At 31.7% G+C, this 57,671-nt stretch carries 55 protein-coding genes and 1 other RNA gene (1 of these 56 only partly in view); 33 read left to right on the forward strand and 23 right to left on the reverse strand.

All coding sequences use genetic code 11. The features are described 5' to 3' along the window. Window positions 1–30: 30 nt before the first annotated feature. The 12 genes from ABMY20_RS10980 to hemA form a co-directional block, all read right to left on the reverse strand. On the reverse strand, window positions 31–1,338 hold the full coding sequence (locus ABMY20_RS10980; protein ID WP_047789693.1) for a dihydrolipoamide acetyltransferase family protein: 1,308 nt from the start codon (window positions 1,336–1,338) through the stop codon (window positions 31–33). A gap of 353 nt (window positions 1,339–1,691) precedes the next feature. Further along, window positions 1,692–2,594: an oxygen-dependent coproporphyrinogen oxidase gene (gene hemF / locus ABMY20_RS10985; RefSeq protein WP_159490750.1), complete on the reverse strand. Its 903-nt coding sequence runs from the start codon at window positions 2,592–2,594 to the stop codon at window positions 1,692–1,694. 30 nt (window positions 2,595–2,624) lie between these two features. After that, on the reverse strand, window positions 2,625–3,371 hold the full coding sequence (locus ABMY20_RS10990) for an EI24 domain-containing protein (protein WP_047789747.1): 747 nt from the start codon (window positions 3,369–3,371) through the stop codon (window positions 2,625–2,627). A 74-nt stretch (window positions 3,372–3,445) separates the two neighbouring features. Continuing rightward, complete coding sequence (locus tag ABMY20_RS10995) at window positions 3,446–4,048, reverse strand: thioredoxin family protein (protein ID WP_082118662.1); 603 nt, start codon at window positions 4,046–4,048, stop codon at window positions 3,446–3,448. Between the two features lie 20 nt (window positions 4,049–4,068). Continuing rightward, complete coding sequence (hemE, locus tag ABMY20_RS11000) at window positions 4,069–5,100, reverse strand: uroporphyrinogen decarboxylase (RefSeq protein WP_047789690.1); 1,032 nt, start codon at window positions 5,098–5,100, stop codon at window positions 4,069–4,071. A gap of 44 nt (window positions 5,101–5,144) precedes the next feature. After that, on the reverse strand, window positions 5,145–6,434 hold the full coding sequence (hemL, locus tag ABMY20_RS11005) for a glutamate-1-semialdehyde 2,1-aminomutase (protein ID WP_349265305.1): 1,290 nt from the start codon (window positions 6,432–6,434) through the stop codon (window positions 5,145–5,147). Beyond that, the gene (locus ABMY20_RS11010) at window positions 6,435–6,683 is read right to left on the reverse strand and encodes a hypothetical protein (protein ID WP_173360090.1); all 249 of its coding nucleotides are present in this window, start codon (window positions 6,681–6,683) and stop codon (window positions 6,435–6,437) included. A gap of 1 nt (window position 6,684) precedes the next feature. Continuing rightward, on the reverse strand, window positions 6,685–7,647 hold the full coding sequence (gene hemB / locus ABMY20_RS11015; protein WP_047789688.1) for a porphobilinogen synthase: 963 nt from the start codon (window positions 7,645–7,647) through the stop codon (window positions 6,685–6,687). Window positions 7,648–7,666: 19 nt separating this feature from the next. Further along, the gene (locus ABMY20_RS11020; RefSeq protein WP_047789687.1) at window positions 7,667–8,494 is read right to left on the reverse strand and encodes a hypothetical protein; all 828 of its coding nucleotides are present in this window, start codon (window positions 8,492–8,494) and stop codon (window positions 7,667–7,669) included. Next, window positions 8,491–9,000: a hypothetical protein gene (locus tag ABMY20_RS11025; protein WP_349265306.1), complete on the reverse strand. Its 510-nt coding sequence runs from the start codon at window positions 8,998–9,000 to the stop codon at window positions 8,491–8,493. Before ABMY20_RS11025 ends, ABMY20_RS11020 begins: the two co-directional genes overlap by 4 nt. Before the next feature lie 2 nt (window positions 9,001–9,002). Then, a complete protein-coding gene (gene hemC, locus ABMY20_RS11030; RefSeq protein ID WP_047789685.1) occupies window positions 9,003–10,589 on the reverse strand; it encodes a hydroxymethylbilane synthase in 1,587 nt (528 codons plus the stop codon). Further along, window positions 10,573–11,844 (reverse strand): glutamyl-tRNA reductase, encoded by a 1,272-nt coding sequence (hemA, locus tag ABMY20_RS11035; protein WP_159611768.1) that lies wholly within the window; start codon window positions 11,842–11,844, stop codon window positions 10,573–10,575. The genes hemC and hemA overlap by 17 nt, the downstream gene beginning before the upstream one ends. A gap of 211 nt (window positions 11,845–12,055) precedes the next feature. Here hemA and ABMY20_RS11040 point away from each other — a divergent pair, with 211 nt between their 5' ends. The 4 genes from ABMY20_RS11040 to ABMY20_RS11055 all read left to right on the forward strand — a co-directional run bounded on the left by ABMY20_RS11040 (window position 12,056) and on the right by ABMY20_RS11055 (window position 15,281). Further along, window positions 12,056–12,940 (forward strand): AraC family transcriptional regulator, encoded by an 885-nt coding sequence (locus ABMY20_RS11040; RefSeq protein ID WP_047789684.1) that lies wholly within the window; start codon window positions 12,056–12,058, stop codon window positions 12,938–12,940. Window positions 12,941–12,970: 30 nt separating this feature from the next. After that, window positions 12,971–13,486, forward strand: coding sequence for a TrmH family RNA methyltransferase (locus ABMY20_RS11045; RefSeq protein WP_349265307.1), 516 nt, complete (start codon window positions 12,971–12,973; stop codon window positions 13,484–13,486). A gap of 1 nt (window position 13,487) precedes the next feature. After that, a complete protein-coding gene (gene hemH, locus ABMY20_RS11050) occupies window positions 13,488–14,525 on the forward strand; it encodes a ferrochelatase (protein ID WP_349265308.1) in 1,038 nt (345 codons plus the stop codon). A gap of 162 nt (window positions 14,526–14,687) precedes the next feature. Then, window positions 14,688–15,281, forward strand: coding sequence for a CopD family protein (locus ABMY20_RS11055; protein ID WP_349265309.1), 594 nt, complete (start codon window positions 14,688–14,690; stop codon window positions 15,279–15,281). Window positions 15,282–15,833: 552 nt separating this feature from the next. Here the strand turns inward: ABMY20_RS11055 and recR are convergent. Further along, a complete protein-coding gene (gene recR, locus ABMY20_RS11060) occupies window positions 15,834–16,451 on the reverse strand; it encodes a recombination mediator RecR (RefSeq protein ID WP_073183174.1) in 618 nt (205 codons plus the stop codon). Between the two features lie 70 nt (window positions 16,452–16,521). On the opposite strand from recR, the gene ABMY20_RS11065 reads away from it, so the two are divergent. The 3 genes from ABMY20_RS11065 (at window position 16,522) to ggt (ending at window position 20,323) form a co-directional block, all read left to right on the forward strand. Continuing rightward, entirely contained in the window at window positions 16,522–17,985 is a 1,464-nt protein-coding gene (locus ABMY20_RS11065; protein WP_349265310.1) for an aminoacyl-histidine dipeptidase, read from the forward strand. Window positions 17,986–18,049: 64 nt separating this feature from the next. Next, entirely contained in the window at window positions 18,050–18,637 is a 588-nt protein-coding gene (locus tag ABMY20_RS11070) for an acyl carrier protein phosphodiesterase (protein WP_047789677.1), read from the forward strand. Between the two features lie 6 nt (window positions 18,638–18,643). Then, the gene (gene ggt / locus ABMY20_RS11075) at window positions 18,644–20,323 is read left to right on the forward strand and encodes a gamma-glutamyltransferase (RefSeq protein WP_349265311.1); all 1,680 of its coding nucleotides are present in this window, start codon (window positions 18,644–18,646) and stop codon (window positions 20,321–20,323) included. Here the strand turns inward: ggt and ABMY20_RS11080 are convergent. After that, entirely contained in the window at window positions 20,320–21,162 is an 843-nt protein-coding gene (locus ABMY20_RS11080; RefSeq protein WP_349265312.1) for a hypothetical protein, read from the reverse strand. The genes ggt and ABMY20_RS11080 overlap by 4 nt on opposite strands. A 244-nt stretch (window positions 21,163–21,406) precedes the next feature. Between ABMY20_RS11080 and ABMY20_RS11085 the strand changes: the two genes are divergently transcribed. The 11 genes from ABMY20_RS11085 to ABMY20_RS11135 all read left to right on the forward strand — a co-directional run bounded on the left by ABMY20_RS11085 (window position 21,407) and on the right by ABMY20_RS11135 (window position 34,000). Beyond that, a complete protein-coding gene (locus ABMY20_RS11085; RefSeq protein ID WP_349265313.1) occupies window positions 21,407–22,264 on the forward strand; it encodes an RluA family pseudouridine synthase in 858 nt (285 codons plus the stop codon). A 32-nt stretch (window positions 22,265–22,296) separates the two neighbouring features. Then, a complete protein-coding gene (gene trmD, locus ABMY20_RS11090) occupies window positions 22,297–22,971 on the forward strand; it encodes a tRNA (guanosine(37)-N1)-methyltransferase TrmD (RefSeq protein WP_349265314.1) in 675 nt (224 codons plus the stop codon). Between the two features lie 122 nt (window positions 22,972–23,093). Further along, the gene (gene rplS / locus ABMY20_RS11095) at window positions 23,094–23,441 is read left to right on the forward strand and encodes a 50S ribosomal protein L19 (protein WP_047789705.1); all 348 of its coding nucleotides are present in this window, start codon (window positions 23,094–23,096) and stop codon (window positions 23,439–23,441) included. Between the two features lie 715 nt (window positions 23,442–24,156). Then, the gene (locus tag ABMY20_RS11100) at window positions 24,157–26,382 is read left to right on the forward strand and encodes an NADP-dependent isocitrate dehydrogenase (RefSeq protein ID WP_253680522.1); all 2,226 of its coding nucleotides are present in this window, start codon (window positions 24,157–24,159) and stop codon (window positions 26,380–26,382) included. Between the two features lie 207 nt (window positions 26,383–26,589). Continuing rightward, complete coding sequence (murQ, locus tag ABMY20_RS11105; RefSeq protein WP_047789627.1) at window positions 26,590–27,405, forward strand: N-acetylmuramic acid 6-phosphate etherase; 816 nt, start codon at window positions 26,590–26,592, stop codon at window positions 27,403–27,405. Then, the gene (locus ABMY20_RS11110) at window positions 27,398–27,637 is read left to right on the forward strand and encodes a DUF6095 family protein (RefSeq protein WP_047789626.1); all 240 of its coding nucleotides are present in this window, start codon (window positions 27,398–27,400) and stop codon (window positions 27,635–27,637) included. Before murQ ends, ABMY20_RS11110 begins: the two co-directional genes overlap by 8 nt. A 3-nt stretch (window positions 27,638–27,640) precedes the next feature. Then, window positions 27,641–28,693, forward strand: coding sequence for a D-alanine--D-alanine ligase (locus ABMY20_RS11115; RefSeq protein WP_349265315.1), 1,053 nt, complete (start codon window positions 27,641–27,643; stop codon window positions 28,691–28,693). Window positions 28,694–28,783: 90 nt separating this feature from the next. Next, on the forward strand, window positions 28,784–29,731 hold the full coding sequence (locus ABMY20_RS11120) for a hypothetical protein (protein WP_349265316.1): 948 nt from the start codon (window positions 28,784–28,786) through the stop codon (window positions 29,729–29,731). 47 nt (window positions 29,732–29,778) lie between these two features. After that, window positions 29,779–30,543, forward strand: coding sequence for a hypothetical protein (locus ABMY20_RS11125; protein WP_047789624.1), 765 nt, complete (start codon window positions 29,779–29,781; stop codon window positions 30,541–30,543). A 20-nt stretch (window positions 30,544–30,563) separates the two neighbouring features. Next, window positions 30,564–32,834, forward strand: coding sequence for a hypothetical protein (locus ABMY20_RS11130; protein ID WP_047789623.1), 2,271 nt, complete (start codon window positions 30,564–30,566; stop codon window positions 32,832–32,834). Between the two features lie 5 nt (window positions 32,835–32,839). Continuing rightward, entirely contained in the window at window positions 32,840–34,000 is a 1,161-nt protein-coding gene (locus ABMY20_RS11135) for a gliding motility-associated C-terminal domain-containing protein (protein WP_173360101.1), read from the forward strand. Between the two features lie 11 nt (window positions 34,001–34,011). On the opposite strand, the gene ABMY20_RS11140 is transcribed toward ABMY20_RS11135, so the two are convergent. Then, window positions 34,012–34,506 carry a DinB family protein gene (locus tag ABMY20_RS11140; protein WP_047789621.1) on the reverse strand — a complete coding sequence of 165 codons (495 nt, stop codon included), beginning with the start codon at window positions 34,504–34,506 and terminating at the stop codon, window positions 34,012–34,014. A 240-nt stretch (window positions 34,507–34,746) separates the two neighbouring features. On the opposite strand from ABMY20_RS11140, the gene ABMY20_RS11145 reads away from it, so the two are divergent. Beyond that, window positions 34,747–35,463 (forward strand): hypothetical protein, encoded by a 717-nt coding sequence (locus ABMY20_RS11145; protein ID WP_349265317.1) that lies wholly within the window; start codon window positions 34,747–34,749, stop codon window positions 35,461–35,463. Between the two features lie 55 nt (window positions 35,464–35,518). Here ABMY20_RS11145 and rny read toward each other — a convergent pair whose 3' ends face one another. The 4 genes from rny to ABMY20_RS11165 all read right to left on the reverse strand — a co-directional run bounded on the left by rny (window position 35,519) and on the right by ABMY20_RS11165 (window position 37,894). Then, window positions 35,519–37,084: a ribonuclease Y gene (rny, locus tag ABMY20_RS11150; RefSeq protein WP_047789620.1), complete on the reverse strand. Its 1,566-nt coding sequence runs from the start codon at window positions 37,082–37,084 to the stop codon at window positions 35,519–35,521. Between the two features lie 48 nt (window positions 37,085–37,132). Continuing rightward, window positions 37,133–37,241: non-coding RNA, 6S RNA (gene ssrS / locus ABMY20_RS11155), on the reverse strand. A 56-nt stretch (window positions 37,242–37,297) separates the two neighbouring features. Beyond that, window positions 37,298–37,588 (reverse strand): cell division protein ZapA, encoded by a 291-nt coding sequence (locus ABMY20_RS11160; protein ID WP_047789619.1) that lies wholly within the window; start codon window positions 37,586–37,588, stop codon window positions 37,298–37,300. A gap of 15 nt (window positions 37,589–37,603) precedes the next feature. After that, a complete protein-coding gene (locus ABMY20_RS11165) occupies window positions 37,604–37,894 on the reverse strand; it encodes a hypothetical protein (RefSeq protein ID WP_047789618.1) in 291 nt (96 codons plus the stop codon). A gap of 148 nt (window positions 37,895–38,042) precedes the next feature. Between ABMY20_RS11165 and ABMY20_RS11170 the strand changes: the two genes are divergently transcribed. The 11 genes from ABMY20_RS11170 (at window position 38,043) to ABMY20_RS11220 (ending at window position 49,619) form a co-directional block, all read left to right on the forward strand. Further along, a complete protein-coding gene (locus ABMY20_RS11170) occupies window positions 38,043–39,734 on the forward strand; it encodes a M23 family metallopeptidase (protein ID WP_349265318.1) in 1,692 nt (563 codons plus the stop codon). A gap of 11 nt (window positions 39,735–39,745) precedes the next feature. Further along, the gene (locus ABMY20_RS11175) at window positions 39,746–42,190 is read left to right on the forward strand and encodes a carboxypeptidase-like regulatory domain-containing protein (RefSeq protein WP_349265319.1); all 2,445 of its coding nucleotides are present in this window, start codon (window positions 39,746–39,748) and stop codon (window positions 42,188–42,190) included. A 166-nt stretch (window positions 42,191–42,356) separates the two neighbouring features. Then, window positions 42,357–42,941 (forward strand): SMI1/KNR4 family protein, encoded by a 585-nt coding sequence (locus ABMY20_RS11180; RefSeq protein WP_349265320.1) that lies wholly within the window; start codon window positions 42,357–42,359, stop codon window positions 42,939–42,941. A gap of 125 nt (window positions 42,942–43,066) precedes the next feature. Further along, window positions 43,067–43,393 carry a multidrug efflux SMR transporter gene (locus ABMY20_RS11185; protein ID WP_159490652.1) on the forward strand — a complete coding sequence of 109 codons (327 nt, stop codon included), beginning with the start codon at window positions 43,067–43,069 and terminating at the stop codon, window positions 43,391–43,393. 8 nt (window positions 43,394–43,401) lie between these two features. Continuing rightward, the gene (locus ABMY20_RS11190) at window positions 43,402–43,761 is read left to right on the forward strand and encodes a DUF2200 domain-containing protein (RefSeq protein WP_159490651.1); all 360 of its coding nucleotides are present in this window, start codon (window positions 43,402–43,404) and stop codon (window positions 43,759–43,761) included. 220 nt (window positions 43,762–43,981) lie between these two features. Then, window positions 43,982–44,560 (forward strand): non-canonical purine NTP diphosphatase, encoded by a 579-nt coding sequence (locus tag ABMY20_RS11195; protein WP_281980195.1) that lies wholly within the window; start codon window positions 43,982–43,984, stop codon window positions 44,558–44,560. Continuing rightward, window positions 44,561–45,592 (forward strand): iron ABC transporter permease, encoded by a 1,032-nt coding sequence (locus ABMY20_RS11200; protein WP_047789612.1) that lies wholly within the window; start codon window positions 44,561–44,563, stop codon window positions 45,590–45,592. Window positions 45,593–45,717: 125 nt separating this feature from the next. Beyond that, on the forward strand, window positions 45,718–46,422 hold the full coding sequence (locus ABMY20_RS11205; protein WP_317039781.1) for an ABC transporter ATP-binding protein: 705 nt from the start codon (window positions 45,718–45,720) through the stop codon (window positions 46,420–46,422). A 65-nt stretch (window positions 46,423–46,487) separates the two neighbouring features. Further along, window positions 46,488–47,522, forward strand: coding sequence for a M28 family metallopeptidase (locus ABMY20_RS11210; protein WP_349265321.1), 1,035 nt, complete (start codon window positions 46,488–46,490; stop codon window positions 47,520–47,522). A gap of 231 nt (window positions 47,523–47,753) precedes the next feature. Next, the gene (locus ABMY20_RS11215) at window positions 47,754–48,923 is read left to right on the forward strand and encodes a histidine decarboxylase (RefSeq protein ID WP_047789609.1); all 1,170 of its coding nucleotides are present in this window, start codon (window positions 47,754–47,756) and stop codon (window positions 48,921–48,923) included. Window positions 48,924–48,977: 54 nt separating this feature from the next. Then, window positions 48,978–49,619, forward strand: a complete 642-nt coding sequence (locus ABMY20_RS11220; RefSeq protein WP_349265322.1) for an outer membrane beta-barrel protein — start codon at window positions 48,978–48,980, stop codon at window positions 49,617–49,619. Between the two features lie 42 nt (window positions 49,620–49,661). Here ABMY20_RS11220 and ABMY20_RS11225 read toward each other — a convergent pair whose 3' ends face one another. The 3 genes from ABMY20_RS11225 to ABMY20_RS11235 all read right to left on the reverse strand — a co-directional run bounded on the left by ABMY20_RS11225 (window position 49,662) and on the right by ABMY20_RS11235 (window position 52,654). After that, complete coding sequence (locus ABMY20_RS11225) at window positions 49,662–50,759, reverse strand: methyltransferase (RefSeq protein WP_349265323.1); 1,098 nt, start codon at window positions 50,757–50,759, stop codon at window positions 49,662–49,664. Between the two features lie 20 nt (window positions 50,760–50,779). After that, a complete protein-coding gene (locus tag ABMY20_RS11230; protein ID WP_239180277.1) occupies window positions 50,780–52,312 on the reverse strand; it encodes an FMN-binding glutamate synthase family protein in 1,533 nt (510 codons plus the stop codon). A gap of 90 nt (window positions 52,313–52,402) precedes the next feature. Then, entirely contained in the window at window positions 52,403–52,654 is a 252-nt protein-coding gene (locus ABMY20_RS11235; protein ID WP_047789607.1) for a type B 50S ribosomal protein L31, read from the reverse strand. Window positions 52,655–52,851: 197 nt separating this feature from the next. On the opposite strand from ABMY20_RS11235, the gene ABMY20_RS11240 reads away from it, so the two are divergent. Both ABMY20_RS11240 and ABMY20_RS11245 read left to right on the forward strand, forming a co-directional pair. Next, the gene (locus tag ABMY20_RS11240; protein ID WP_159490643.1) at window positions 52,852–53,892 is read left to right on the forward strand and encodes a glutaminyl-peptide cyclotransferase; all 1,041 of its coding nucleotides are present in this window, start codon (window positions 52,852–52,854) and stop codon (window positions 53,890–53,892) included. Between the two features lie 9 nt (window positions 53,893–53,901). Beyond that, window positions 53,902–55,398, forward strand: a complete 1,497-nt coding sequence (locus tag ABMY20_RS11245; RefSeq protein WP_253057165.1) for a hypothetical protein — start codon at window positions 53,902–53,904, stop codon at window positions 55,396–55,398. A 759-nt stretch (window positions 55,399–56,157) separates the two neighbouring features. Here ABMY20_RS11245 and ABMY20_RS11250 read toward each other — a convergent pair. Beyond that, window positions 56,158–57,447: an amidohydrolase family protein gene (locus ABMY20_RS11250; RefSeq protein ID WP_349265324.1), complete on the reverse strand. Its 1,290-nt coding sequence runs from the start codon at window positions 57,445–57,447 to the stop codon at window positions 56,158–56,160. A 74-nt stretch (window positions 57,448–57,521) separates the two neighbouring features. Here ABMY20_RS11250 and ABMY20_RS11255 point away from each other — a divergent pair, with 74 nt between their 5' ends. Further along, window positions 57,522–57,671 carry the 5' end (the start) of an SDR family oxidoreductase gene (locus tag ABMY20_RS11255; RefSeq protein ID WP_349265325.1) on the forward strand. The gene runs 531 nt beyond the window's last position, so only the first 150 of its 681 coding nucleotides appear in the window; its start codon is at window positions 57,522–57,524; the stop codon falls past the right edge of the window.

Consider the following 57,671-nt stretch of genomic DNA (forward strand, 5'->3'; position numbering starts at 1 on the left):
TAAGCCTTTTAAAATATTATTTCTTCTTTCTTAAAAATCTTGATTTACATCCCAAGATTCTAAAATTTCTTTTAATGTTTTTATAAACATACCTCCTAAAGCTCCATTTACTACTCTATGATCATAAGAATGTGATACAATCATCTTATGACGGATTCCTATAAAATCTCCTTCTGGAGTTTCAATTACTGCAGGTTTTTTAACAATAGCTCCTAAAGCTAAAATTGCTACTTGAGGTTGGTTAATTATTGGTGTACCTGTAATACTTCCAAAGCTACCAACATTCGTTACTGTATAAGTTCCTCCTTGAATCTCATCCGGTTTTAACTTATTAGCACGAGCTCTAGTAGCTAAATCATTTACTTGCTTTGTCATACCTACCAAATTTAACATATCAGCATTTTTAATTACTGGTACGATTAAATTTCCGTCAGGTAAGGCAGCTGCCATTCCTAAATTTACGTTCCCTCTTTTAATAATTTTATCTCCATCAACAGAAATATTTATCATTGGATGCTTCTTTATTGTAGAAGCAACAGCTTGCATAAATATTGGTGTAAATGTTAACTTTTCTCCTTCTCTTTGTTGGTAGGCTTTTTTAACCTTATTTCTCCAATTAACAATATTAGTTACATCAATTTCAATAAACGATTGTACGTGTGCTGATGTTTGAATAGAGTCAACCATATGTTTAGAGATTAATTTCCCCATACGACTCATTTCTATAATTTCATCTTGACCACTTAACGAAACAGGAGTTGGTGCTGGTGCTGACTGAGGTACCGATTTCTTTTCTGTTGAAGCTGGAGCTACAACTTCTGGCTGACTTCCTCTGTTTTCTAAGTATGATAAAATATCATTCTTAGTAACTCTTCCTTCTTTGCCAGTTCCTTTTATGTTTTCTAACTCTTCAACAGATATTCCTTCTGTTTGCGCAATACTCTTAACTAATGGTGAATAAAAACGATCGCTTGATGAAGTATCAATCGTAGTCGCTACTGTTTCTTTAGCTACTTCAACAGTTTTCTCTACAGCAGCTACAGTTTCTGGTTTAACTTCTTCTTTCTTAGACGCATCAGCTGTTGCTCCTTCCTCTCCTTCTGTTTCTATAATTGCAATAGTTTCACCTACTTGCACAACAGCATCTTTTTCAAATAAGATTTCAACTAAAGTTCCTTCAACTTCACTAGGTACTTCGCTATCTACTTTATCTGTAGCTACTTCAACAACGGTATCATCTATATCAATAGTTTCTCCAACTTCTTTTACCCAAGAAGTTATTGTTGCTTCTGCAACACTTTCGCCCATTTTAGGCAACTTCAATTCGTATCTAGCCATAGTGTATAATTTTAAACGCTTGCGAAGTTACTAAAAAGCAACGATTTTTTCATGGTTTTATACGTTAAATATTTTTGATTTTTTCTTTATCGATTAAATTATCCTCAATTCAACTATAAAAAACAATAAATAGATTATTGTTATCTCTGTAAACATAGAATATCATTACGAATACTCTAATATCTAATTAAACTATTGTTTCTTTACTCAAAATTCTATTTTTGAACTCTTTAACCTAATTAAAATTATTAAGCACTATTTTATTTTTAATATTAATTTTCTATCTAACAAAAAAAGACAAAACTTTATCTGTTTTGTCTTTTTTCCTTTCTATTTATTTTAAAAAGAAATGTTTACACCCAATTTTTAGGTTTTGTCAATACCTCTAATAATTTTGCTTCTTCAGAACCTTCTTTTGGATGGTGATTATATTTCCACTGTACTGTTGGTGGTAAACTCATTAAAATACTTTCGATACGTCCATTGGTTTTTAAACCAAATAAGGTTCCTCTATCGTGTACTAAATTGAATTCTACATAACGACCACGACGAACTTCCTGCCAATCTTTATGCTCCTGAGTGTGGGCAATGTCTTTTCTTCTCTCAACAATAGGCACATAGGAGTTTAAAAAGCTATTTCCTACTTCAGTTACAAAATCATATCGATCTTGCATTGAAAACTCTTCTGTTTCTTTTAAATAATCAAAGAACAAGCCTCCTAAGCCACGTGCTTCATTTCTATGCGCATTCCAAAAATAATTATCACAAGTTTCTTTGAACTTTGGGTAAAAATCTGGGTGATGCTTATCACAAGCTTCTTTACATATCTCATGAAAATGTATTGCGTCTTCTTCAAATAAGTAATACGGAGTTAAATCTTGTCCACCACCAAACCATTGGGTAACAATATTTCCTTCACCATCATACATTTCAAAATAACGCCAATTAGCATGTACTGTAGGTACAAATGGATTCTTCGGGTGAATTACCAAGCTCAATCCACAGGCAAAGAAATCTCCACTTTCTACTCCAAACTGCTTTCTTAATGCTTCTGGTAACTCTCCAAATACTTTAGATATATTTACGCCACCTTTTTCAAAAATATTCCCATTTTCAATTACACGAGTTCTACCTCCTCCTCCTTCAGCACGCTTCCATAAATCTTCTTGAAACTTAGCTTCACCATCTATTTCTTCCAGCTTTGATGTTATGGTATCTTGTAATTCTTGAATGTAGGCGTAAAATTGTTCTTTCATGTGTTTGTTTCTATTGACGTGCAAAAGTACTTATTCTGGTAATTTTTTAAGCTGTATTTTCTTAATAGTTTCTGTAGTAGCTGCGGTTACTGATAGTGGTAATACCAAAATTACTCCGATAACAGGAATTAATAAAAACAACATAAATACCACTCCATTTCCTATAGCTAGCCCTTTATTTTCTTTTACAAAATTGATACTTTCTCTGTATTTAAAATGACGTTCTAAGGTATAATCCATATTTCCAAAACCGGCATAATATGCTTGCATTAAAAACAGTAATATCGTTGAAATAATACCAATTACAGGAATAAAACCTAACAATAAGATAGGGATTGTCAATAAGAGCTCTCTAGTTAAATTTCTAAGGTTTATTCGTATACCTCTAATTAATTGCTCTTGAAAAGAAGTTATTCTATGTGTATGGTCTTCTCCTCTAAGATGATCTTCAATTTTTTCTGAAACTGGACTCATAAAAGGCGCAGATAAAGCCATTACAATATGTTTATACAATACTAAACCTATTACTACAATAAGTAATCCGCTTATAAAAGTACTGATAACCTCAAAGGTTTCTTTACCAAACTCCCATTTCCAGAAATTGGCTACATAATGACCAATATTATCTGAAAATGTATAGGCCATAAAACCAATAAACGTTGCTGTTAATAGGCTTATAAACATTGGAATAATAAAATACTTCCATAGCTTTAGTTTTGAAATCATTCCGAAAGCACCAAAATAGGCTTTAATTCCTTTTACAATATTTTGTATCATATCTTTTTTTGTGTGAAAATAAAAAACCTCTTTCAATAAAGAAAGAGGTTACTAGTAATATTATTTCAAATGATTTATTTTAATATTGGTGCTAAAAAATCTTCAAAGTTTTTGGTATTTATTTCGTTAACTTTATCCCAACCTACTTCTTTTGTTGGTGTTGCAGCTCCTCTTTTAACATTAACAAACTGTTTGTCTTTACCTATTAAGTATGCTGTTGGGTAGTCTAACTTATGAACAAACCCACTGATATCTAAAAATCCTTTTTGAACTTTATCGATGTCTCTTGCAGGAACAAGCTTAATTCTCTTATCTAACTTTTCAGCCATTCTTTTAACTTTAGCTTCCTTATCCCAAAAAATCATAATAAACTCCAATTGATTATTATATTTTTCTACCATTTTGTTTAGGGCTGGTACATCTCCCCAGCAAGGAGCCGACCAAGTAGCATTTGCTATCAATACAATTGGCTTGTTAATTTTGTCTGTACTTACTGTTTTACTGTCAATTGTAGTAAAGTTATAATTTAACAAATAAGAGCCTTTAATGCACTTATCAATCAAACCTTCGGCACTTTCTTCTACACAATTGTTTACCGCAAAATTGTAATACGTTTTATTTTGTGCGAAAATAACAGTCGTTAAAAAACACATCAAAACAAAAGATAATTTCTTCATTTTTAATTATTTAAAAGGGGTTATCTGTCGGCTTTATACTCTTTTACCGCATCTATAAATGCTTTTGCATTCTCTATCGGTATATTTGGTAAAATTCCGTGCCCCAAGTTAACAATATATTTGTCTTTACCAAACTCATTTATCATTTGGTGTACCATCTTTTTTATTTCGGCTGGTGGAGACAATAATCTTGAAGGATCAAAATTACCTTGTAATGTAATATTTCCTCCTGTTAAATAACGTGCATTTCTTGCAGAACATGTCCAGTCTACTCCTAAAGCTGAGGCGTTTGATTGTGCCATTTCATGTAAGGCAAACCAGCATCCTTTACCGAAAGCTATTACTGGTGCATCATCTTTTAATGCTTCTATTATTTGATTAATGTATTGCCATGAAAACTCCTGATAATCTGTTGGAGATAACATTCCTCCCCAAGAATCAAAAACTTGTACAGCATTCACACCTGCTTTTACCTTTTCTTTTAAATAAGCAATTGTGGTATCTGTAATCTTCTGAAGCAATTCGTGTGCCAAAACTGGTTGCGTAAAACAAAATTCTTTTGCCTTATCAAAATTCTTAGACCCTTGTCCTTGTACAACATAACATAAAATTGTCCATGGAGACCCTGCAAAACCTATCAATGGTATTTCATCATTCAGCTTTTCTTTAGTTGCTTTAATAGCATCCATTACATAGCCTAATTCTTCATGAATATCAGGTATAATTACACTATCTAATCCTTTTTTGTCTCTTACAGGGTTTGGTAAATAAGGTCCAAAATTTGGTTTCATTTCCACTTCAATATTCATTGCTTGTGGAATTACTAAAATGTCTGAGAATAATATTGCAGCATCCATTCCGTATCTACGAATTGGTTGTACTGTAATTTCTGATGCTAATTCTGGAGTTCTACAACGTGTAAAGAAATCGTACTTTTCTCGAATTTCCATAAACTCTGGCAAATACCTTCCTGCTTGACGCATCATCCATACTGGTGGACGATCAACTGTTTCTCCTTTTAATGCTCTTAAAAATAAATCGTTTTTTATCATGTCTATCTGTACGTCATTCTTCCTCGTAATGACAATTATTTATTCTACATTTTTGATACTGCTTCCATCGACTTATCAATGGCATTAGCTATCTCTTGAATATCTTTTTCTGTTAATGCTGATGATAAGAACCAAGCTTCAAACTGACTTGGAGGTAAAAACACCCCATTTTTAGCCATTTCCCAAAAGAAAGTAGCATATTTCTTCGTATCTGAAGTTTGTGCATCTTCAAAGTTGGTTACTTTTTTATTAGTAAAGAATGGATTAATCATCGAACCAAATCGGTTAACTGTAATTTCAACTCCGTGCTTTTTTGCTGATTCTAGTAAGAGTACCTCAATAATTTGAGCTATCTCATTGAACCTTTCATATGGATTTTGCTTCTTTAATTCTGTTAAGGTTGAAATTCCTGCTGCCATGGCAATTGGGTTACCACTCAATGTTCCTGCTTGGTACATTCCTCCTAATGGGGCTACTGTTTCCATAATTTCATTACGTGCTCCATAGGCTCCTACTGGAAAACCTCCTCCAATTACTTTTCCTAAACAAGTAATGTCAGCTTCAACACCTAATATTTCTTGAGCTCCCCCAAACTTAGAACGGAAACCTGTCATTACCTCATCAATAATTAATAAAGCTCCTTTTGAGTTTACGTACTCTTTTAATTCTTTTAAGAAGTCATCTTGTGGAGTTACTACTCCCATGTTTCCTGCGATAGGTTCTAAAATAACTCCTGCAATATCATCATGAGCTTCAAAATGTGCTTTTACACTTTCTAAATCGTTGTAATTTGCAATCAACGTATTTTTTACAGCTCCTTCTGGAACTCCTTTACTTCCTGGTAAACTCAACGTAGCTAAACCAGAACCTGCAGCTACTAATAAAGCATCTTGATGCCCGTGATAACAACCTGCAAACTTTATAATTTTGTCTTTTCCAGTAAACGCTCTCGCTAAACGAATTCCGCTTAATACAGCCTCTGTACCAGAATTTACAAAGCGTACTTTATCCATTCCCGAGAAAGCATCACAAACAATTTTTGCTAATTTAATTTCACCTTTTGTTGATGCTCCAAAAGAATACCCATTTTTCAAGGCTTTTCTAATAGCTTTTTCTACTTTTTTATGACGGTGTCCTAAAATCATTGGACCGTATGACAATACTAAATCGATGTATGAATTATTATCTACATCAGTAATCTTACTTCCTTTCGCTTTTTTTATGAATAAAGGATTCCCTCCTACAGATGCAAATGCACGCACTGGTGAATTTACTGCTCCTACTAAGTTTTCTAATCCTTTGTTATATAATTCTTGTGATTTTTTGAATTCCATTTATTTTTCATTCATTTTAAGAAAGTCGATATAATTATCAATTACATCATCACTAGCTTTCCAGTTCTTACCTTTATTTTCTCTCAAGTATATAATACCTGCCAGTTCTATTATATTATCAGCTATAGCCTCGAAATTATTATTTTTAGCAACCCAATACTCTCCTTGTATAGATATTTTAAACCCTTTATCTAATAAAAATTTATATATCGGGGCTTCTATATTTCCTGCTACAGCTATTCTTTCCATTTTATCTATTTAAAACTCTAGCTGCTTCTTTGGCAAAGTAGGTAATGATAATATCTGCTCCTGCTCTTTTCATAGACAGTAAGCTTTCCATCATTACTTTTTCACCATCAATCCATCCTTTTTCGGCTGCTGCTTTTACCATTGAGTATTCTCCACTTACATTATAGCAAGCAATAGGTCTATCAAAATTATTTTTTAAATCTCTTATGATATCTAAATACGATAGTGCTGGTTTTACCATTAAAATATCTGCTCCTTCTTCATCATCAAAAGTTGCTTCTCGTAATCCTTCATCTCTATTAGAAGGGTCCATTTGATACGTTCTTCTATCTCCAAACGACGGTGCTGAATCTACCGCTTCTCTGAAAGGTCCGTAAAATCCTGATGCGTATTTTACAGAATATCCCATGATTGGTAAGTTCGCAAAACCTGTATTATCTAACGACTCACGCATCATAGCTATAGCACCGTCCATCATTCCTGATGGTGCTACCATATCTGCTCCAGCTTTCGCATGTGATACGGTTTGTTTTGCTAAGTTAACTAGAGTTGCATCGTTATCTACATCATTATCGTGTATAACTCCACAGTGACCATGACTTGTATATTCACAAAAACATACATCAGTAATTACATATAAACTTGGGTAATTCTTTTTTATGAATCGGATAGCTTGTTGCATAATTCCGTTATCATTCCAAGTTTCAGTCCCTTCATCATCTTTTTTAGATGGAATACCGAATAATAATACTGCTGGAATTTTTAAAGCTACAACTTCATCTAATTCTTTAGAAATAGTATCTAATGAATAACGATTGATTCCTGGCATTGATGGAATTTCGGTTTCAATGCCTGTTCCTTCTTCAATAAATAATGGGTATACAAAATCATCTACCGAAAGCTTATTTTCTCTAACTAATCGACGGATGTTTTCTGTTTTTCTTAGTCTTCGTGTTCTAAACATTAATTTTCTTTTTAAAAGTTTAAGGGGTAAATCTTTTACTTTTATTAATTTCCTCTTCTATTTGAGACAAATACACCTTATCATAGTGATGAGTGTATGGATCATTTAATAAATATCCTTCTTCAAATAACTTCTTTGCTTCTAATATTATTTCTTTATACTTATTGAGGTTATTCTTTTTTTTATAACACATTGCTATGTAGTACCTATTATCTGCTAAGTTATTATTCTCCTTTTGCTTCATAAGGTTACTTAAAGCTCTATTATAATTTCCTTTTTCGAAATACAAAACTCCCAGATGAAAATAGTTGTACAGATCAGGTTCTTCGTTATTATCTTTTAAATAATCCTCGATTATTTTAATTGCCTTATCTTTTTTTCCAACTGCTTTATAACAAATTGCTTTTGCTATTCGTAAATGATAGTCTCCATTTTGACAGTAACCTATATCATCTTTTATAATTTTTTCATATTGTTCTATATCTTTTATAGCTCCTTTATAATCTCTAAAAAATTGATATCTACACCATCCTCTATAACCTAAATGCATTTTAGGATTTAATTCTACAGCCTTGTCAATTAATGGTTTCCATGATAAAAAATCTCCACTTTTTAAATATGCAATTGACTTAGCCCAATAAGCTTTATCATAAGTAGAATCTATCTGTATGGCTTCATCTAATAATTCTTGATACTCTTTGGTGAACTGATAAAATTGATAGGCTTCTTTTTGTTTTTTACAAGCCTCATATTTTTTAATCTCCCCTTCCCATTTGTATGCATTGCAGTTTTGAGTAAAAGTATTACTCGCAAAAAAACTTAACAAACATATTATAATAGATCTCATGGTAAAATTTCAATAAGGTTTCCTTTTTCAATTTTAAATATCAAGTATTGATAATAATCTATTTCTCTATCTCGACCATCTTGTTTTGTTTTCCAGCCATTTAAGCTTTGAGTTAACATCAATAGCTGATTAGTAATTCTATTATCAAAAGTAAATTGTTCGTAGTTATTATTCATTTGTATAACTCTAAACCTGCCTGTTTCTCCTTTACAGTTAACAATGAAACGAATCCTTATCAATCCGCTTTCATCCACTTTTATATGAGTATACTTTTTTTTAAATAAATTTTCTATTTCTCTTTTACTTCCTTTATACTCTAAACCTTTGCCATTATTGAAGTATTGAAATATTTTATCATTTCCGTTGCATGGAATAAAACTTGGACTGTCTAACTTTACATCATAACTAATATCTCCTATTTGACGTGGATATATAAGTTTTTCTGTCTTTTTATTTTTACAGCTAAAAAGAAACAAAAAACACATAAAATAAAACATTCCCTTCATTTCTATTCCTTTACAAAATGTAAATTAACCAACTCCAAAACGCTTTCTACTGTTGGTAATTTTGCTATTTGTACTTCTTTAAAATGTTTTTTTGCTTCGTTAGCAGTACTATCTCCAATACAAAAGGCTATTTTATCTGCAGTATTTTTTTCCATGTAACTCTCTACTGTTGATGGGCTATAAAACAACACTCCATTTACCTTTTCATTAACTTTTGCTGGACTATACGTTGTTTTATAAGCTTCTACTTCATTTACAGTAATGCCCTTTGCTTTTAAGATAAGTGGTAAAGTATCTAAACGTAGATTACTACAAAAATAAGTTACCTCCTGCCCTTTTAATTCTTTTGATAGATAATCAGAAAGTTTCTTAGCATTTCTTTCTGAGTGTGTTACTTTTCCTATACGTTGTTCAATTAACTTTTTGGTTCTTCTACCAACACAATAAATATTTTTAAATTGTAATTCATCTGAAGTAAATGAGTTTAGTAATGCTTCTACTCCGTTTTTACTAGTAATAATTACATTTTCTATTTCTTCCTTAACTACTTTAGGAGCAATTCTATTAAAACGAATTTTAATAAAATCACTATCCTGAACATTCATGCTTGTTGGTAATAGTTTTTTTTGTGCTTCTGATAGTTTTTTTGTCGAATAGATTGAAAACTGTTTTTCAATTCCTTCGTCTTCCATCATAATTAGCTTCCCTCCTTTATCTATCACGTAATTCGCACAATCTTTTGCTATATATTTATGTTTTCCTACTTTTACTTTCTTGCTAACTTCAATTTTCTTTTTACCATCTCTACTTAGTAAAACTCCTTTAAAGTTAATTTCTTCTTCTTTCTCATTTATAAAAGCTAATGCACCAATAGGTGCTGTACACCCTCCTTCTAAACGATTTAAAAACTCACGCTCTATACCTGTACAAATTTCAGTGTCTTTATCATTTAGGTTAGCACAAATTTCTTTTATTTCTTGATTTTCATCTAAAGCTGTAACCATTATAGCTCCTTGTGCTGGTGCAGGAATCATCCAAGACAAATTAACAGCTCCTTTAGGTCTTAAACCTACACGTTCCAATCCTGCTGCTGCAAAAATAGCACCGTTCCAGTCATTACTTTCTAACTTTTGTAAGCGTGTATTTACATTTCCACGTAAACCCTCTACCTTGTGAGTTGGATAACGATTTAACCATTGGGCTTTTCTACGTAAACTACCCGTAGCAACTACTCCGTTGGGTTGCGCCATAAACTCTTCATTGTCCTTTAACAACAATATATCGTTATAATTAGCACGTTTTAAAACAGCTGCTTGTATAATACCTTCTGGCAATACTGTAGGAACATCTTTCATAGAATGTACTGCAATATCAATGTCGTCATTCAACATAGCGATATCTAAATTTTTAGTAAAAATCCCTGTAATTCCTAATTCGTAAAGGGGTTTATCTAAAACTAAATCACCCGTTGCTTTAACGGGGATTAATTGAGTTTGATGGCCTAATTCTTCTAAAAGTTTTTGAACTTTTCTTGCTTGCCACATAGCCAATTGGCTATCGCGGGTACCTATTCTAATTATCTTCTGCATGGATGGTTTCTAAATTTGCTCCAAACACTTTAGCCATTACTTCAATACTTGTATTTACCGAAGTTTCTTCGTCTTTTAAGTGTTTAACAAACTGTGTGGTTATTTTTTGAATAAATCTTGATGTTAATATTTCTGCCTGTTCTTCATCAAAATTTTTAATTTTCTTCTTATGGAAGGCTATTTCTCCTTGTTGAATATTTTGTAATGATTCTTTTAAAGCAGTAATTGCTGGCGTAAATCTTCTATGATTTAACCATTCTTGAAATTCTTGGTTATGAGTTTCAATAATCGCCTCTGCTAATGGTACTTCTTGTTGGCGTATTGCTAATGTTTCATCAGTTATTTTGGAAAGATCATCTACATTTACCATTGTTACATTCTCTAAACCTGCCACTTCTTTTGACACATTTGCTGGCATTGATAAATCTAAAATCAATAATTCCTTATCTGTTGGAACATGTTCTTTTGTAACCGTAGGAAAACTTGCTCCTGTAGAAACAATTAGAACATCACTATTTGAAACCTCCTTTGCTAAATTTGCATATGACGCTTTTCTAATAGAATTATGTTCTTTTACAAATGCTGAAGTCTTTTCTTCAGTTCTATTAATTAAACTTACCGATTTATTTTGTGTGTATTCTGCTAGGTTTTTACAGGTATGTTTTCCCATTTTACCTAATCCAAATACTAAAATATTTTTCGAGTTGTAATCTGGTAAATTATTAATTAAGTATTGAACAGCTGCATATGATACTGAAGTGGTACCTGAACTTAACTTAGTTTCATTTTTAACTCGCTTGCTTGCTTGCATTACATGGTTCAACAAACGCTCAAAATAAGCATTTGTAGTTCCTACTTCTTTAGCTTGTTTAAATGCCTGACGCAACTGCCCTACTATTTCGTAGTCACCTAAAATTTGGCTATCTAAACCTGTCCCCATTCTAAAAAGGTGGTTAATAGCCTCTTTGTTTTTGTATACGTTTGATACGTTTGCAAATTCTTCTACCGAACCATTTGAGTATTTACACAACATGCTTATTAACTGAAAAGGATGTTCTGCAAAACCACAAATTTCTGTTCTATTACAAGTAGACAACACAAAAATTCCGTCTATACCTCTTTGCTTGGCTTCTTCTAAAAGTTGTATTTGATTTTCTTTAGAAATACTAAATTTCCCCCTAATCAAAGCATCAGCCTTTTTATAACTAACGCCTATATTGTATAAATTATTATGATGTTTGTTTTCTACTATCATTGAGTCTTCTTCAAAAAAGTCGGTCAAAAATATAAATATTGAACAAAAAAAAGTATCGCTAAAAGAACTTTTAATGTCGCTATTTGTTTTTTCACTTAAAAACCCCCTAAAAACTTCTGTAAAAGTGTATTTTTGTAGTAAAATAGACTAGGGAAAACATTTTATTTTAGAACCATTCTAAATAACAAGTTTTACGTAAACCACTAAATTCATGTCAAAAAACATCGCAGAAAGTACATTTAGAGAAATTTCTATAGAAAAAGGTTTTTTTGTCCTAAAATTTCAAAACAATTCTGACCAAACGGAGTTTTTTAAAAGAGATATAGACAACTCATACATACAACTACACTACTGTGTTAAAGGTAATTGTAAGTTTAACTTCAATAACAATAGCTATACTTTTAATGTTTTAGACAAACATTCAATTTTCCTATATAACCCACAACAAGATTTACCTATCAATTTAGAAATACTACCTAAAACCTCTTTGGTTTCAGTTTTAATTTCTATTGAAAAGTTTCACGCTCTTTTCTCTAAAGAAGCTAGTTATATACCTTTTTTAAGTGAAAATAATAAAAATAAAAAATATTACGACAACGCAGAAATAAGTGCTAATGTTTTATTCGTACTTCAACAAATTTTAACAGCGAAAAACCAAAGCTCTATGAAAGACCTTTATATAAAAGGAAAAACATACGAGCTATTAAGTTTACATTTTGACAGCGGTGAAAACACCAACGAAGAATATTGTCCTTTTTTGGTGGATGATCGTGAAGTTTTAAAAATAAGAAAAGCAAAAGATATAATCATTGCTAGAATGAGTGAGCCTCCTAGTTTACAAGATTTATCTAACGAAGTAGGTTTAAACTTAAAAAAATTAAAAGAAGGATTCAAACAAATTTATGGAGATACTGTATACAGCTTTTTGTTTGACTATAAAATGGATCATGCTAGAAAACTATTAGAAAGTAACCAATATAATGTTAACGAAGTTGGTTTACAGGTTGGTTATAGTACTTCTAGTCATTTTATTGCTGCTTTTAAAAAAAAGTTTGGCACTACCCCTAAACAATATGTAATGAGTTTACAACAGTAGAAAAAAATTAAAAACTCATAATCTTACAAAATGAAACAACTTACTCATTACGATATAGAAAACAACCAACAAGAATTTCCTATAACCATTGTTTGTGATACTATCCGTACTCCTGAAAATATAGGAATGTGTTTTCGAATTTCAGAAAGTTTTGGCGTATCTAAAATATATTTACACGAAAGCTCTCCTTCTGTAGATAATAGAATTGTAAAAAAAACTGCTCGAAATACAATTCAACAAATATCACATAATACGTATAACAATTTCAAACAACTTATCCTTCAATTAAAAGAAGAAGGAAACACTATTATTGGAATTGAAATTACCGATGAAAGCATAGATATTAGCGATTACGATTTCTGTACACATTCTAAAATTGTATTACTTTTGGGTAGCGAAAGAAACGGTATAGAAAACATAAATTTAGTAGACGCAACAGTTGCAATACCAATGTACGGAAGAAATTCTAGCATGAATGTAATTCACAGTTTAGCTATCGCATTATACGAAACGACAAATCAGTTAAAAGAAAAGAACTTGAAATAGTATGAAAGGAGTTTTATTAGTAAACCTTGGCTCACCAGAAAGCACAAACCCTAAAGACGTAAAAAAATACTTAGGAGAATTTTTAATGGACGAACGTGTTATTGACGTTCCTTACTGGCTAAGAACATTTATTGTTAAAGGTATTATTTTAAATACTCGTCCTAAAAAATCGGCAGAAGCCTATCAAAAAATTTGGTGGGAAGAAGGTTCTCCTTTAATCGTTTTATCTGAACGTTTACAAAACAAGGTACAAGCAAAAACAGAACTACCTGTTGCTTTGGCAATGCGTTATGGAAATCCTTCAATTAAAAATGGATTACAAGAACTACATGATAAAGGTGTTACAGAAGTACTTTTAGTTCCGTTATACCCTCAATTTGCCATGGCAACTACTGAAACTATTTTGGTATTAGCTGAAGAGTTAAGAAAAGAACTCTTTCCTAACATGAAAATTACCGATGTACCTGCTTTTTACAACAAACCAGAATATATCAAAGCACTATCTAATAGTATAAAGGATTATTTATCTGATAAAGATTACGACCATATTTTATTCTCTTATCATGGAGTTCCAGAGCGTCACATCAGAAAATCTGACATTACAAAATCGCACTGTAATCCTGAAGCAGGAAATTTAAGTTGTTGTAATACTCCTTCAGAAGCTCATAAATATTGCTACCGTCATCAATGTTATCAAACCACTAAAAATGTAATTTCTGAATTAGGATTAGACGAAAATAAAGTTTCTACCTCATTCCAATCACGTTTAGGAGTGGATCCTTGGTTACAACCCTATACCGACAGAACTATTGTAAATAAAGCCGAAAAAGACGGCATTAAAAAATTAGCAATTGTAACTCCTGCTTTTGTATCTGACTGTTTAGAAACGTTGGAAGAAATAGCTATGGAAGGAAAACACGAGTTTTTAGAAGCTGGTGGTGAAGAGTTCCACACCGTTCCTTGTATTAATGATAATGATGAATGGGTAGATGTTTTAGCTGGATGGATTAATGAATTTCAGTTAACAACAAACAACTAACAGATTGCCACGCTTTCGCTTCTCTTGAGCCACAGTCGAAAGGCTCGCAATGACACAAAAACTGTCATTATGAGAAGCGATAACGACGTGATAATCTCTTTCAAGTTATAAGTTAACAAAATTAAAAACTTGTAATTTTACAACTTTCAAACATTAAAACTCATGGATTTTTATTACGTAAAAGCATTACACATTATATTTGTAGTAACTTGGTTTGCCGGATTATTTTATATAGGTCGTCTGTTTATTTACCATGCAGAAGCAGAAAAAAAAGACGAACCTGCCAAGTCTATATTGCAAACTCAATACAAGTTAATGTCTAAACGTTTATGGTATATTATTACTTGGCCTTCTTTATTTTTAGCAAGTTTTTTTGCTTTTTGGATGCTATATAAAAATCCTTATTACTTAAAAATGCCTTGGATGCATGTAAAATTAGCTTTTGTATTAGCGCTATATTTTTACCACGGATTTTGCCATAAAATATACAAAGAACTACAACATGATCAGATTAAATACACACCTAATAAACTCCGCTTATTTAATGAAATTCCAACTGTAATTTTATTCGCTGTTGTATTTTTAGTCGTTTTAAAAAGTGCTATCAACTGGATTTGGGGCGTTGTAGGAATTATCTTATTTGGAGTATTATTGATGATTGGTATTCGTTATTATAAAAAAGTAAGAGCTAAAAAATCTTGGGATAAATACGAGCAAGAATTGATGGAAGAAGATGAAAAATTAAATAAAGAATAATTTTTGTTGCAAAATGCTTTAAAACAAGAAACTCACTAAACATCACTACTATAGTTCACAAAAATACACTAACCACCTCACAAACAAAACATTAAAACAAGTAGTGTTTTACATATAATTTTCAAACAAAACACTTTTTGTTAAAAACTTCACGGGAATTGTGAATAAGTATGACTTTTAGAAACACCTATTAAGACTTATCTTTGAATTATCATCCACAAGGTTCAAAGACAGTCTCATTAGCTGTTCCAGAATGAGTTAAAACTCAACTTGTTTAGGTAAAAAAGTTTCTGTCAATACATACAGAGAAGGAAAGAATTAGGTTTTATCTCATTTATAAAACTCTAAAAACTCCATTTTACCTTAAGAAAGGTCGATTGCTACAACAATCGGCTTTTCTTTTTTTACTACACAACATTGTTGTATTAAGTGATACAAATATAAATGTTTGGTGATAATTAAGTGATAATTAAGTGATACTTTTTATAAACAAAAAGGATTATATTGTTTATAAGTTTATAAAAAACTCAACAACCACAAAGGATACATGCTTTATCCCTTTATAGACTGTTCAAAAGGTATCCTATTTACAATACTTCGCCCAAGTGTAACCTCATCTGCATATTCTAACTCATCCCCTACTGAGATTCCTCTAGCAATGGTTGATGTAGTTACTCCGTATTTTTCTATCTGTTTGTAAATATAAAAGTTCGTTGTATCTCCCTCCATGGTAGAACTTAATGCAAAAATCAGTTCTTTAACCTCTCCCTCTTTTACTTTTTCCACTAACGATTCAATCTGTAAATTTTGAGGACCAATTCCTTCAATAGGAGAAATCTTCCCTCCTAACACATGATACAAACCTCTATATTGTGCTGTGTTTTCAATCGCCATTACATCACGAATATCTTCTACCACACATACAATCTCAGCATTTCGTTTCGGGTTACTACAAATATCACATAGCACTGTATCTGAAATATTATGACACTTTTTACACGATTTTACATCATTTCGTAAATGCGTTAAAGCCTCTGACAAATACTTCGTGTTTTCTTTCGGTTGTTTTAATAAATGTAACACCAAACGAAGTGCTGTCCGCTTACCAATACCCGGTAATCTGCTTACTTCATTTACTGCATTTTCTAATAATTTTGACGAAAAATCCATGCTGCGAATTTACAATTTTTCGATAAGGATTAAGTATCTTCGTAGCTTTAAAATTAAAACTTCAATTCACATGAATTCAGAGATAAGAAACCTAGAACCAAAAGCTGTTTGGAAAAATTTTGCCGACTTAAACGCTGTACCTCGCCCTTCTAAAAAAGAAGAAAGAGTAATTCAGTTTATGGTAGATTTCGGTAAGAAATTAAATCTTGAAACCATGGTTGATAAAGTTGGGAATGTAATTATTCGCAAGCCTGCTTCAACTGGAATGGAAGACAGAAAAACAGTAGTTATGCAAAGCCATTTAGATATGGTACACCAGAAAAATGCTGATACTGTTTTTGATTTTGACACCGAAGGAATTAAAATGTTTGTAGATGGTGATTGGGTTAAAGCTGATGGAACTACGTTAGGAGCTGACAACGGTTTAGGTGTTGCTGCTATCATGGGTGTTTTAGAATCTACCGATATTCCTCACCCTGCTATCGAAGCTTTATTCACAATTGATGAAGAAACAGGTATGACAGGTGCAATGGGACTTGAAGGAGGTTTATTAGAAGGTGAAATTTTATTAAACCTTGATACTGAGGAAGACGATGAAATAGGAATGGGATGCGCTGGTGGTGTAGATGTTACTGCTACTAGAAATTATAGTGAAGAAACTACTCCTGAAAACACAATCGCCTATGAAATTTCTGTTACTGGACTAAATGGTGGTCACTCAGGAATGGATATTATTAAAGGTTTAGGAAACGCTAACAAAATTATGAACCGTTTATTATTTGATGGTTTTACAAACTTCGGATTGCGTGTTACTGAAATAAACGGAGGTAGCTTACGTAATGCTATTCCTCGTGAAAGTTTTTCAACTGTAGTTATTGATACTGTTTCTAAAGAACCTTTCTTATTTGAAATTCACGAGCTTATCAACAACATCAAAGCTGAGTTTTCAACACTAGAACCTAATCTAACTATCGAATTAAAAGAAATTGACACCCCTGAAACTGTAATGGACTTAGGTGTTCAAGAAGGATTAATTAAGGCGGTTTATGCTGCGTTGAATGGTGTATACCGTATGAGCCCTGATATTGAAGGTTTAGTAGAAACTTCAAACAACATTGCTCGTATTATTGTAAAAGACGGAGCTATTAAAATTGGATGTTTAACACGTTCTTCTTCTGAAACTAATAAGTGGGATTTAGCCAACTCATTACGTTCATCTTTTGAATTAGCTGGTTTTGATGTAGAGTTTTCAGGTTCTTACCCAGGATGGTTACCAAACGTAAATTCTGAAATATTAAAAACTGTAACTGACTTATACGAAGAATTACACAACGATAAACCCATTGTAGCGGCATGTCATGCAGGATTAGAATGTGGTATTTTAGGTCAAAACTATCCAGAAATGGATATGGTTTCTTTTGGTCCAAACATTAAAGGCGCACACTCACCTGATGAGCGTGCACAAATATCATCAACACAAAAATTCTGGAAATTTTTATTAGAGATTTTAAAGAACACTCCTGTTAAAAGTTAAAGACTTACACATAAACTTTAAAACCACAGCTTTTCAGTTGTGGTTTTTTGTTTACATTTATAAAATGAATTTTCTAGCGCATTTATATCTTTCCGACAACAATACTAATGTGATGATTGGTAATTTTATTGCCGATCATGTAAAAGGAAAAAACTTTTCTCACTATCATGAAGACATTCAAAAAGGTATTATATTACATCGTGAAATTGACACCTATACAGATGCGCATAAAACTGTCAGAATAAGCAAACGACGTTTACATGAACGCTATCGACATTACGATGGTGTAATTATCGATATTTTTTACGATCATTATTTAGCCAAAAACTGGAAAAATTATTCACAAATTCCACTAGACGTCTATGTAAACTCTGTCTATAATTTACTTCAAGACAATATTGATATTCTTCCTGAAAAAACACAAGAAATGCTACCCTACATGATACAGTATGACTGGTTATATAATTATCAATTTGCTAAAGGGATTCAGGAAGTCCTAAACGGAATGAATAGACGCACTAATGGGAAATCAAAAATGAATTTAGCAACCGGAGATTTGTTAGAGAATTATCAGATTTTCGAAAATGATTTCACTACTTTTTTTGAAGACCTTCGCACATTCTCTCATCAAAAACTAAAAGAACTAAGTTAACAACACATGAAAAAAGCATTCTTATTTTTTTTAACACTCATAGTATTATATAGCTGTAAAAAAGAAAAAGTTCTAGGTACAATTACTGAAAAGGCTATGGTAGTTTCTGCCCGTAAAGAAGCTTCACAAATTGGTTCGGATATCTTACAAAAAGGAGGAAATGCTTTCGACGCTATGATAGCCACAGAATTAGCTTTAGCAGTAACATATCCTTACGCTGGTAATCTTGGTGGTGGTGGATTCATGGTTTATCGAAAAAACACGGGAGAAATTGGTGCGCTTGACTATCGCGAAAAAGCTCCACTTGCTGCTCATAAAGACATGTATTTAGATAGCATAGGAGATGTAATTAAAAACAAAAGTACTTTAGGAGCTATGGCTGCAGGAATTCCAGGAACAGTGGCTGGTGTTTTTGCTACACATGAAAAATTCGGCTCATTACCTATTCAAGAGATTTTAAAACCAATTATAGCTTTAGCTAAAAAAGGAGTTGTAGTTACTCAAAAACAAGAATACCGTATAAAAAAGTATCAACATTATTTTTTAGAAGTAAATAAAGATTCTATTCTTTTTGACAAGCCTTGGAAAAAGGGAGACACTATCAAATATACTGCTTTAGCAGCAACTTTAGAACGTATTGCAAAAAATGGTCGTGATGAGTTTTACAAAGGAGAAACCGCTAAACGCCTTGTTGATTTTATGCAAAACAATGGCGGAATTATGACCGAAGAAGATTTGGCTAAGTATGAAGCTAGATGGAGAACTCCAATCACTTTTACCTACGACGATTTACGAATTATTTCGATGTCTCCACCTGCTAGTGGGGGAATTTGTTTAGCACAAATAATGAACGGAATTGAACCGTTTGATTTAGATAAATACGGTCATAATTCAACAAAAACTATGCAGATAATTACTGAAGCAGAACGTAGAGCTTATGCAGATAGAAGTTTTTACTTAGGAGATCCTGATTTTGTAGAAATTCCTATTAAGACACTCATCAGTAAAGAATACACAAAAAATCGAATGCTTGATTTTTCTTTTGAAAAAGCCACCTCTTCAACCGATGTTTCTCATGGAAATATTACAATGGTTGAAAGCGATGAGACCACCCACTACTCTATTGTTGATCAATTTGGAAATGCTATTTCAGCCACAACAACCATTAATGGAGCTTACGGTTCTAAACTATATTGTTCAGATTTAGGTTTTTTCTTAAACAATGAAATGGATGATTTTTCAAGTAAACCTGGTGTACCGAATATGTTTGGTTTAGTAGGTGCTGAAGCCAATAAAATAGAACCTGAAAAACGCATGTTAAGCTCTATGACCCCTACTATTGTGGAAAAAAATGGTCAACTATACATGGTTGTAGGAACTCCTGGAGGTTCAACAATTATTACTTCAGTTTTGCAAACTATTTTAAATGTACATGAGTTTGATATGGGAATGCAAGAAGCGGTAAATCAACCTCGTTTTCACCACCAATGGCTACCTGATGTAATTAAAATGGAACCAAAAGGTTTTGATAAACAAGTAAAAAGACGTTTACAAAGTCTTGGGTACGAGTTAGACGAAACCAACTCACCAGTTATCGGAAAAGTAGATGCTATTTTGGTGCTTCCTAACGGGAAATTAGAAGGCGGTGCAGACCCTAGAGGAGACGACACCGCTGTAGGATTTTAATTATTTCTTTTATACTGAAACTTCTTAATCACAACTTCTTGCTCCTCAGAAGGAGTATAATTTTGTGGTTGTCTCCATAAATTTAAATGCACTGTTTGACATCCTTCATTAGGAATATACTGATTTTGACTCGCTGCTGTTGTCCAACTTATATCAGGCTTAGCAGGTAAGTTATTTAAATCGTATGTGCCATAATAAATTGAATAAATTACTGGAGTATTTTCATTTTTCCAATCCATTACAATAGTTATTTTACCTTTATCCTTCAATGTAATTCTATGTACATTTCCAGCAGGTTCCCAAGGCTGCAATGTAAATTGTGCATTTGTTGAATCACTAGGCTTATTCCACCTACTACATTCCAACATATCCAATTCTCTATGACAATTAGTTATTAATGAATCTTTTTCATATTGATATGTAAACACCCCAAAACAACAATTATTAGCTATATCATTAAAACTACCTACTGGTGTTTCTGCTGCCACCAAGTATTTTCCATAACCAGGATACATACGTTGTGGTGGGTTTCCTGCCGTATTAGGGTTGTTCGCTACCTTTCCCCACAACACTAACTCCACTGAAGACCATTGTTTGGGGCCGTTAGGCAGTTGTGTTTCTTTCATTTTTAAATGTAATCCATCACTGTCTACAGTCGCACAGCGCGGATCCCATTGTTGATTGTTGAACCAATATCCAGAATACGATATTCCAAATGGATAATTAGTCCACCAATAATACCCATCAAACTCTAACATTCCATTTACAGAATTCTCATTAGGTTCGATAGCTCCACTAGGCATTGGATTTCTTAGTATACAACTATCTGATTTATACATAACTTATTTATTTTACAATTATATTAAAAGGAGTACCCACCTCCTCTTTACTTACCTACAAACAACTAAATGTAAACTAGTTACATCTTTCACTCCTTCTTGTTTTTCCAGTATAACTTAAATTTAGTTTATCTTTTTCCTTATATTTAATTCTTTTCTACTAATGTTTAAAAAAAAGGTACGAACGTACCTTAATTGATAACAAAAATTATTTGCTTAGTTTTGAATAAATAAGTAATTTGTTTTGATAATTTCTGAAACTCATAATGTAGAAAGCATAGCAACCTCAATTCGACTACAAGAATATGCTGTCGGAATTTTTAAAACCGTCCCTACTAAATCCAGCCTAAAAAAAGCTATTAAAAAAGGATTAATAAAGGTCAATGGTAAAATAGCTACAACAGCTTTATATATTAGTAAAGGAGATACTATTGAGTTATTTCAATTAGAAGAAAAAACTCAAAGAAAACATTTTGATTTCCCTTTAGACGTTCTTTTTGAAGATGATCACTTAGCTATTATTTATAAACCAGCAGGAATGTTGGTTAGTGGAAATTCTTTTGCCACAATTGATAATGCTCTAATACAAAATTTACAAAAAAGCGATTCACCAAATACTACTCGCCCTCGACCTGTACACCGATTAGATTATCCTACAAGTGGATTGTTACTTATTGGAAAAACAACCGAAAGTATTATTGTTTTAAACCAACTATTCGAAAAAAAGGAGATTCAGAAAACATATCACGCAATCTGTATTGGTAAAATAGAGAGGAAAGGTGAAATTAACTTTCCTATTGATGATAAAAAAGCTTCTACTTCGTTTGAAGTTATTGAAACTGCTGAGTCCCCTAGATTTGATTTCTTGAACTTGGTTAAATTACATCCTAAAACAGGAAGAAAACATCAACTACGCAAGCATCTTTTCTCTATTGGCAATCCGATTTTAGGTGATAAAGAATACTTTATAGAAAATAAAGTATTAAAAGGAAGAGGGCTTTTTCTTCATGCTTCAACACTCGAGTTCACACACCCTTTTACTAAAGAAACAATCAACATTACAAAAGAACTTCCAAAGAAATTCAAAAAAATATTCCCATAAAAAATCTCCTTTAAAACATATATCTTTGCTGCATGCGAATAGACATTATTACGGTAGAACCCGACTTAATAAAAAGCCCGTTTGAAAACTCAATGATGAAAAGGGCTATTGACAAAGGACTCGCTGAAGTTCATTTTCATAACCTACGAGAATATGGTTTTGGTAATTATCGTCAAATAGACGACTACCAATTTGGTGGAGGAGCTGGAATGGTTTTAATGATTGAACCCATAGCTAAATGTATTGAAAAGCTACAATCTGAAAGAACGTACGATGAAATCATATATATGACTCCAGACACTAAAACTCTAAATCAAGCTACAGCAAATACCCTTTCTTTAAAAGAAAATATAATTATTTTAACGGGACATTATAAGGGCGTAGATCAACGTGTACGTGATAAATATGTAACCAAAGAAATTTCTATTGGTGACTATGTGTTAACTGGAGGAGAATTGGCTGCAGCTGTTTTATGCGATGCTGTCATTCGTTTAATTCCTGGGGTTTTGGGTGATGAAACTTCTGCTTTAACCGATAGTTTTCAGGACAACTTACTATCACCTCCTGTATATACTAGACCTTCAGAATATGAAGGAATGAAGGTTCCTGAGGTGTTACTATCAGGTAATTTTCCTAAAATTGAAGAATGGCGCTCAGAACAAGCTTACAAAAGAACAAAAGAAATACGTCCAGATTTATTAGATTAACTAATAATCAGTGATTTATTTATTTTTTTTATCAAAAGAAAAGTTCTAAATTTGCAGCCACAAAATCAACCTCTGACGAAAATCGTGAATGTTGCTTTTATACAACCATAAATAACAAGAAAATGGATTTAGTAAAATTTGTTCAAGACGAATTTGTAACAAAAAACGAATTACCAGAATTCGCAGCTGGAGATACTATTACAGTATACTACGAAATTAAAGAAGGAAACAAAACTCGTACTCAGTTTTTTAGAGGAGTTGTTATCCAAAAGAGAGGAAGCGGAGCTTCTGAAACATTTACTATTAGAAAAATGTCTGGTACTGTAGGTGTTGAGCGTATTTTCCCTATCAACTTACCTTCTATCCAAAAGATCGAAGTAAACAAAAGAGGTAAAGTACGTAGAGCTCGTATTTACTACTTTAGAGGTCTTACTGGTAAGAAAGCAAGAATTAAAGAAAGAAGACACTAAAAACTTCTTCTCAAAAGAAATTAAAAACACCATGATTTTCATGGTGTTTTTTTTATTCACATTTGTTAATAAAACATTACATCCAACTTGTTGATAACAAAACACCTAAAACACTAAAAAAGAGTCATTTATTTCTTATATTTGGAAAAGAGTTTACAAAGTAAGTGACGTCAGAATTATAGTTAACTGTATTAATCACTAAAAGTAAACCATTAAAGTAACGTTCTTTATATATTTTGTTTTTAAACGTAATTAAAGCTAAATACGATCATCATAATTTTTGATTAATTGTAAGTTATTAATAATTTATAGTTTTCTAGTTATAAGTTTATAAGTATTATTGGTTTAAATTTAGCTGGACTAACCTGTTTAAAAACATCGAAACTTTTATTTTATAGGTGACATAATTTATAAGGTAAAGTTTCTTTTGAGGTAGTAACGTAGCTTTATCTAAGGAAAAAGCATAAACACCGTTTATTTGATAATGTAGTAATATAAATCAGTACCTCTTACTATTTCAAGAAAGCCATATCAATTACAAGAAATTGTTTGATATGGCTTTTATTTTTAATAACAAATTCTCTATTTCACCTCTTTAAATTATCATATTCACAACAAAACACACTAATTAATAATAATTTACCATCAAAAAACTCAGCCGTAATTCTTAAATTTGCGTCACTTCAAAATATAATTTAATTTATTACTTATACATATGAATAAGACTGCTAAAATTATGTACACAAAAACGGATGAAGCTCCAGCATTAGCTACTCGTTCGTTTTTACCAATCGTAAAAGCTTTTACAAAATCATCTAACATAGAAGTAGAAACCAAAGATATTTCTCTTGCTGGTCGTATTCTTGCTAACTTTTCAGATTTTTTACCTAAAGAACAACAAGTAGAAGATGCTTTAGCTTTTTTAGGAGATTTAGCAAAAAAGCCAGAAGCTAATATTATTAAACTTCCTAACATCTCTGCTTCTGTACCTCAATTAAAAGCCGCAATCAAGGAACTACAAGCTTTAGGATACTCTTTACCTGATTACCCTGAAGAAGCTACTACCGATGAAGAAAAAGCTATTTTAGCACGTTATAACAAAGTAAAAGGTTCTGCAGTAAACCCTGTTTTACGTGAAGGTAACTCTGACCGTAGAGCTCCAAAAGCTGTAAAAAATTACGCAAAAAAGAATCCTCATTCAATGGGAGCTTGGAGTACAGACTCTAAAACTCATGTTTCAACAATGACTGAAGGAGATTTTGCACACAGTGAAAAATCAGTTACAGTACCAAATGCTACAGATGTACAAATTGTACATACTGATGCTAATGGAAACAAAACTGTTTTAAAAGAAAAGGTATCATTACTAGCTGAAGAAGTAATTGATGCTTCTGTTATGAGTAAAAAAGCATTGTTAACTTTCTTAGAAGAACAGGTTAAAGACGCTAATGATAAAGGAGTTTTATTCTCTTTACACATGAAAGCAACCATGATGAAGGTTTCAGACCCTATTATATTTGGTCATGCTGTTCGTGTTTTCTTTAAAGATTTATTTGCTAAACACGGTGATACATTTAAAAAAATTGGGGTTGATGTAAACAACGGATTTGGTAACTTGTTGAGTAACCTAGAAGAATTACCAGCTGATAAAAAAGCAGAGATTTTAGCAGATATTGAAGCTATTTATGCTAATAACCCTGATGTAGCAATGGTTAATTCTGACAAAGGAATTACTAACTTACACGTTCCTTCTGATGTAATTATTGATGCTTCTATGCCAGCAATGATTCGTACTTCTGGACAAATGTGGAATAAAGAAGGAAAACAACAAGATACTAAAGCTGTGATTCCTGATAGTTCTTATGCTGGTTTATACCAAGAAACTATCGATTTCTGTATTAAAAATGGAGCTTTTGATCCAACTACTATGGGTACAGTTCCTAATGTAGGCTTAATGGCTCAAAAAGCTGAAGAATATGGTTCTCATGATAAAACTTTTGAAATCACTACTGACGGAAAAGTTGAAGTTATCGATGCTAATGGAACTGTATTATTAGGACACACTGTTGAAACGGGTGATATTTGGAGAATGTGTCAAACTAAAGATGCCCCTATTCAAGATTGGGTAAAGTTAGCTGTTACTCGTGCAAGAGCTACACAAACTCCTGCTGTTTTCTGGTTAGGAAAAGAAAGAGCACACGATGCAGAAATCATCAAAAAAGTAGAAAAATATTTACAAGACCACGATACTACAGGTTTAGAAATTAAAATCTTATCTCCAATAGAGGCTACCAAATATACTTTAGAAAGAGTTAAAGAAGGAAAAGATACTATTTCTGTTACAGGAAACGTTTTACGTGATTATTTAACTGACTTATTCCCTATTTTAGAATTAGGAACTTCAGCTAAAATGTTATCTATCGTTCCATTAATGAACGGTGGTGGATTATTTGAAACTGGTGCTGGTGGATCTGCTCCAAAACATGTTGAACAATTAGTAGAAGAAAATCACTTACGTTGGGATTCTTTAGGAGAATTTTTAGCATTAGCAGTTTCTTTAGAACACTTAGGGGAAACTAACGATAATACCAAGGCTAAAATATTAGCAGAAACCTTAGATGATGCGACAAGCAAATTGTTAGATAATAAAAAAGGACCTTCAAGAAAAACTGGTGAGCTAGACAACAGAGGTTCTCATTTTTATTTAGCTATGTACTGGGCACAAGCTTTAGCTTCTCAAGACAAAGATGCTGATTTAAAATCTCAATTTGCTCCTATAGCAGAAAAAATGGCTACTAATGAAGCGACAATTGTAGAAGAATTAAATTCTGTACAAGGTAAAGCTGTAAACATTGGTGGATATTATGAACCAAATGATGATTTAGCTAATGCAGTAATGCAGCCAAGTAAAACTCTTAATAATATTTTACAAAACATATAATTAATTAGTTATATAAAATTCAAAAGCAGGTGATAAATCACCTGCTTTTTCTATTAAAAAAGTAAACCAAACAAATTATTAAACAATAATGTCCGCCGAATTATTATTTAACCCCCATTACTTTGTTTTAACTTATAATTATGACACCATAAAATTATAATCACAACAATCTAATTTCTTAAAACTTTTAATTAGTAAATTTGAAGCATGAAGTTTACAAAAACAACCGAACAAGATTCCAACTATAATAATTTGGAAAAAATGAGTGTATCTGAATTACTGTTTAACATCAATAAAGAAGACAAATCAGTTCCTTTCGCTGTAGAAAAAGCACTTCCTCAAATAGAAAAACTAACGAAACATATTGTATTAAAATTAAAAGAAGGTGGTCGATTGTTTTACATTGGTGCTGGTACCAGTGGTAGGCTTGGAATTGTAGATGCTAGTGAATGTCCTCCTACTTTTGGCGTTCCTCACGAGTTAGTTGTTGGATTAATCGCTGGTGGTGATTATGCTATTAGAAAAGCTGTTGAATTCGCTGAAGATTCAACGAATCAAGGATGGAAAGATTTACAAGAGCATCAAATATCATCAAAAGATATTGTAGTAGGTATTGCTGCGTCTGGCACTACACCTTACGTTATTTCTGCTTTAGAAGAATGTAACAATAACGGTATTATTACAGGCTGTATAACCTGTAACCAAGGAAGTCCCTTAGCTTTAACTGCTCAATTTCCTATTGAAGTTGTTGTAGGCCCTGAGTTTGTGACTGGAAGTTCTAGAATGAAAGCTGGAACAGCACAAAAATTAGTATTGAATATGCTTTCTACAGCTAGTATGATTCAATTAGGAAGAGTTAAGGGAAATAAAATGGTTGATATGCAATTGTCTAACAACAAATTAGTAGATAGAGGAGAAAAAATGTTAGCTTCTGAATTAAATATCGACCAAGAAACTGCTAGCGAGCTATTAAAAAAATATAGAAATGTTCGTGAAGCAATAAAAAACTATACAAATGAATAAACCTACTACTTTTGAAGCTGGTATAAAAAAGCTCTTAGTTTTTTTAGGGTTGTTAATTATTTCTCCATTAGTATTAAGTATTGCTTTTAAAGCCTTACGTGCTTTTAAAGATGCTCCAAAAGTTTTTATTGCATATGGTCTGCTCGCAGTTGGTGTGTTGCTAATACTATTTACCGTATATTATGGCTTTAAAACTTTTAAAACTATATTAGACCACCTTTTTAGCAAATAACTTTTGATTAAAAATAGTTCCATAAAAAAAATAACAGACTGGGAGCATTGGCCATCCGCTATGTTTTATCTTCCTAATCTTCCTTACGCTTTTTATCTAGCCTTCAAAGCCAAACATTTAGCTTTTTTTAGTGCAACTAATCCATGTATAAAAAGCTCTGGAAATGGAACTGAAAGTAAGTACGAAACAATTTTATTAGTTCCTGAAAAACATAGACCTAAAACAGTTTTAATTAAACCAAAAACTGATTTTAAAACTGTTTGTAAAAATATCAAAGAACAAAAAATTAATTTTCCTTTAATAGCAAAACCCGATGTTGGCTTTAGAGGTTTATTAGTTGAAAAAATAACTACAAAAGAAACACTAAAAAACTATCTTGAAAAATATTCCATTGACATTATTATTCAAGAGTTTTTAGATTATAAAAATGAGTGTGGGATATTTTATCATAGAAACCCAAAGGATGATTCTGGAAAAATTTCTTCATTAACTCTAAAACATTTTTTATCCGTTACAGGAGACGGGACCTCTACTTTAAAAGAATTAATTTTAGCTGATAAAAGAGCTAAATTATACGTCGATTTATTTTTTAAAATTCATCAAAATAAACTTACAGAAATCCCTATTAAAAATAAGGTTATTAAACTTACTGCTGTAGGCAATCATTCCAAGGGAACTCAGTTTATTAATGGTAATCATTTGATAAGTGACAAACTAACTGACACCTTTGACAAACTAAGTAAATCAATTCCCGGTTGGTATTATGGACGAATTGATTTAAAGTACAATACTTTTGAGGAGCTAGAAAAGGGTGTCAATTTTAAAATACTAGAAATCAACGGAATTATAGCAGAACCTACTCATATTTACGATTCACAAAATTATACCTATCTAAAAGCCTTAAAAGCTATAAGGGTACATTGGAAATCTCTTTTTAATATCGCTATTACGAACCATAAAAATTTCAACACTCCATATAAAAATTCGATAAGTTTTCTTTATGAAATTTTTTTACTAAAAAAATATACAAAAAAAATTAAACGTCTTTCTAAATAAAAAATCTTTCTTACCTTTGTAAGCGAATACATGTCCATGTATTTTTTAAGAATCCCCCCGAGTCTTAAGAACAATTAATTATTTAACTGAATGGAAAGAAGATTACTTTTTTCTTTGATTCTTGTTTGTGCTATTATCCCAACCTTTTCTCAAGTAAAAGTTGGAGATAATCCCTCTTCAATTCATTTAAGCTCTATCCTAGAACTAGAGAGTTCTGACAAAGTTTTAGTTATAAGTAGAATGACCAGCACTCAAATGAATGCAATTCAACCTTTGCGAGGTGCTTTAGTTTTCAACATTGACCAGAATTGTGTTTTCATGTACGATGGTAGCTCATGGAGAAGTTTATGTTCTTCAGGAACTAGAGAAAGTATTGACGTAACTACCTCTTCCACACCTCCTATTGATAATGAAATAGGTGATTTTTGGATTAACGACTCTCAAAATAATACCACCAGTATTTGGGATGGAATAAATTGGATTTCTATAGATAACAACCCTAGAAGAGGAAATGGAACACCTAATAATAGTACTGCCCCGAATCCAAGTTCAGGAGATGTTTATGTAGATACAACCACTGGTATAATTTATGCTTATGATGGTACGACTTGGGTAACATCAAACTCAACACCATCTGCAAATAACGGGCTTTTAGTAAATGCTAGTAATACTATTCAATTAGGTGGCGTATTAATTCAACCTACCACTATTGAAACTAGTACTACAAATACATTAGCTATTAGTGGTTTAGAAAATGGAAGCACTACTACTGATGATATCGTTACAGTAGATAGAACTACTGGCGTTTTAAAAAGAACCGCTGCTTCTAACCTACTAAATGAAGAAGTTATAAAAATTATAGCAACTGATGGTCAGGTAACTTTTACAGGGCTTACATTGTATACAACTGATAAAATTAATGTATACAGAAACGGGGTTAGAATAGACTTTACTGTTGATAATGCCACAACGATTACCATAGAACCTGAAGCAACATGCTATGCAGGTGATGAAATACGAATAGTTCAACTTTATTAATAACAATCCTTAATTAAAAATCTTAAAAACAATTTAATTATCAATTCATGAAAACAATTACAAACAAATTTAAATTAACATTAGCTGTCTTAAGTTTATTGGCTATTGGTACTGTTAGTGCGCAAATCACTGGTGTAGATATTGCTCCTGCAAATAAAGACATTCAAACTGGAGTAAATAAAACTATAAGAGTTATAGACAATAAAGGTACTATTAAATACATCCAAACTCAAAATGGTATTACTACATTAACTAATACTACTAACAATACCACTACCACCACTATTCAATTGGGAGGAACTTTAAATAGTGATACTACAATCACTTTAAATGATGGTACAACAGATCATAACTTTACTATTGATGGTATTAATTTTAACCTAAATAATACAGTTGTTGAAAACGGTGCTGCTGCAACTGCTGATGCAGGACAAGCTGATGGTATTTCTACTACTGGTTACACTCTTTTAGTAAGAGATCAAGCTACTGGTCAAGTAAAAAAATTACTGTTAAGTGATTTAATCCAAAGTGGTCATGATATTTTTGATAGTACTACTACACCTGCAGTTGTTGCTACAGCTAATCCTGCTACCTTAACTTTAGTACTTACAAACGCTCCTCAAACATTAGAGTTTAAAAATGTTAGTGTATATAGAAATGGTGCAAAACTGATTGCTAATAGAGATTATAGTATTATAGCTGGGGCAACTGCTACAGACCCTGCCTCTGTTTCATTAGCTCCTACCAATACAGCTCCATATGATTGGTCAATAACTACCGAAGATATTATCGAAGTTCATTGGTCTAAATAATTAAATCTTAATTTACCTTAATGCTTGAAAACATTAAACATATAAAAAGATTTATACTAGCTTTTGCATTGGCACTATTTTCTTTTAGTGCCAATGCACAAGAAGTTAGGGTTATAGATAATAAAGGAACTATTCAAAAAGTAAATAATAATAACGTTACTACTTCTACAACCGCACCAACCAACCCTGTTGAAAATGATGTTTGGTTCGATACAACCAATAGTCAAATAAAAATATATGATACTGTAGACGGTTGGAAGTTAATTAGCTCTACTATTGCTTCTCAAAATATCTATACTGCCAACGGTGATTTAACTTCAAACCGTACTTTAAACGGCACCAATAGCTTTGGTTTAACTTTACAAAACTTAAACTATCTACAACTATTTAGTAACACTATACAAATAAATGGTATTAACAGTACCCAAATAAGTACTACAGGAGGCCCTATGCAGCTATCTGCTTCTTCAACAATGCAGTTAACAGCCCCAAGTAATATTATTTTACAAAGTCCTACTGAATTTAACAGTAGCTTATTAGATATTAATAATTCTGCTGGAACTTCTGGTCAAATATTAACCTCTACAGGTACCGGTGTAGATTGGATAGATAATCCTGCTTTGAATAACTGGCTAATTACAGGTAATACTGGAACTACGAATACAAATTTTTTAGGAACGATTGATGATGTTAAAATGCAAATCCGTTCTAATAACGTTTCTATGCTAGAGTTTGGTAGAAGGCAAACATTAGGCTTAAACGAACCAACTAGAACTGATTATAACAACCCAAACCAATCGTTAGTATATTTAAATGGTTCTGATGGTGTATCTGCATTACAATTTAGAGCTGACGGTGCTAGCTTTTACAAACCTATGTTTTATACAACTTCTAATGGAAGTTTTAGGTTAAAAGGTAGTTCTGGAGGTACTGATTTTTTTGAAATAGGTTCCGCTGGTCCTACTAATGACGGTCGTTTAGAGTTTGTTATTGCCGATGATGGAAACGAACCTATTGTTTTCAAAAGGTTTGACTATAGAAATGGAGAGTTCTATAAAGAGTTTTTTAGAGTTCAAGGATCTAATGCTACTGAGAATGCTAAAACACGTTTTGGTATTAATATTAATCAGAATCAATATTCTGTAACAGACAATATAAATGCACCTTCAAACGGAGGTGTTACAAATCCTAAATTAATAGCTAATTCGACTTTACAAATTGAGGGATCTGTCTCTAAATCTATTGAACAAATTAACTCTAACACTACACTTAATGAAGACCATCATACAGTAGTTGTTACAGCTAACGTTACAATTAACTTTCCTACAGCAAATACCTGTAAAGGAAGAATCTACATAATTAAAAATGTATCTGGTGGAAACATTAATTCTTCTACTTACAGAAACGAATCAAACACAGATACATCTACGATAAACAATAATACTACATTAAAGGTACAGAGTGATGGAACTAGATGGGTAAGTATTAGTAATATTCTAAATAATATTAACAATAATTGGAAAGTTACTGGTAACTCAGCCACAAATCCTACAAATAATTTTATTGGAACTACTGATGCTCAAGATTTATCTTTAAGAACAAACAATACTGAAGCAGTTAGAATTCTTCAATCTAATCAAAATGTTGGTATAAATACCACTATCCCTTCTGAACGTTTAGATGTTAATGGTAAAGTACGTATTAGAGATATATCTACTGTTACTACAAATAATGATATACTAACAACCAATACAAACGGTGTTGTTGAAAAGAAAAAATTGATTGCCTCTGAAAGTAATAATCAAATTTCTACTGGAGCCAATGGTGGTGTATATTTAGGACCAACTGTATATACTGGTGCTTTTATAATTAATACAAACGGAAATGTTACTATAAATACACTACCTTTTCAACCTTCTCAAATAACTTTTGTAGCTCACGCAAATGTTGAATCTTTTAACTTAGATCTAGACAATAATATAGGTGATAACAACAGAAGCATTGCTAATTCTTTTGGTACAATGAACGGTTTTGCTAGAAATGACTCTGGAACAATAACACAACAAGTTATTTATATTGGAGGTAGTGGTAATTCTATAAATGATATTTCAAGGTTTGCATCTTCTTCAAACTGTATAGGTTTAAGATATAGTGATCAAAATGGTAATGATCTCGGTAAAATTACAGCTTCCATGACCTCTTTTAATACAAATGGTTTTACTATTAATGTAAATAGAACTAATAATGCTAGCTCCGAAAACCTTGTTGTATTATACACAGCATATAAATAGTTTAAATGAAAAATCTATTTTTCATATTATTTTCTAGTTCATTACTTGCTCAAAATGCATTTTACAATGTTGGAAATGTGCAATTACATAACGACGCCAAAATAGGTTTTCATACTAATGTAGTAAATAATGGTACATTAGATAATTACACAGGTTTTGCTGGTTTCTATGCTGATAATGAAGTAAGAACGATTTCCGGTACTAATAGTGTTAGTTTTTTTAATGTAGAAGTTGATGCTTTACAAAATATAGAACTTTACAACTCTTTAAAAATTCGTAATCAATTAGACTTTATAAACGGGCAAATTGTCACACCTAGACTTGACAACTCTATTTCTCTTCAATTTTTAGACTATGATTTTTATGCCGGGGAAGATAACTCTAGACATATTAATGGTTATGCCTTAGTAGAACAAGGAAATAAAAATACTACAAATTTTACATTCCCAATTGGAGATGGAAGTATGTTGCGTCCTATGAGTTTGCCAAACCATGATAAATATTATGTGTTCAAAGGAGCTTATTTTTACGAAAACCCAAATTTTCCTTCAACATTTACTTCAGTTTTTTTAACAGATCAAAAACAAGCTATTATCGAAAACGTAAGTAATATTGAGTTTTGGGATTTAGATGGAAATAATGAAACTCAAATTACATTAACATGGAACAACCGTAGTGATATTACATCAATAGCTAATCAAATTTCTCAATTAATAGTTGTTGGCTGGAGCAAAGTAGAAAATCAATGGGTAAACTTAAATGTAATGCAAGTTACCGGAGACTTGTCTGAAGGAACAATTACATCGGCGGCATTTATACCTAATAATTACGAAGTAATAACTATTGGTTCTTTGTTAAATAATGAAATAAGTAATAACAATAACATTCTAATATCTCCAAATGGAGATAGTCTTAATGACTTCTTGGTCTTTGATGAAGTTAATAACTATACACATAATAAATTAACAATTTATAATCGTTGGGGAAACCTAGTTTATGAAACTTTAAATTACAAGAATAATTGGGATGGAACCTCTAACGGTAGAGCTACACTAAACAAAGAAAGCAAACTTCCTACTGCTACGTATTTTTATTATTTAGAGCTAGGTAACTCACCCAATAAGTTAAACGTTATGAAAAAAGGTTGGGTGTATATTAACCGATAAATTATTAATTACTACTTTATTAATATTTTCTTAGGTGTTGTAGGATTATACCCAAAATCTGCATCAGGTAACTCTATTCCTAATTGATTTATAATAAAACCTATACTGGCAAAGTGATGTATTGCATGACTATGTGCCTGGATTAAAGCACTGCTTAAAGTATAATTTGCTGTTACTTTCCCTGTTCCTAAATCGTCAGTAACAGAAATAATTTTATCAAAATCTTCTGTCTTCAAACAATATAATTGCTCTATAACTTCATTAAAATATGCTATTCCTGAAGCTGTTTTTTGCTCTGCTAAATGATTACGTTCTCTATCAGAAAAATCAACACAGTTTTTATTTAGCCCATTAAAAATGCAGGTAAAAACGTCTAAAATATGTCTCATATTGGCCCCTATGCTCGAATAATAAGGCGGAATAGATGTATCACTATATTGTTCATCACTAATTGCTTCTAATAATTTAATCCCTCTTTGTAAATTTTTATCAATAGCTGCTATCATTCGTAAGTATAAGTTTTCAAGTAAGTCGTATAAATATAGAACTTTTTACGGGGAGAAATAAATTATTTTTTAAATCCTAAAAAAGACACTAAATATCAGTAGTTTAAAGTAAAAAATCACTTTATATTATTACTTTTAAAAAGCTTTAAAATATTTTTTGGCACGTTCTTTGGAAAATTACATAACAACTGCGGAAGCCGAAAAGCATATAGAGTAAGCATAACCCTAAAATTAGCAATTATGAGAACAGGGATACTTTTATTATTAGCAATGATGTCATTAACAACTGTAAATGCCGACAACATTGAAAAATCAACTAGCAAAATTGGGGTTACATACCGTTATAATGAAGCGGTTACCTTTGTAGAAAGAGGAATCCAATTTCATGTGTTTTTAAATGGAGATTTCGATTTTAACACTCACTACGATAGATATTCTGACTATGGTGTACGTATAAAACGAGATAGAAGAGGACGTGTTAGAAGTGTTGGAAACGTATATATAAATTACGATGCCAGGGGAAATGTAAAAAGAATTGGTAGTGTATTTATGAGATACAAATTCGGAAACTTATTTAAGGTTGGAAATCTACATATTCAATATGATAGATGGGGAAACCCAAGGTTTAGAGGACATGTAAAATCAGGAGGACATCACTATTATGGAAATGATCATTATTATTACGATGATGGAGTTGATATAAATATCGACATAAGCATAGGAGATATTTTTGATTATGACGATGTATATTTTTACAGAAAAGACTTTAGAAGAAACTATCGTCAGTTTAGAGAAGATAAAAACTTTTATTACTACAGAGCATTACCTAATGCAAAAATTGGCAAGCGTAGTAAAGTTATAAAAAGACGTAAACATAAAATTTACAAAAACGACAACAATAAATATAGAAAAGGAAAGCCTGAACAAAGAGGTAAATCAAGAAGAAACCATGATTAAACAAAAATCCCTCATCAAAATTGATGAGGGATTTTTATATTTTATAATTTAATAATTACTTCGCCACATTTACTGCTCTTGTTTCTCTAATTACAGTAACTTTAACCTGTCCTGGATACGTCATATCATTCTGAATTTTTTGAGAAATATTAAATGATAATTCAGCAGCTTTAGTATCGTTAACTTTAGCACTTTCTACCATAACTCTTAATTCACGCCCCGCTTGAATTGCATAAGCTTTTTGAACTCCGTTAAATCCAAAAGCAATATCTTCTAAATCTTTTAAACGTTGAATATAAGAATCTAATACTTGACGACGTGCACCAGGTCTTGCTCCTGAAATTGCATCACAAACTTGAACAATAGGAGCTATTAAACTCTTCATCTCTATTTCATCGTGGTGAGCTCCAATTGCATTACATACATCTGGCTTTTCTCCGTACTTTTCAGCCCATTGCATCCCTAATAATGCGTGTGGTAATTCGCTTTCTGTTTCAGGTACTTTACCTATATCGTGTAATAAACCTGCACGTTTAGCTGCTTTAGCATTTAATCCCATTTCAGCTGCCATAATACCACAAAGATTTGCTACTTCACGTGAGTGTTGTAATAAATTTTGACCATAAGAAGAACGATACTTCATACGTCCTACAGTTTTAATCAATTCGGGGTGTAAACCATGAATTCCTAAATCAATAACAGTACGTTTACCAACTTCAATAATCTCCTGAGTGATTTGTTTTTCGGTTTTCTTTACGATCTCTTCAATTCTTGCTGGGTGAATTCTTCCGTCTGTAACTAATTTATGCATTGATAAACGAGCAATTTCACGACGAACAGGATCGAAACACGATAAAATAATTGCCTCTGGCGTATCATCTACAATAATCTCAACTCCAGTTGCAGATTCTAAAGCTCGAATATTACGTCCTTCTCTACCAATAATTCTACCTTTAACGTCATCTGATTCTAAATTAAATACCGACACACAATTTTCTACAGCTTGCTCTACTCCTACTCTTTGTATAGTGTTTAAAACCACCTTACGAGCTTCTTGTTGCGCTGTCATTTTAGCTTCTTCAATGGTATCTTGTATGAAAGACATTGCATCAGATTTTGCCTCATCTTTTAATGATGCAACTAATTCTGTCTTAGCTTCATCTGCAGATAAACCTGAAATTTGCTCAAGCATGTCTACATGACGCTTGTGCATTTTTTCTAACTCAGATTCTTTTTTTTCTAAGAACTCTAATTTATAATCAAAATCAGCTTCTTTTTTTTCTAATTGTTTATTAAGTTTTCTGTTTTTATCTAATTCTGATGATACTTGACTCTCTTTATCTCTAATTCTTTTTTCTACATCAGAAACTTTCTTCTCTCTAGATAAAATTACTTTTTCATGCTCTGATTTTAATTCTATAAACTTCTCTTTGGCTTGTAATATTTTATCTTTTTTTATTGCTTCAGCCTCTACTTTAGCTTCTTTAAGAATGCTATTAGCCTCTTTTTTTGTTTCTTGTATTAATTTATTTGCATTAGATTTTTCTAACATTTTAGCAATAAAAAAACCTACTGCTACACCTATAATTCCTGCTAAAACAGGAAATAATATTCCCTCCATAATTTTGATTTGATTGTATAAAAAAAGCCCACATTAATAGGGTTTTAAAAACTCCAAAATAACAAGTTTAGGATTAACTGATTGATCAAGGATCCGAGGTAAAATCGGCTTGCTTTACTAATCACGACTCATCCTTTATAATTGAATAACGTTGAGTTTAACAAACAATGTACTAATGTAGGCAGTATATTAAATAATATATTTTAAAGAACGTTATAATAAATGATCTTCTAGCAAGTTAGTCAATTCATTTATCTTTTGCAATACTTCGGCTTTTTCTTTAGTATTTTTTAACGATACTATTTCTGCTTTTGATGCAAACTGTAAAGCACTCATTGCTAAAACATCTTGCTTATCTGCTACCGCATAATTTTGTTCAAACTTGGCTATTAATTCGTTAATACTTTTTGCTGCTTTTCGTAATCCTTCTTCTTCATCTGTACTATTTACACTTAATGGATATGTTCTCCCAGCAATTACCACATTAACTTTTATTTTTGCCATGCAAAAAAACTTATATTATGTATTCAAAAGGGTGATGCACTTATCAATCTCTCGAATTAAAGTATTTATTTTGAGTTTTGTTTCTCTTGTACTTTCGTTACTGCCCTCAATAGTTTTTGCAACTTTCAGCAAATTAAATTGTTTTTGCTGTTCTTCTAATTGCCTCTCTTTTTCCTGTAATAAAACTTGTAACTCTCCGTTATTTTGAAGTAAAACTCTATTTTCTTCTTTCAAAAACTCGTAGTTCGAAAGTAAGTCCTTCAATCTATCTTCCAGTAAATGAACTGCTTTTAAAGGGTTACTCATTTATTTTAGAGAATAAAACTATACTTACAAAGTTATTAATATAACTTATAATTAGCAACTCTTTTAGTGTTTTTTACTAAATTACTGATTTTAAATCTTTAACAGCTTTAATAGAATTTTATTAGTTTTGCTTTAAAACTGTTGCATTTTGAAATTTTATTTTTCTCTTATTCTATTTATCTTTTTTATTAGCGGACAAGCTCAAAATAAGTATCCGCGAAACTATTTTTCAAACCCTTTAAAAATTCCTATTGTATTGTCTGGTACTTTTGGAGAATTACGAAGTAACCACTTTCATTCTGGAATAGATATTAAAACTCAAGGTAAAGAAGGTATTCCTATTTACGCCCCTGCTAATGGATATGTTTCTCGTATAAAAGTGCAGCAATATGGTTTTGGAAAGGCTTTATATATAACGCACCCTAACGGTTATACAACTGTATATGCACATTTAAAACGTTTTGAACCAAGCATTCAACAGTATGTAAAAAGTATTCAGTACAAAAAAGAAAAATATAGTACAGGAAACCTTTTTCTTAAATCAGATAAATTCCCTGTAAAAAAAGGGCAACTTATTGGTTATACTGGTGATACTGGTAGTTCTGGAGGTCCGCACTTACATTATGAAATTCGAGATACTAAAACAGAATATATTATTAACCCAATGCATTTTGGTTTAACAGCTGAAGACGATAAAACTCCTACTGTTCAAAAATTAGTAGCCTATCCATTAAGTGATGATGCTAGAATTAATAATTCGGCATTAAAATCTGTTATTTCATTTAAAAATAATGGTGAAGGTAATTATGTTGCCGAAAAAATTACTGCCAGTGGCACTATTGGTTTTGGTATTAGCGTGTTTGACCGATTAAATGGTGCTTTAAATAAAAATGGAATTTATAGTTTAGAAATGAAAGTAAATGGTAAACGTGTGTATTATCATGATGTTGAAACCTTTTCTTTCGCAGAGAGTAAATATATTAACTTATTAATTGACTATAAGCATTATAAAAAATATAGAGATAGAGTACAAAGAACACACAAGGTAAACGCAAATAGACTTAGCTTATATGAAGATTTAATAAACAACGGAAAAATATATATTGAAAACGGAGCTAATTACAATATTGAGATTATAGCCAAAGACTTCAAACATAACACTTCTAAAGTAAGGATACCAGTTAGAGGAACTGCAAGCAATTTAGTATTTAAGGAAAAAGATACTACTAACTATAAAATTATAGCAACTAACTTTAATAAATTTCATCAAAAAAATGTAACAGTTGCTTTTCCTAAAAACACTTTTTATAAAGATTGTTTCATTGATTTTAAAGTTGAAAATGGTACTGCAAAAATTCACAACCCTACAATTCCTTTAGACAAACGTTATACACTAACTTTTGAGACTTCTTTTTTAACAGAAGATCAAAAACAACATGTATATATCGCTAATGTTACAAATCCTAAATATCCAAGATACACATCTACAAGAAAAAAAATTGACAAAGTATATACTACCACTAAACTCTTAGGTAGTTATGCTTTACGTTTTGACACAGGAAAACCAACTATTCAGCTATACAATTTTAGTAACAATCAGTGGATTTCTAAAAATAAAACACTGAAAGTTAAAATTGGGGATAAAGAAACGGGAATAAAAAATTACCGCGCTACTATTGATGGTGAATGGATTTTAATGGAGTATAACCATAAAAAAAGAATACTTACATACGATTTTAATGATAAAAAGTTGGTTGGTAGCAAACATATTTTTAAACTTGTAGTCTCTGATAATGTGGGTAATACTGAAACAGTTTCAGCAACATTTTTCAGAAAGTAAACTAAACAAGCTTGAAAAAATTTATTCTTTTATTACTGTTCCCTTCACTCGTTTTTACACAAAAAACAGCTACAGTAAAAGGAATCATTACCAATAAATTCAATACACCAATTGAAGGAGTTGCGATTTCCTATTTATCTAAAGGAACTACTACCGATGCTAATGGAATGTATCAATTTACAATTCCCATCCGTAAAACTGTTACTGTTACATTCACACATGTTTCTTATAAAACTTTGGTGAAAAAATTCACTTCTAGAGGAAAAAGAAACTTTAACTTCTCTCCTACTTTACAAATTAAGAGTGAAAAATTAGAAGAAGTTATCGTTAAAAGCCAACAAAAAGAAGCCCAAGGAATTACCAAAATAAAAACTAAAAAAGTAAAAAACATACTTGGTGCTAATGCTGGTGTTGAAAATATATTAATGACGCTCCCTGGAGTTAGTAACAACAACGAATTAAGCACTCAATATAATGTTCGAGGTGGTAATTTTGATGAAAACCTAGTATATGTTAACGGAATTGAAGTGTATCGTCCATTTTTAATCCGTTCTGGCCAACAAGAAGGCTTAAGTTTTACCAATCCGCATATGATTCAGAATATCAATTTCTCTGCAGGTGGATTTCAAGCAAAATATGGAGACAAACTATCTTCTGTACTAGACATTACCTATCGAAAACCAACTAACTTTGGCATACAATTAGATTTGAGTTTGTTAGGAGGAAGTTTTACTATAGAAGATACTTATGTTAATAACAAACTAAGCGCAATTGTTGGTGTTCGTTACCGTGATAATAGTTTATTTGTAAATAGTAAACAAACCGAGGTTAACTTTAGACCTCAATTTACAGATGTTCAATCATTTTTAAGTTACCAAGCTACTGATAAACTCACGTTAAACTTCTTAGGAAACTTCTCTCTCAACAATTACAATTACAAACCATTAACTCGTAAAACCCGATTTGGAACCTTAACAAACCCGCTAGAATTAATTGTTTTTTATCAAGGGCAAGAAAAAGATCGTTTTCAAACCTTATTTGGAGCGTTCTCTGCTGATTATCAAGTTAACGACAATCTAAAACTTACTGGTACTATTTCTTCTTTTAATACACAAGAAGAAGAATATTTTGATATTGCTGCCGCTTACGCCATAGGAGAAGTAAATAGCAATATTGGTTCTGAAAATTTTGGTGAAGTTGAATTTTCTCAAGGAATAGGTTCACAAATTAACCATGCTCGTAACGACTTGGATGCTTTAATTAGTAACATTCAACTAAAAGCTACTTTAAAAGACGGTAACAATGAATGGAAAGCTGGTTTTAAATACCAAAAAGAAAATATTAAAGACCGTATTCGTGAATGGGAGGTAATAGATTCATTAGGTTTTTCTGTTCGTCAACCACACCACAACGGAAATAATCAACCATACGAACCTTTTACAGGTCCTATTGAGCCTTACAGAAATGTAAGAGCAGAAAATGAAACAGACATTAATCGTATTACTAGTTTCTTACAATTCAGTAGAAAAGCAATGTGGAATGACCACCAAGTTTGGATGAATATTGGAGTTCGTTCTCATTATTGGTCTATAAAAACAGCTTCTACTAATAGTTATTCTCAAACAATCTTTAGTCCTAGAGCGCAATTTGCTATTAAACCTGATTGGGAAAGCGATATGCTATTTAGAATATCTGGTGGATGGTATTCACAACCTCCATTTTATAAAGAATTACGTGATTATGACGGACAAGCACACCCCAAAGTAAAAGCGCAAAAGTCAATTCACATAGTTGCTGGGAATGAATATAGTTTTAACGTATGGGAACGCCCTTTTAAATTAGTTACTGAACTTTATTACAAAGATTTATCAGATGTAAATGCTTACTCTGTTGATAATGTCCGCATTCGTTATCGCGCAGACAATGTTACTAATGCCTATGCTTACGGTTTAGATGTTCGTTTAAACGGAGAGTTTGTACCTGGTAACGACAGTTGGGTTAGCTTTGGTTATTTAAAAACCGAAGAAAATATTAACAATAGAGGTTATATTGCTCGACCAACTGATCAACGTTTAAAATTTGGTGTATTATTTCAAGATTATGTGCCTAACTTACCTGACTTAAAAGCTTATCTAAACCTTGTTTATAACACTGGGTTACCTGGTGGAGCTCCTGCTTACGCTGATGTATATCAATTTCAAAATCGTTTGAACGATTATAAACGTGCCGATGTAGGAATTTCTTATGTTTTTGCTGATGCTAACAAACAACATAAAACTGGATTCTTACGTAACTTTAAAGAACTTACCGCTGGTTTAGAATTATTTAACATTTTCGACATCCGTAACTCCAACACCAATACATGGGTACGTGATGCTTACAGTAAAAACCAATACGGTATTCCTAACTATATGACAGGAAGAGTGTTGAACTTTAAGTTAGGAGTACAATTTTAGTCTTCTCTACTCTTTTTTAACGAAAAATTAGCGAAAAAACTTCCTTAAGCATTTTCCACACATAGTACTTTAGCTTGAAAATTTAAATAGTTCTGTGAAAAGCTCTATCTATTTTTTTACAAGAAGTCTAGTAAGCATTAATATTACATTACAAAAAATAATTACAATGAAAAATCAAAAAATTGAAATAGAAAATTTATGGAACCGTTTTAAAAATTGGGTTTCTTCTAATGCTCCTCATTTATCTGAAGAGCTTCAGCCTGCAATTCAACCAGAAGAAATAAAACAATTACAACAAACCATACAAACAGAACTACCTGAAGACTTTATAGCCTTTTTAAGTATACACAACGGTCAAAACAGAAATGCCGAAGGCTTAATAGATGCTGAAGAGCTACTTTCTTCTAATAGAATAATTGATGAATGGAAAATTTGGTATGATTTATATGAGGATGGAGATTTTGAAGATAGTGAAGCTGAACCCGATGAAGAAATTAAAGACTTTTGGTGGAACCCTAAATGGATTCCAATTACTTATGATGGTTCTGGAAATCATCTATGTATAGATATGGATCCTACAGAAAATGGAACTAAAGGACAGATAATAAGAATGTGGCACGACGATAGTGTAAGAGAGTATATAGCACCTTCTTTTAAGGTTTTCTTTGAAAACTATTGTACCAATCTTGAAAACAACAAATATGTATATTCTAACGAGTGGGGAGGAATAATTATTAAAGAAGATTTGTAAAACCTTTAACTCAGCTCAATAGCAGTAACATTTTAACTTCAAAATAAAACAAGTGAAAAGGTAGCACACCTTAGCTTGTAATTGAATAAAGTTATTGTATTTTAGTATCTAAAAAGTAATTACAAATGAATTGGATTTTGTTAATTATAGCTGGTTTATTTGAAGTAGCTTTTGCAGCTTGTCTTGGAAAAGCTAAAGAAACTACTGGAATAGAAGCCACATATTGGTATATTGGCTTTTTAATCTGTTTATCTATCAGTATGTTGCTTCTCATAAAAGCAACCCAAGAGCTACCTATTGGAACTGCCTATGCAGTTTGGACAGGAATTGGTGCTGTAGGAACAGTACTAATTGGAATTTTAGTTTTTAAAGAACCCGCTACATTTTGGCGATTATTTTTTATCACAACATTAATTACTTCGATTGTAGGACTCAAAATCGTTTCACATTAACCTAAGTCATGAAAACAACACCCAAACACGACGAAAGAATAGCGAGCATGACTTTTGCTTCTGTTTACCCTCATTATGTTACTAAAGTTGAGAAAAAAGGAAGAACAAAAGAGGAGTTACACCAAGTAATTGAATGGCTTACTGGTTTTAACAATCAAAAATTAAACAAATTAATTGATCAAAAAGTAACTTTTGAATCCTTCTTCAAAGAAGCCGACTTAAATCTAAATGCTCATTTAATTACAGGAGTTATTTGTGGTTATCGAATAGAAGAAATCGAAACTCCGTTAACGAAGCAAGTTCGTTATTTAGACAAGCTTGTAGATGAATTAGCTAAAGGTCGTAAAATTGAGAAAATTTTACGATAAACCTTTTAATTTTTCTTTTTAAAAGTTATATCGGTTTCTTTGTTATTTGAATAAAAGAGGCCTTGAACCCTTTTAGGGCACTTAATAACCCTTAACCCTACCTTCACACAACACCTCTTTATTTACAAGACTTTCAAGACGAAGGCCTTTTTTATAAAAATAAAAACACCAGCAAAGATGATAAAAATTGAATACATTTGCTTTTGTTAATTTTCAACACATGAAACTAGTTTTTGCTACTAACAATCTAAACAAACTTGCTGAAGTACAAAAAATGTTACCTAACTCTATTGAGTTACTTTCTTTGAAGGACATCGATTGCTTTGATGATATTGAAGAAACCGCAACTACTTTAGAAGGAAACGCCAAAATTAAAGCAAATTATATTACTGAAAAGTTTGGATATAATTGTTTTGCCGACGATACAGGTTTAGAGGTAGAAGCTTTAAATGGAGAACCAGGAGTATATTCTGCTCGCTATGCTGGTGAACCTGCTAATGCAGAAAACAACATGCAAAAACTATTAACAGCGTTAAACAATAAAACTGATAGAAATGCTCAATTTAGAACTTCTATTTGTTTAAATTTAGATGGAAAACAATTTTTATTTGATGGAGTTTGTAAAGGAACCATTTTAACATCTAAGCAAGGTGAACAAGGTTTTGGATATGATCCCATTTTTCAGCCTGAAGGATACAACAAATCATTTGCAGAAATGACTTCAGAAGAAAAAAACAAAATAAGTCATAGAGGATTAGCTATTCAACAATTAGTCGCTTTTTTAAAATCAATTAGCTAATTGAATTTATCAAAAACATACACAGTTCACTTTTTACTTTTATCAGTTTTACTGATTATTTTTCTACTACTAAACATTAGTTTAGGTTCAGTATCTATTCCTTTAAAAGAAATTTTCAACTCCTTATTTGGTAACCCTGTTGTAAAAGATAGTTGGGAAACCATTATCATTAATTACCGCTTGCCAAAAGCAATTACAGCAATGCTAGTTGGGTCAGGATTAGCTATAAGTGGTTTATTAATGCAAACATTATTCAGAAATCCACTTGCAGGCCCTTTTGTATTAGGAATATCTTCTGGTGCAAGCCTTGGTGTAGCATTACTCATTTTAGGTTCTAGTGTTTTTGGAGGATTTTTTCTTGTAGCTATTTACTCTAACTGGGCATTAGCCATTGCTGCAAGTGCAGGATCTTTCTTAGTATTATCAGCAGTTATCATAGCTGCAAATAGAGTTCGTAATACGATGTCTATTTTAATTATTGGATTAATGTTTGGCTCATTAACATCAGCAGTTATTAGCGTATTAGCTTTTTTTAGTGAAGCTGAACAAATACAACAATATTTATTTTGGAGCTTTGGAAGTTTGGGTAATCTAACTTGGACTGAACTTTCTGTTTTTGGAATTATTTATCTCGTAGGAATTCTTGGAACATTCTCTGTCATAAAACCTCTAAACAGCTTTTTACTAGGCGAAAACTATGCAAAAAGCTTAGGAATTAATATTAAAAAAAGTAGAAATATCATTTTACTAATCACAAGTATTCTTACAGGAGTAATTACAGCGTTTTCAGGTCCTATTGCTTTTGTTGGACTAGCTGTTCCTCATATAGCTAAAATGATTTTCTCTACATCAAATCATAAAATTTTATTACCCGCTGTTGCCTTAATTGGAGCTATTATTCTTTTAATTTGTGACAGTATAGCGCAGTTACCCACAAGCGAATTCACTTTACCTATTAACGCAATAACATCATTATTTGGAGCACCTGTAGTTATATGGCTATTAATTAGGAAGAAGAAAATATATGTGTAAAACTAAGATTATAAACAGTTAAACAAGCAAACATCAATCAACAACAAAAACATATCGTCTTACAAACAGAAAATCTTTCAATAGGATACAAATCAAAAAGGCAAGAAACAGTTATTGCTTCAGCTATTGATTTAGCTATCGAAAAAGGAAAATTTGTTGCTTTATTAGGTAAAAATGGAATTGGAAAATCAACCTTACTCCGTACCATTTCTAAGGTTCAAAAACCTTTGAACGGAATTATAAAAATCAATCAAAAAGAACTTTCAACCTACACCAGTCAAGAATTATCTACTACCCTAAGCTTAGTATTAACCGAACGTTTACCCCTAAGCCAGCTAACTGTTTTTGAACTCGTTGCTCTAGGACGTCAACCTTACACTAACTGGATTGACAAACTAACTCAAGAACATCTAAAAAAAATTCTCTGGGCAATTGAACAGACAGAAATCTCCCATTTAAAAGATAAACGATTTTATGAATTGAGCGATGGTCAGCTACAACGAGTACTTATTGCTAGAGCTTTGGCTCAAGATACTGAAATCATTATTTTAGATGAACCTACTGCTCATTTAGATATACATCATACATTCAAAGTGTTTTCTTTATTAAAAAAACTCGTAAAGAATACAAGAAAAACTATCATTATATCTACCCACGAAGTGAATTTAGCCATTCAACTTGCAGATGAATTCATACTTCTTTCTGAAAAACAACTATATACAGGTACTTCACAAGACTTAATTAGTAAAAATGCTTTTGAAAAACTTTTTCCAAAAGAATTAATAAGTTTTAACAAAACATTAGAACAATTCGTTATTAAGAAAAATTAAATTTGAGCAATTGTAACATTTTCTTACTTTTGAAACTAATCGAACTAAACAAACCTTAACTATTGATGAAAAAATTACTTTTTATGGCTAGTGCAATTGCATTGGTAGCATGTGGTTCTAGCAAAGAAACAGCTAGTACTGACAATGATACTACTGATTTTGCAGCTAAATATGCCCAAACTATTACTGCAAAAGATTTAGGAAAACATCTATTTATCTATGCTTCAGATGAATTTGAAGGAAGAAACACGGGGGAGCCTGGACAAAAAAAAGCGGTAAAGTATTTAAAAGATTTTTATGTTAGTCAAGGAATAGTTTCTCCTTTAGGTGATGATGATTACTTTCAAGAAGTACCTTCTGAATACTTAAGTAACAACCGTAGAGGAATGACTTTAAAAGATTCTGAAAATGTTGTTGCTTTTATCAAAGGAACGGAAAAACCAGATGAAATAGTAGTTATTTCAGCTCACTTAGATCACGAGGGAGTTAAAAATGGAGAAATATACAATGGTGCCGATGATGATGGATCAGGAACTGTAGCTATTTTAGAAATTGCTGAAGCTTTTAAACAAGCTGCCGATGCTGGTAAAGGCCCTAAACGTTCTATTTTATTTTTACACGTTACAGGTGAAGAAAAAGGTTTATTAGGATCTAAATATTATACTGAAAATCCAATTTTCCCATTGGCTAATACTGTTACCAACTTGAACATTGATATGATTGGTAGAGTTGATGACCGCCATAAAGGAAATCCAAATTATGTATACTTAATCGGTTCTGATAAGTTAAGTACTGAATTACATAACATTTCTGAAGCGATGAATAAAAAGTATACTAACATCGATTTAGATTATAAATACAACGATGATAACGACCCTAATCGTTTTTATTATCGTTCTGACCACTATAATTTTGCTAAGCACAACATTCCTATTATTTTTTATTTTAATGGAACACATGCCGACTATCACAGACCAACTGACACTCCTGACAAAATCAATTACGAAATGTTAGAGAACAGAACTCGTTTGGTTTTCCATACAGCTTGGGAAGTTGCGAATCGTGAGAATCGTGTTGTGGTTGATAAAGCCGCAGAATAAGGTCTAATCAAATTTAAATTATAAAGTTTAAAAGCTCATCTAAATTAGATGAGCTTTTTATTTTCTTTAATATTACTCTTAAAATATATCTCCTTTTACACTTAAAAAAGAACCTTAACCAGATTATTTATCTACTAAAAAAAATAAATTAGAAAAATAATCTAAACATCAAACTAATACCTGATAAATAACATTCCTTAGTTTACATTTGCCCGCTTAAATTTTAATACTATGGTTAACGAAGGGAAATTATCATTAGAAAATCAACAAAAACTAGATAAATTACAAGAAGAATTAGCTTCTGCTCGCGATACTTTTTTAGGATATCCTGTATCAAAAGATTTCGATTATTCAGAATTAAATAAATTTTTTCAATATCCAATTAACAACCTTGGTGATCCTTTCGAACAAGGCACTTATCGTGTGCGAACCCATGAAATGGAACGTGAGGTTATTGCATTTTTCGCAAAACTATTTAGAGCAAATCCGAAAGACTTTTGGGGATATGTTACCAACGGTGGTTCAGAGAGTAACCTGTATGGTTTATACATTGCTCGTGAATTATTTCCTAAAGCTATGGTATACTATTCTGAATCTACTCATTATAGTGTACGTAAGAATATCCATTTATTAAATATCCCAAGTATTGTAATTAAATCGCAAGAAAATGGCGAGATGGATTATGAAGATTTTGAAAACACTGTTCGTATGAACCGTCATAAACCAGTAATTGTATTGGCAACTTTTGGTACAACGATGAAAGAAGCAAAAGACGATATAGGTAGAATTAAAGGAATTTTAAGCAACCTCGCTATCCAAGACCATTATATTCATTGTGATGCTGCTTTAGCTGGCTCTTATGGACCGTTCATGCAACCTCGCCTTCCTTTTGACTTTATGGATGGTGCAGACAGTATATCTATTAGTGGACATAAATTTATTGGTTCACCAATCCCAACTGGTGTATTAATGGCTAAAAGATCAAATAGAGATAGAATTGCTAAAGGTATTTCGTACATCGGCTCTTTTGATACTACTATTACAGGCTCTCGTAACGGACATTCTCCTTTATTCTTGTGGTATGCTTTAAAGCAATTAGGTGTCGAAGGTTTACAACAGCGTTATCAGCATAGTTTAGCTGTAGCTGAATACTGCGAAGCTGAATTACAAAAAATTGGAGTAAATGCTTGGAGAAACCCTAATGCAATTACTGTTGTATTACCAAAAACTCCACAAAGTATTAAAGATAAATGGCAGTTAGCTACTGAAGGGAACATTTCTCATGTTATTTGTATGCCTAACGTAACAAAAACTCAAATTGATGAATTTGTAAATGATTTAAAAAATTGTACAGAACAAATTATTGAAGAGGAATTTTCCTATGATTTTTCATTAAGCTAACCTTTTATTAATCTAAGACAAGTACTTTTGATTGCTATAAAAGAAAATTTAATTATGAAGAAATTATTATTAAGTACAATGCTACTTGCATTGTCATTTGCTTATGGGCAAGAAAAAAAAGAAAATGAAAAATTAACTATTGAAAAAGATACGTGGTATGTTGGCGGGAATGTTTCTTTAGGACACACCAATTCCGAATTTGAAGATTCACCTGATACTTCTAAGTATTTTAATTTTAACTTTTCCCCAAAAATAGGTTACACTATCAACGACAACTTAATTCTAGGATTGGGCTTAGGGTATGGATATACGGAAAGCGAGTTAGGAAATACAACAAATAATCAAGTTAATACAACTAATCATTTTAGAATTTTCCCATACATCAAAAAATATTTTCCTGTTGGAAAGAAATTGACTATTTCGTTACAAGGAGAATTTAGATATAGCTATTCAGAATATGAAAATAATAATGCTTTAAACTCTAATGGAGGGCATACAAACGAATATTTTATTGGTGTTCGACCAGGAATAACTTATTTCTTAAACAAAAATTTAGCTTTAGAGGCTAACATAGGAGCTTTAGGGTACAACAATGGCACACAAGAGCCTAGAAATTCATCAAAAAGAACTTGGAGTTCTTTCGATTTTAATATAAACTCAACTGATTTAATGTTCGGTTTATCATATTATTGGTAGTATTAAAGTTTACAAATCAAACAAAAAACGCTAAGAAAATTCTTAGCGTTTTTTTATACATTCTATTATTTGAAACTTTTTATTTTGTTGTAATACACTTACCGAAGTAAAAAGCTTTGTTAAGTGCGTACTATAATTCAAATGTGAATTAGCAACTAACAAAAACCTCCCTTCATTTTTCAAACAATTTTCTACTCCTTTAAAAAGGTTGAGTGCCACTTCAATATTATTCTCATGTTCAAAATGAAAAGGTGGATTTGATACAACTAAATCAAATGAGTTGTTATCTAATTTTTCTAAAGTATCATCACATACAAACTCTGCTTTTTTTCCTTCTAAGTTAATTTTAGATGATTCAATAGCTAAGTTAAAATCATCTACTAAAGTTACTGCTGTTTGTGGACTTTGATTAGCAACTTCATAAGCTATAATTCCATTTCCAGAAGCTACATCTAACACTTTTAACTCCTCTGTTTTAACTTCTAAATTTTCTAAGAAAAATTGCGTTCCTATATCTATGCTTCCAGAAGAAAACACACCGTAATATTGCTGTAAGACTTTGCTTTTCCACTGGATGGTATTAATTAGATCCTTCTGTTTGACTTCTTTTTTAGGTACTTTTAAAATCAACAAACGTGCTTTTTTCCATGCTTTTGATTGAGTAACCCCTTCAAAATATTGTTCAGCAACTTTTATAAAAGAAACTGAAAAATATTTAGTCATAAACCCACAAACTACTTCAGTATTTTCATGTGAAGCTTTATGTATTTGTTGTAAAAACAACTCAAACAACTCTAATGACTTTGGAATTTTAATCAATGCTAAATCAACACTCTCTAAGTTGTCTAAAGGAGTTTTAAAATCGACTTCCGTAGAAATGTTATTCAGTTTTAAATTTTGACGAATTGCTTTTTGCTGACTAGCATACGTCCAAACAGCCGTAACTTTTTTATGCTGTAAAGCGCAATTCCACACTCCAAAACGGTCATTAAAAAGGTGTAAACCCTCTATATACTTATCGGTTATATAATCTAACACTAAGAGTTCAGCGTTACTCCAAGCTCGTAAACTTTTGTCGGAAGTCTTGGGGTAACGCTGTAATTGATATGTTTTTGACTGTATTTTTACTCTAGTATCCAATTTTAACTAGTTTTCTTTATTTAACTAACTAAAACCTTTTCTTTAGTGTAGTAAACTTTATCTAACGAAGTTATTTCTCCTGTTCTTTTTCTTCTAAAAATGTGTTTTGCCTCTACATCTTTAATTGAATCTTTTCCCATAGCTGCAACCATTTCTTTAATGGCACTAATTGTCTTATTATGGTAATTCTTTACACGCATATTCTTATACTTAACTACCAAAGCCTTTACTAAGTCCTTCTCTTGTGTTGCTACACCCACAGGACAAGTATCTAAATTACATTCACGTGCCTGAATACAGCCTAAACTTAACATAAAGCTACGAGCCATACCAATTGCATCGGCTCCTAATGCTAGATATTTAATCACATCAAAAGCATCAATAGCTTTACCACTTGCAATAATTTTTATTTGGTCTTTTAGTCCGTATTTTTTCAACATCTTATTTACAAAAGATAGTCCTTCTAATAACGGTGTACCAATGTAGTTTGAAAACTCTAAAGGTGCTGAACCTGTCCCTCCTTCTCCTCCATCAACAGCTATATAATCAGGGTAATTATTAGCATCAGCAAAAGCTTTAATCATCGTTTCGATTTCATCGTTGTCTCCAACACAAAACTTAATTCCAACGGGTTTCCCTCCAGATAATTCTCTCACCTGTTGAATAAATGCAACCATTTCGTCAAAATTAGAAAAAGCATCGTGTGCCGGTGGTGAATCTACTCGTGTAAAAGGCTCTACAGAACGAATTTCAGCAATTTCTTTCGTGTTCTTTTTTGCTGGAAGAATTCCACCATGACCTGGTTTAGCTCCTTGTGAAAGCTTTATTTCAACCATCTTTACCTCTTCTCTAACAGCATTTTTCTTAAAAACCTCAGCATCAAAAACACGTTTACCATTTACACTTTTCCCTGCTCCAAAATACCCTGTACCTACCTGAAAAATTAAATCTCCTCCTTGTAAATGATAAGGAGAAACTCCTCCTTCGCCTGTGTTATGAGCAAAGCCTCCCATTTTAGCACCTTGGTTTAATGCCATAATTGCATTTTTACTCAACGAACCAAAAGACATTGCAGAAATATTGATTATAGAAGAGTCATATTTTTGTGTACACTTATCTGAACCAATAAGTACTCTTTCTCCTTTGATATGATGATGATCTTTAGGGAATAGTGAATGTTTCACAAACTCATACCCTTTTGCATATACATTATGTTGAGTACCAAAAGGTACTGTTTCAATTTCTTTTTTTGATCGCTGATAAACAATACTTCTTTTTTCACGATTAATAGGCTTTCCGTTTAAATCGTCTTCAATAAAATACTGTTGAATTTTTTCTCTTTCTTCTTCAAATACCCAACGTAAACGAGCAATTACTGGAAAAGCTCTCATTAATGAATGCTTTTTTTGAATAAAAGCATCATATATTGCTAACAGAGTAACTGCTGTAGCTACTGTTAGTAAAATGTAATTTCCCATATCTGGCATGAAATAAACTAACACACCACATAAAATATTTATTACAATAACAACAGATAAGATAGTATCTCTCATTTTTTTTATTTTTTTGCAAAAATACAATTTTAGCATAAAAAAAGCTCTGACATATAGCCAGAGCTTTCTTGTATATTTGAATACTTGAAATTATTTTTTGAATTTCGCGTACTTATTTTTGAACTTATCAATACGCCCTGCAGTATCTACTAACTTAGACTTACCAGTGTAGAAAGGATGTGAAGTTCTTGAAATTTCTAATTTAATTAATGGATACTCAACTCCTTCTACTTCTAAAGTTTCTTTTGTGTTAGCAGTTGAACGTGTTAAAAAAACATCTCCGTTAGACATGTCTTTAAACGCTACCATTCTATAATTTTCTGGATGTATACCTTTTTTCATCTCTTGTAAATTTAAAATCTTTTATTTTTGTTGAAAAAATTATAAAGTTGGTAAAGCTTTATAGTTCTTTCATATATCAAAAACCTGCAATGGCTATTTGAGGGTGCAAATTTAACCCTTTTTTTTAATTTGCAAACAAATAATTTGCTTTAATTTGTAGTACATCTTTATAAACTATAGAAAATAACATTTTATATATGCGTTTTTATAAACTTTTATCATTAGGATTAACTACTTTACTCATAACTTCTTGTAGTGAAACTAATTACAAATTTAAATTAAACACTACTAAAAAAACCACTCTAGGCGAAAAAGCCGCTATTAAGTTTGAACAATTGAAGGGGGAGCAGATAGATTCTGTACACCTTTATGTAAACAACAAACGTGTAAACACTAACGAAACAAGTGTTACTATTAATACTGCCGATTTTGGTGTAGGAAAACATGCTGTTACCGCATTGGCTTTTTATCCTAATAAATCAAAAAAATTAAACAACTCTATTGAGATTTTAGCAAAAGAGGCTCCTGCTGTATACTCTTATAAAATTGTAAACATTTACCCACATGATAAAGGAGCCTATACTCAAGGACTAGAATATAAAAACGGTTATTTATATGAAAGTACGGGGCGAAACGGTGAATCTACTTTACGAAAAGTTGAATTAGAAACTGGAAAAGTTTTACAAAAGATAGATTTGGATGAAAAATACTTTGGTGAAGGAATGACCATTTTTAATAATAAAATTTATTGGTTAACATGGCACGCTCGAAAAGGATTTATATACGATTTTGAAACATTTAAACAACTTGGCAGCTTTAATTACACCAATAGTAATCAAGGATGGGGATTAACACATAACGGTTCTGAGCTTATTAAAACGGATGGAAGTAACAAAATTTGGTTTTTAGACGCCAATAATCAGCAAGAAAAAAGAAGTGTTCAAGTATACACAAACAAATATCCCGTTGATAATTTAAATGAAATTGAGCTAATAAATGGTAAAATTTATGCTAATAAATGGCAACAAAACTCAATAGTTATTATCAATCCAGAAACAGGTGTCGTTGAAGGTGTAGCTAACTTAAATGGATTGAGAGATATTGTTGCTAAAGATCAAACTTTGGAGACTCAAGATGATGTACTAAACGGAATTGCATATGATTCTGAAAACAATCGTTTATTTGTTACAGGAAAACATTGGGGAAAATTATTTGAAATAGAATTAATCAAACAATAATCCTAAACCATGAAAAATACCCTTCCCATACTAGCACTTATTCTATCCATTATTGTAATATCTTGTAGAAAAGACTTCAATACAGTACCTAGTTATGGGAAGTTACAGTTTTCAAAAGACACCGTATTTCTAGACACTGTTTTTAGCAATATAGGTTCTGCTACGTATAACTTAAAAGTATACAATAAGAGTAGTAAAACTATTACAATTCCAGAAATCAAATTGGAAAATGGAAATACTTCAAATTATCGATTGAATGTAGATGGATTAGCTGGTGACAGTTTCAATAATATTGATATTTTGGCAAATGATAGTATTTATATTTTTATAGAAACTACTATTAATGTTAACACCATTACCGATCCTTTATATACTGATAAAATATTATTTGATAATGGAGAAAACCAACAAGATGTAGATTTAGTTACTTTAGTACAAGACGCTCATTTTATTTTTCCTTCTAAAAACAGTTCGGGTATTGAAACATTAACTATTAATGGTAAAGAAACCGAAATTCAGGGTCGCTTTTTAACTGACGAAGAACTAACCTTTACTAATGAAAAACCTTATGTCATTTACGGTTACGCTGCTGTACCATCAAGTAAAACACTAACAGTTGAAGCCGGAGCTAAAATTCATTTTCACAATAATTCAGGCTTAATTATTGATAAAGATGCAAACTTTAAAGTGAATGGAACTTTAGATGAAAAAGTAATTTTTGAAGGAGACCGATTAGAACATCAGTTTAGCGAAATTCCAGGACAATGGGGAGCTATTTGGATACGTGAAGGTAGTTTTAACAACGAACTAAATTATACTCAAATTAAAAATGGAACTGTTGGACTTCTTGTTGACGGACAAGATACCTCCTCTCCCACGCTAACAATAAAAAATACTGAAATATATAACAGTTCAAACTATGGTGTTTTAGGTAGAAACACACATATTGAAGGAGAAAACTTAGTAATAGGTAGCGCAGGACAATCTGCATTAGCTTGTACTTTTGGTGGTAAATATAACTTTGCCCATGCTACTTTTGCTAACTTTTGGAACAATAGTATTCGTCAATTACCTTCGGTTTTAGTCAACAACCACATTAGTTATCTTAATAATGATAACCAAGAAATTACAGAGACTAATGATTTGGTTACCGCTAACTTTATAAACTGTATTATTGAAGGAAACAACAACGTTGAATTTATTCTTGATAGAATTGATGGTACAACCTTTAATTACTCGGTTGAAAATTGCTTAATAAAATTTAATGACCTTAATAATTCATTCACAGATAATACTGAATTGAATTTTAATGATACTGAACATTATCAAAATAACATTTTAAACGGAGAGCCTAACTTTAAAGATGTTACTAAAAATGAGTTTATCATTGGTGAAAATAGTGATGCTATTAATAAAGCTAAACCTTCTACTGTTTCTAATGATATTTTAGGTGTAGACAGAAGCACTTCCCCTGATATTGGAGCTTACCAACATACTAATTTTTAACTCTTCAAAAAGAGTCATTAAACATTAAAATATTTATCAAGCGATATATAGCTTACAAGCTATAAAACGAATTCAAGCTAAAAAATATGTTACTTGTTTTTTTCGTTACATAACTTACCTGTAGTACACTTCTTTTCAACCTAAAAAACACTCCATTCATCGAATTAAAAGTAAAAGAACATAGAATCTAAAATATATTTGTAGTGTATTTGTTTCATTCATAGTAATAAAATAGATTAATTAGTTTGGTTAGTTGAGAGCTATTCTTTATTAATAAACATTGAATAGCTCTTTTTTAAAAAAGAAATCATTAAACATCAAAATATTTGTCGGGGGGCAACACTATAGATACGTATCTATAAATAAAAGGAATGCTGAGCATTCCTTTTTTGTTCTTTTTTATAAAATCTTTCCAAAAATAAATTCAAATTAAAAAACATGTTACTTGTTTTTTTCGTTACATAACTTATCTGTAGTAGGCTTCTTCTCAACCTAAAAAACACTCCATTCATCGAATTAAAAGTAAAAGAGCATAGAATCTAAAATATATTTGTAGTGTATTTGTTTCATTCATAGTAATAAAATAAATTAATAAGTTTGGTTAGTTAAGAGCTATTCTTTATTAATAAAATTGAATAGCTCTTTTTAAAAAAAGAAATCACTAAACATCAAAATATTTGTCGGGGGGCAATACTATAGATATATATCTATAAAAAAAGGAATGCTTTGCATTCCTTTTTATTTTTAACGTACTGTTTTTCAATTCATAATTTCTTTATAAACCCTCCCACCTTTCATCACAAAAACTACTTTTTCCATCGTATGAATATTTTGAATAGGATCTTCTCCTACTGCAATGATATCTGCTACAAACCCTTTTTTAATCTGTCCTAACTCATTTTTCATGCCTAATAATGCTGCATTAGTCACTGTTGCAGACTGTATCGTTTCTATAGCAGGCATTCCTGCTTCAACCATGTACCCAAACTCTTTTCCATTCTTACCATGTTTAAAAACTCCTGCATCGGTACCAAAAGCTATTTTTACACCCTTTTTATAAGCTCTTCCAAAAGTTCCTTGTATTTGTGGACCAACAGCCAATGCTTTAGGCACTACAATTTCTGGATAAAAGCCTTTTACTTTAGCCTTCTCTTCTACTTCTTTTCCAGCTGTAATAGTTGGTACCAAATATGCATCGTATTTTTTCATCAACTCCATTGTTTCATCACTCATATAAGTTCCATGTTCAATCGTTTTTACCCCTCCAATTATAGCGCGTTGCATTCCTTCATCTCCATGAGCATGAGCCGCTACATGCATTCCGTAATCTTTAGCTGTTTCACAAATTGCTTTTATTTCCTCAATAGTAAACTGCGGATTGTCTCCGCTTTTGGCCACACTTAATACGCCTCCTGTAGCTGTAATTTTTATACAATCTGCTCCATTTTTGTAACGCTGTCTAACCGCTTTTCGAGCATCTTCTACCGAATTTACCACTCCTTCTTTTGGCCCAGGGTTTCCTATTAGCTTTCTACTGCTTCCATTTGTTGGGTCTGCATGCCCTCCTGTCGTTGCTAAAGATTTCCCCGCAGTAAACACTCTCGGACCTACAATTTTTCCCGATTTAATTGCTTTAGCTAAAGAAATATTAACCCCTGTTCCTCCCAAATCTCTTACCGTGGTAAAGCCGTTTAACAAAGTGGTTTCGGCAAACTTAACTGAGTTATAAGCTCTATCAGCATCATTCAAAATATATTTTTCCAGTCTTGTTTTCGGACTATGTTCACTTTCAACATGCACATGCATATCAATCAATCCAGGCATTACCACCTTATCTTTCAAATCTATCGTTATATCATCAGTATTTTCAGGGTTCACATATCCTTTTAACACATCAATAATCTTGTTACCTTTTACAATTATAGTTTGTTGTTCTTTTATTTTACCTTTTTCTGTATCAATTAATTTCCCACAAAATATATAGGTATTTTGAGCAAATGTTGTGATTGACATTGTTAGGAGAAGCGTTAAAAAAAGTCTTTTTTTCATGATAATTTAAGAATGATTAAACAATAAATGTAGTGATTTTTATGTAGCTTGCCTTTTTAAATTTTGACAATTACATGAAGAACGTTGTTATTACAGGAACTAGTAGAGGTATTGGTTTTAAATTAGCACAACAGTTTGCTAATCAAGGACATCAAGTATTAGCCTTATCAAGAAACACAAAACCTTTAGAACAGGTTAGCCACCCAAACATCACTATTATCTCT

This window comes from Tenacibaculum sp. SSH1-16 (assembly GCF_040104435.1).
Taxonomy (GTDB): Bacteria; Bacteroidota; Bacteroidia; order Flavobacteriales; family Flavobacteriaceae; genus Polaribacter; species Polaribacter mesophilus.

Bases quoted from the DNA above. Each gene is read 5' to 3' on its own strand.
- ABMY20_RS11185 (WP_159490652.1), top strand. From the start codon at position 43,067: ATGAATTGGATTTTGTTAATTATAGCTGGTTTATTTGAAGTAGCTTTT.
- ABMY20_RS11130 (WP_047789623.1), top strand. From the start codon at position 30,564: ATGCTTGAAAACATTAAACATATAAAAAGATTTATACTAGCTTTTGCA.
- hemC (WP_047789685.1), bottom strand. From the start codon at position 10,589: ATGCAGAAGATAATTAGAATAGGTACCCGCGATAGCCAATTGGCTATG.
- hemL (WP_349265305.1), bottom strand. From the start codon at position 6,434: ATGGAATTCAAAAAATCACAAGAATTATATAACAAAGGATTAGAAAAC.
- trmD (WP_349265314.1), top strand. From the start codon at position 22,297: ATGCGAATAGACATTATTACGGTAGAACCCGACTTAATAAAAAGCCCG.
- ABMY20_RS11230 (WP_239180277.1), bottom strand. From the start codon at position 52,312: ATGAGAGATACTATCTTATCTGTTGTTATTGTAATAAATATTTTATGT.
- ABMY20_RS10980 (WP_047789693.1), bottom strand. From the start codon at position 1,338: ATGGCTAGATACGAATTGAAGTTGCCTAAAATGGGCGAAAGTGTTGCA.
- hemH (WP_349265308.1), top strand. From the start codon at position 13,488: ATGAAAGGAGTTTTATTAGTAAACCTTGGCTCACCAGAAAGCACAAAC.
- ABMY20_RS11145 (WP_349265317.1), top strand. From the start codon at position 34,747: ATGAGAACAGGGATACTTTTATTATTAGCAATGATGTCATTAACAACT.
- ABMY20_RS11165 (WP_047789618.1), bottom strand. From the start codon at position 37,894: ATGAGTAACCCTTTAAAAGCAGTTCATTTACTGGAAGATAGATTGAAG.
- ggt (WP_349265311.1), top strand. From the start codon at position 18,644: ATGAAAAAAGCATTCTTATTTTTTTTAACACTCATAGTATTATATAGC.
- ABMY20_RS11160 (WP_047789619.1), bottom strand. From the start codon at position 37,588: ATGGCAAAAATAAAAGTTAATGTGGTAATTGCTGGGAGAACATATCCA.
- rplS (WP_047789705.1), top strand. From the start codon at position 23,094: ATGGATTTAGTAAAATTTGTTCAAGACGAATTTGTAACAAAAAACGAA.
- ABMY20_RS11245 (WP_253057165.1), top strand. From the start codon at position 53,902: ATGAAAAATACCCTTCCCATACTAGCACTTATTCTATCCATTATTGTA.
- ABMY20_RS11100 (WP_253680522.1), top strand. From the start codon at position 24,157: ATGAATAAGACTGCTAAAATTATGTACACAAAAACGGATGAAGCTCCA.
- ABMY20_RS11070 (WP_047789677.1), top strand. From the start codon at position 18,050: ATGAATTTTCTAGCGCATTTATATCTTTCCGACAACAATACTAATGTG.
- ABMY20_RS11180 (WP_349265320.1), top strand. From the start codon at position 42,357: ATGAAAAATCAAAAAATTGAAATAGAAAATTTATGGAACCGTTTTAAA.
- ABMY20_RS11195 (WP_281980195.1), top strand. From the start codon at position 43,982: ATGAAACTAGTTTTTGCTACTAACAATCTAAACAAACTTGCTGAAGTA.
- recR (WP_073183174.1), bottom strand. From the start codon at position 16,451: ATGGATTTTTCGTCAAAATTATTAGAAAATGCAGTAAATGAAGTAAGC.
- ABMY20_RS11025 (WP_349265306.1), bottom strand. From the start codon at position 9,000: ATGAAGGGAATGTTTTATTTTATGTGTTTTTTGTTTCTTTTTAGCTGT.
- ABMY20_RS11215 (WP_047789609.1), top strand. From the start codon at position 47,754: ATGGTTAACGAAGGGAAATTATCATTAGAAAATCAACAAAAACTAGAT.
- ABMY20_RS10990 (WP_047789747.1), bottom strand. From the start codon at position 3,371: ATGATACAAAATATTGTAAAAGGAATTAAAGCCTATTTTGGTGCTTTC.
- ABMY20_RS11020 (WP_047789687.1), bottom strand. From the start codon at position 8,494: ATGAGATCTATTATAATATGTTTGTTAAGTTTTTTTGCGAGTAATACT.
- ABMY20_RS11120 (WP_349265316.1), top strand. From the start codon at position 28,784: ATGGAAAGAAGATTACTTTTTTCTTTGATTCTTGTTTGTGCTATTATC.
- rny (WP_047789620.1), bottom strand. From the start codon at position 37,084: ATGGAGGGAATATTATTTCCTGTTTTAGCAGGAATTATAGGTGTAGCA.
- ABMY20_RS11220 (WP_349265322.1), top strand. From the start codon at position 48,978: ATGAAGAAATTATTATTAAGTACAATGCTACTTGCATTGTCATTTGCT.
- ABMY20_RS11080 (WP_349265312.1), bottom strand. From the start codon at position 21,162: ATGTATAAATCAGATAGTTGTATACTAAGAAATCCAATGCCTAGTGGA.
- ABMY20_RS11055 (WP_349265309.1), top strand. From the start codon at position 14,688: ATGGATTTTTATTACGTAAAAGCATTACACATTATATTTGTAGTAACT.
- ABMY20_RS11235 (WP_047789607.1), bottom strand. From the start codon at position 52,654: ATGAAAAAAGGTATACATCCAGAAAATTATAGAATGGTAGCGTTTAAA.
- ABMY20_RS11210 (WP_349265321.1), top strand. From the start codon at position 46,488: ATGAAAAAATTACTTTTTATGGCTAGTGCAATTGCATTGGTAGCATGT.
- ABMY20_RS11135 (WP_173360101.1), top strand. From the start codon at position 32,840: ATGAAAAATCTATTTTTCATATTATTTTCTAGTTCATTACTTGCTCAA.
- hemE (WP_047789690.1), bottom strand. From the start codon at position 5,100: ATGATAAAAAACGATTTATTTTTAAGAGCATTAAAAGGAGAAACAGTT.
- murQ (WP_047789627.1), top strand. From the start codon at position 26,590: ATGAAGTTTACAAAAACAACCGAACAAGATTCCAACTATAATAATTTG.
- ABMY20_RS11065 (WP_349265310.1), top strand. From the start codon at position 16,522: ATGAATTCAGAGATAAGAAACCTAGAACCAAAAGCTGTTTGGAAAAAT.
- ABMY20_RS11140 (WP_047789621.1), bottom strand. From the start codon at position 34,506: ATGATAGCAGCTATTGATAAAAATTTACAAAGAGGGATTAAATTATTA.
- ABMY20_RS11190 (WP_159490651.1), top strand. From the start codon at position 43,402: ATGAAAACAACACCCAAACACGACGAAAGAATAGCGAGCATGACTTTT.
- ABMY20_RS11010 (WP_173360090.1), bottom strand. From the start codon at position 6,683: ATGGAAAGAATAGCTGTAGCAGGAAATATAGAAGCCCCGATATATAAA.
- hemB (WP_047789688.1), bottom strand. From the start codon at position 7,647: ATGTTTAGAACACGAAGACTAAGAAAAACAGAAAACATCCGTCGATTA.
- ABMY20_RS11045 (WP_349265307.1), top strand. From the start codon at position 12,971: ATGAAACAACTTACTCATTACGATATAGAAAACAACCAACAAGAATTT.
- ABMY20_RS11125 (WP_047789624.1), top strand. From the start codon at position 29,779: ATGAAAACAATTACAAACAAATTTAAATTAACATTAGCTGTCTTAAGT.
- ABMY20_RS11040 (WP_047789684.1), top strand. From the start codon at position 12,056: ATGTCAAAAAACATCGCAGAAAGTACATTTAGAGAAATTTCTATAGAA.
- ABMY20_RS11250 (WP_349265324.1), bottom strand. From the start codon at position 57,447: ATGAAAAAAAGACTTTTTTTAACGCTTCTCCTAACAATGTCAATCACA.
- ABMY20_RS10995 (WP_082118662.1), bottom strand. From the start codon at position 4,048: ATGAAGAAATTATCTTTTGTTTTGATGTGTTTTTTAACGACTGTTATT.
- ABMY20_RS11110 (WP_047789626.1), top strand. From the start codon at position 27,398: ATGAATAAACCTACTACTTTTGAAGCTGGTATAAAAAAGCTCTTAGTT.
- hemF (WP_159490750.1), bottom strand. From the start codon at position 2,594: ATGAAAGAACAATTTTACGCCTACATTCAAGAATTACAAGATACCATA.
- hemA (WP_159611768.1), bottom strand. From the start codon at position 11,844: ATGATAGTAGAAAACAAACATCATAATAATTTATACAATATAGGCGTT.
- ABMY20_RS11240 (WP_159490643.1), top strand. From the start codon at position 52,852: ATGCGTTTTTATAAACTTTTATCATTAGGATTAACTACTTTACTCATA.